At 67.6% G+C, this 43,076-nt stretch carries 36 protein-coding genes; 11 read left to right on the forward strand and 25 right to left on the reverse strand.

What is annotated here, in order from left to right; all coding sequences use genetic code 11:
- The first annotated feature begins 81 nt into the window (after nucleotides 1-81).
- From H9Y04_RS43360 to H9Y04_RS43375, 4 genes are all read left to right on the forward strand, one after another.
- The gene (locus tag H9Y04_RS43360) at nucleotides 82-246 is read left to right on the forward strand and encodes a DUF317 domain-containing protein (RefSeq protein WP_236072155.1); all 165 of its coding nucleotides are present in this window, start codon (nucleotides 82-84) and stop codon (nucleotides 244-246) included.
- Nucleotides 247-383: 137 nt separating this feature from the next.
- The gene (locus H9Y04_RS43365; RefSeq protein ID WP_187819779.1) at nucleotides 384-785 is read left to right on the forward strand and encodes a hypothetical protein; all 402 of its coding nucleotides are present in this window, start codon (nucleotides 384-386) and stop codon (nucleotides 783-785) included.
- Nucleotides 786-949: 164 nt separating this feature from the next.
- A complete protein-coding gene (locus tag H9Y04_RS43370; protein WP_187819780.1) occupies nucleotides 950-1,279 on the forward strand; it encodes an SH3 domain-containing protein in 330 nt (109 codons plus the stop codon).
- 412 nt (nucleotides 1,280-1,691) lie between these two features.
- A complete protein-coding gene (locus H9Y04_RS43375; protein ID WP_187819781.1) occupies nucleotides 1,692-2,126 on the forward strand; it encodes a hypothetical protein in 435 nt (144 codons plus the stop codon).
- A 79-nt stretch (nucleotides 2,127-2,205) separates the two neighbouring features.
- Here H9Y04_RS43375 and H9Y04_RS43380 read toward each other — a convergent pair whose 3' ends face one another.
- Entirely contained in the window at nucleotides 2,206-3,069 is an 864-nt protein-coding gene (locus H9Y04_RS43380) for a hypothetical protein (protein WP_187819782.1), read from the reverse strand.
- Nucleotides 3,070-3,271: 202 nt separating this feature from the next.
- Between H9Y04_RS43380 and H9Y04_RS43385 the strand changes: the two genes are divergently transcribed.
- The gene (locus H9Y04_RS43385; protein WP_187819783.1) at nucleotides 3,272-3,481 is read left to right on the forward strand and encodes a hypothetical protein; all 210 of its coding nucleotides are present in this window, start codon (nucleotides 3,272-3,274) and stop codon (nucleotides 3,479-3,481) included.
- A 20-nt stretch (nucleotides 3,482-3,501) separates the two neighbouring features.
- Here the strand turns inward: H9Y04_RS43385 and H9Y04_RS43390 are convergent, their stop codons facing one another.
- The 13 genes from H9Y04_RS43390 to H9Y04_RS43450 form a co-directional block, all read right to left on the reverse strand.
- Nucleotides 3,502-3,765, reverse strand: coding sequence for a hypothetical protein (locus H9Y04_RS43390; protein ID WP_187819784.1), 264 nt, complete (start codon nucleotides 3,763-3,765; stop codon nucleotides 3,502-3,504).
- Between the two features lie 257 nt (nucleotides 3,766-4,022).
- Entirely contained in the window at nucleotides 4,023-4,790 is a 768-nt protein-coding gene (locus H9Y04_RS43395; protein ID WP_187819785.1) for a hypothetical protein, read from the reverse strand.
- A gap of 267 nt (nucleotides 4,791-5,057) precedes the next feature.
- Entirely contained in the window at nucleotides 5,058-5,972 is a 915-nt protein-coding gene (locus H9Y04_RS43400) for an extensin (protein ID WP_187819786.1), read from the reverse strand.
- On the reverse strand, nucleotides 5,969-6,913 hold the full coding sequence (locus H9Y04_RS43405) for a C40 family peptidase (protein WP_187819787.1): 945 nt from the start codon (nucleotides 6,911-6,913) through the stop codon (nucleotides 5,969-5,971). Before H9Y04_RS43405 ends, H9Y04_RS43400 begins: the two co-directional genes overlap by 4 nt.
- Nucleotides 6,910-7,905 carry a replication-relaxation family protein gene (locus tag H9Y04_RS43410; RefSeq protein WP_187819788.1) on the reverse strand — a complete coding sequence of 332 codons (996 nt, stop codon included), beginning with the start codon at nucleotides 7,903-7,905 and terminating at the stop codon, nucleotides 6,910-6,912. Before H9Y04_RS43410 ends, H9Y04_RS43405 begins: the two co-directional genes overlap by 4 nt.
- 27 nt (nucleotides 7,906-7,932) lie before the next feature.
- Nucleotides 7,933-10,320 carry a TraM recognition domain-containing protein gene (locus H9Y04_RS43415; RefSeq protein ID WP_187819789.1) on the reverse strand — a complete coding sequence of 796 codons (2,388 nt, stop codon included), beginning with the start codon at nucleotides 10,318-10,320 and terminating at the stop codon, nucleotides 7,933-7,935.
- Nucleotides 10,317-12,188 carry a VirB4 family type IV secretion system protein gene (locus H9Y04_RS43420; protein WP_187819790.1) on the reverse strand — a complete coding sequence of 624 codons (1,872 nt, stop codon included), beginning with the start codon at nucleotides 12,186-12,188 and terminating at the stop codon, nucleotides 10,317-10,319. The genes H9Y04_RS43415 and H9Y04_RS43420 overlap by 4 nt, the downstream gene beginning before the upstream one ends.
- Nucleotides 12,185-13,132, reverse strand: a complete 948-nt coding sequence (locus H9Y04_RS43425) for a PrgI family protein (protein ID WP_187819791.1) — start codon at nucleotides 13,130-13,132, stop codon at nucleotides 12,185-12,187. The genes H9Y04_RS43420 and H9Y04_RS43425 overlap by 4 nt, the downstream gene beginning before the upstream one ends.
- A gap of 18 nt (nucleotides 13,133-13,150) precedes the next feature.
- On the reverse strand, nucleotides 13,151-14,830 hold the full coding sequence (locus H9Y04_RS43430) for a hypothetical protein (protein ID WP_236072157.1): 1,680 nt from the start codon (nucleotides 14,828-14,830) through the stop codon (nucleotides 13,151-13,153).
- A 263-nt stretch (nucleotides 14,831-15,093) separates the two neighbouring features.
- Nucleotides 15,094-15,435: a pilin gene (locus tag H9Y04_RS43435; protein WP_187819792.1), complete on the reverse strand. Its 342-nt coding sequence runs from the start codon at nucleotides 15,433-15,435 to the stop codon at nucleotides 15,094-15,096.
- A 393-nt stretch (nucleotides 15,436-15,828) separates the two neighbouring features.
- Nucleotides 15,829-16,599, reverse strand: coding sequence for a hypothetical protein (locus H9Y04_RS43440; RefSeq protein ID WP_187819793.1), 771 nt, complete (start codon nucleotides 16,597-16,599; stop codon nucleotides 15,829-15,831).
- Between the two features lie 622 nt (nucleotides 16,600-17,221).
- Nucleotides 17,222-17,431: a hypothetical protein gene (locus H9Y04_RS43445; protein ID WP_187819794.1), complete on the reverse strand. Its 210-nt coding sequence runs from the start codon at nucleotides 17,429-17,431 to the stop codon at nucleotides 17,222-17,224.
- Nucleotides 17,432-17,664: 233 nt separating this feature from the next.
- On the reverse strand, nucleotides 17,665-18,210 hold the full coding sequence (locus H9Y04_RS43450; protein ID WP_214662241.1) for a PH domain-containing protein: 546 nt from the start codon (nucleotides 18,208-18,210) through the stop codon (nucleotides 17,665-17,667).
- A gap of 449 nt (nucleotides 18,211-18,659) precedes the next feature.
- On the opposite strand from H9Y04_RS43450, the gene H9Y04_RS43455 reads away from it, so the two are divergent.
- A complete protein-coding gene (locus tag H9Y04_RS43455) occupies nucleotides 18,660-19,259 on the forward strand; it encodes a MucR family transcriptional regulator (protein ID WP_187819796.1) in 600 nt (199 codons plus the stop codon).
- Nucleotides 19,260-19,465: 206 nt separating this feature from the next.
- Here the strand turns inward: H9Y04_RS43455 and H9Y04_RS43460 are convergent, their stop codons facing one another.
- The 4 genes from H9Y04_RS43460 to H9Y04_RS43470 all read right to left on the reverse strand — a co-directional run bounded on the left by H9Y04_RS43460 (nucleotide 19,466) and on the right by H9Y04_RS43470 (nucleotide 22,543).
- Nucleotides 19,466-21,175, reverse strand: a complete 1,710-nt coding sequence (locus tag H9Y04_RS43460; RefSeq protein ID WP_308802036.1) for an immunity 49 family protein — start codon at nucleotides 21,173-21,175, stop codon at nucleotides 19,466-19,468.
- 105 nt (nucleotides 21,176-21,280) lie between these two features.
- Entirely contained in the window at nucleotides 21,281-21,415 is a 135-nt protein-coding gene (locus tag H9Y04_RS47635) for a hypothetical protein (protein WP_268980565.1), read from the reverse strand.
- Between the two features lie 64 nt (nucleotides 21,416-21,479).
- Entirely contained in the window at nucleotides 21,480-21,683 is a 204-nt protein-coding gene (locus H9Y04_RS43465; RefSeq protein ID WP_187819798.1) for a DUF397 domain-containing protein, read from the reverse strand.
- Nucleotides 21,680-22,543, reverse strand: a complete 864-nt coding sequence (locus tag H9Y04_RS43470) for a helix-turn-helix domain-containing protein (RefSeq protein ID WP_187819808.1) — start codon at nucleotides 22,541-22,543, stop codon at nucleotides 21,680-21,682. The genes H9Y04_RS43465 and H9Y04_RS43470 overlap by 4 nt, the downstream gene beginning before the upstream one ends.
- Before the next feature lie 199 nt (nucleotides 22,544-22,742).
- On the opposite strand from H9Y04_RS43470, the gene H9Y04_RS43475 reads away from it, so the two are divergent.
- Nucleotides 22,743-23,195: an ATP-binding protein gene (locus H9Y04_RS43475; RefSeq protein WP_308802037.1), complete on the forward strand. Its 453-nt coding sequence runs from the start codon at nucleotides 22,743-22,745 to the stop codon at nucleotides 23,193-23,195.
- A 20-nt stretch (nucleotides 23,196-23,215) separates the two neighbouring features.
- On the opposite strand, the gene H9Y04_RS43480 is transcribed toward H9Y04_RS43475, so the two are convergent.
- The 5 genes from H9Y04_RS43480 to H9Y04_RS43500 all read right to left on the reverse strand — a co-directional run bounded on the left by H9Y04_RS43480 (nucleotide 23,216) and on the right by H9Y04_RS43500 (nucleotide 33,839).
- The gene (locus tag H9Y04_RS43480; RefSeq protein ID WP_187819799.1) at nucleotides 23,216-25,375 is read right to left on the reverse strand and encodes an AIPR family protein; all 2,160 of its coding nucleotides are present in this window, start codon (nucleotides 25,373-25,375) and stop codon (nucleotides 23,216-23,218) included.
- A gap of 55 nt (nucleotides 25,376-25,430) precedes the next feature.
- Nucleotides 25,431-26,843, reverse strand: a complete 1,413-nt coding sequence (locus tag H9Y04_RS43485; RefSeq protein ID WP_187819800.1) for an HsdM family class I SAM-dependent methyltransferase — start codon at nucleotides 26,841-26,843, stop codon at nucleotides 25,431-25,433.
- A 215-nt stretch (nucleotides 26,844-27,058) separates the two neighbouring features.
- Nucleotides 27,059-28,675 (reverse strand): class I SAM-dependent DNA methyltransferase, encoded by a 1,617-nt coding sequence (locus H9Y04_RS43490; protein WP_187819810.1) that lies wholly within the window; start codon nucleotides 28,673-28,675, stop codon nucleotides 27,059-27,061.
- 5 nt (nucleotides 28,676-28,680) lie between these two features.
- Nucleotides 28,681-30,159, reverse strand: coding sequence for a restriction endonuclease subunit S (locus H9Y04_RS48040; RefSeq protein ID WP_187819801.1), 1,479 nt, complete (start codon nucleotides 30,157-30,159; stop codon nucleotides 28,681-28,683).
- Complete coding sequence (locus tag H9Y04_RS43500) at nucleotides 30,156-33,839, reverse strand: type I restriction endonuclease subunit R (protein ID WP_236072158.1); 3,684 nt, start codon at nucleotides 33,837-33,839, stop codon at nucleotides 30,156-30,158. The genes H9Y04_RS48040 and H9Y04_RS43500 overlap by 4 nt, the downstream gene beginning before the upstream one ends.
- A 448-nt stretch (nucleotides 33,840-34,287) precedes the next feature.
- Here H9Y04_RS43500 and H9Y04_RS43505 point away from each other — a divergent pair, with 448 nt between their 5' ends.
- From H9Y04_RS43505 to H9Y04_RS43515, 3 genes are read left to right on the forward strand one after another with little or no spacing between them, the layout of a single operon-like run.
- On the forward strand, nucleotides 34,288-34,839 hold the full coding sequence (locus H9Y04_RS43505; RefSeq protein WP_308802038.1) for a hypothetical protein: 552 nt from the start codon (nucleotides 34,288-34,290) through the stop codon (nucleotides 34,837-34,839).
- Between the two features lie 11 nt (nucleotides 34,840-34,850).
- Nucleotides 34,851-35,825, forward strand: a complete 975-nt coding sequence (locus H9Y04_RS43510; protein WP_187819803.1) for a TRM11 family SAM-dependent methyltransferase — start codon at nucleotides 34,851-34,853, stop codon at nucleotides 35,823-35,825.
- The gene (locus tag H9Y04_RS43515; RefSeq protein ID WP_187819804.1) at nucleotides 35,812-36,840 is read left to right on the forward strand and encodes a DNA cytosine methyltransferase; all 1,029 of its coding nucleotides are present in this window, start codon (nucleotides 35,812-35,814) and stop codon (nucleotides 36,838-36,840) included. The genes H9Y04_RS43510 and H9Y04_RS43515 overlap by 14 nt, the downstream gene beginning before the upstream one ends.
- Before the next feature lie 336 nt (nucleotides 36,841-37,176).
- Here H9Y04_RS43515 and H9Y04_RS43520 read toward each other — a convergent pair whose 3' ends face one another.
- A complete protein-coding gene (locus H9Y04_RS43520; RefSeq protein ID WP_187819805.1) occupies nucleotides 37,177-38,967 on the reverse strand; it encodes a recombinase family protein in 1,791 nt (596 codons plus the stop codon).
- 497 nt (nucleotides 38,968-39,464) lie between these two features.
- On the opposite strand from H9Y04_RS43520, the gene H9Y04_RS43525 reads away from it, so the two are divergent.
- Complete coding sequence (locus H9Y04_RS43525; protein WP_308802039.1) at nucleotides 39,465-41,336, forward strand: tetratricopeptide repeat protein; 1,872 nt, start codon at nucleotides 39,465-39,467, stop codon at nucleotides 41,334-41,336.
- Nucleotides 41,337-41,352: 16 nt separating this feature from the next.
- Here H9Y04_RS43525 and H9Y04_RS43530 read toward each other — a convergent pair.
- Nucleotides 41,353-43,076, reverse strand: a 1,724-nt coding sequence (locus H9Y04_RS43530; RefSeq protein WP_306660233.1) for a CDP-glycerol glycerophosphotransferase family protein, incomplete at its 5' end; no start/stop codon positions are given.

The following is a 43,076-nucleotide window of genomic DNA, read 5'->3' on the forward strand; positions in this document are numbered from 1 at the left end:
GGCCTCAGCCGACACGGTCACGTCTGTCATCAGGTGTTACTTCCTGCTCGAAGATCCACCGTTGACCGTACAGACCCGCTCATGGCCGCACGCCGCGCACCCGACACCACCACCGGATGGCTTGCAGTCGCGCACCCGAACACCCCCACCCACCTCATCCACGCCCTGTGTGAGGCGCTCAGCGACCCCGCTCCCGTACCCCGACCGGTGCCCGCGCCGCCCGGCACCACCATTACCCACCCGTGAACCCGGCATCCGCCACCACGGGGTTGAGGGCCCGCGACGATTGGCCGCCCACGCGGCGCGGCGCGGGCCCTCATCCCGCCAGCGCCGCTCCTGCCCCGGCCGCATCGGCCCCATCTCAACCAGCCCAGGACGCAACGATGGAACGCCGCCCCGCACTGCCCGACCCGGCCATGGTGGCGGCCGAGCAGCATGTCCCAGCACCGGGCACCCGTCTGCTCGTCGACCACCTCGACTGCGCTGACCCGCACACAGAGCTCGCCGCCCGGCACCCTCCCGGCGACCGCGCACACCGCCTGGTCAGCGCCCTGCTACGCACCGCGGCCGAACTCGATGACGCCTACCGCGACGCCCGACAGGCCGGAACTCTCCTGCGCGAACGCCGATCACGCATCCACGACACCGAGGCTCCCATCCGTGACCCAGGCGTCCTGCAGACGGCGCACGACTTGGAACACGCCCTGCAACGCTGCGAGTCGACCGACACCGCCCTGGTGCGGCTGCTCGCCGTATATCTCGACCTCGTACGCGACGGTGCATAGCCCAAGGCAGCCCTCCCCGCGAACAGCTGCTGATCAGAGGGCTCACCCGAAGTGCTGAACTCACTCGGCAGGCAGATCCCTCCAAGAAGGGCCCGGGTAGCCCAACAACATCAACAAGCCGACGCCGCTTGGCCCATCACACTTCTGGAAAGGGGGCGGGCGCCGTGTCCCGTCGCTCGATAGTCCTGCTGGCCGCCGCCTCCTGGCTGACCCTGGCCGCGGCGCCGGTCGCCGCTGAACCGCAGCCCGCGCCCGCCTCTCACACGGCCGTACGCGGGACCACCTGCACCGTCATCGTCGACTCGGCCGTCGTACGGGACAAGCCGCGCACGAGCGCCACCGCACTCGGGGTCGTCCACTTCGGCGACATCTGCCACGTCCACGGACCGGCGAATGGCCGCTGGATCAAGGGCACCTTCACCAGCCGAGCGCTCGCCGGCTACATCAGAGCCGACCTCGTCTCCCTCGGCACCGAAAACCTCACCCGCACCTGACCGTGCCACGAACGACGGCGCGGTCTCCCGAGCGTACCGCGGAGTAGTGCACCGCGTCCTTGGCGAACGCACGCGCGCCACGGTGTCCAAGAAGGAGGTGCTGTCGAGGCCGACCGCTCGGGCGATCAGCTCCTCCAGTGGCGGAACGGGTCGAGAGTGCTGACCTCCTGCAGTGGGCAGCGCGCGGGGAGCGAAGTTTCACGTTGGGCGATCAGGCCGTGGACTGATCGCCGATGCGAGACATGAGCGGGGTCACTCGGTGTGCTGAACCAAGTGCCGTTGAAGGTCCGTTGTGGAACACGCGGGTAGGCCACCGATACATGCGGCTCACGACGAGGCACCCGACCGTTGCGGGACGGGGGAACCGTCAGGGTGTGGGCCGGTAACAGGGCGGACGAGGGGGAGGTGGTTGATGGCCATGAAACTGCCGGAGACCGTTCACAGCCCGTATCGCGCGGCGGTGCACAAAGTCCTGGTCGGGGCGCGCACCCAACTGCGAGCCTGCGCGGACAGCGGCACCAGTCAGGGCGATGTCCCCGGCCTCGAAGCGCTCCTCGCGCAGGAAGCCGGCCTCGCGGACACATCGCTCGCGGACCCTCAGCCTCGACCGGGCGTCTGGGCCGTACGAGAAGCCGCGCGACTGCTCCTGTCGTACGCGGACCTTGAACACCCGGCGCGCATGACGGACAGCAGATTACTGAGCCGCTTGAGGACACTGGACGAGTTGCCGCTCCAGCGACGCATCGAGCTCGTCGCGGATGCCGCCGAGCGCACCCGGGCGCGGTCGGTGACCACCGTGCACCTGCCGCCACCGCCCCTCCCATCGGGTGGTCAACAACCGTTGTGACGCGTGGAGAACAGCGGACTGCAGCAGGATGCCGATGGCTTCGCCATGCACCTCCTGACGGCTCACCGCATGCAGAGGATCAGATGGTGAGGGGCCCCGACGCCGGCTCCACGAGGTCGAACTGGTGGGCACGCACACTGCCGAAACGTCGATCGCCGGAGTCGCGGAGAGGGCCGAAGTCGTACGCATCGATCAGCCGTCCGCGCAGGTGAGCCGCGTTGACAGTCTTCGTCGACGCCGGAACACGGCATAGACCACCACTCTCCAGCTCGGCCTTGGCCCAGGCCGACTTGGGTACGCGTACCGAGCCCCAGACCCAGCGGCGGCTGATCGGGCCGGTGACGCCGATGATGAGTCCGGGAGGCGTGCCCTCGCCGGCCTGCCAGGACTTGATGTACCGGTGGATCTGCCACCAGCCGACGATGCGCTCGTAGACCTCCTTGTCCGGCAGATGCAGCCGAGGCATCGCCCCTGGACGCTGGTCGAACTCGTTGTTGAAGTCGGCAGTGCTGATGAGGACGACCAGCGCACCGCCGAGTTCCGCAATGTCATCGCGCGTAAGCGGCGGCTTGTACGCGGACTTGGCGAGCGCGGCCGGTAGACCGAGCGGGGCGAAGTGGCGGCGATGGCCATGTACCCGGTTGAAGATCCCGGAACCGTTGCGTTCGGCCGGGTTGCTCCAGAAAGTTGAGATCAGTGCGGCTTCGACCGCGAACGACTGCTGCTCGTCGTCGCACGGGAAGAGCTCCACGATCGGAGCCATGCGTCGCTTGTGGAGGCGCTCAATCCACTCAGCAAACTCAGGATTGTGCGAGCCGTCACGATGCTTCTCCACCCGGTTGCGGACGCCTTTTCCTATGTATCGGACCTCCCGGGTTTCCGGGTCCCTGTAGAGGTAGACGTAGTACTCGGCACTGGAGTCGTTCGATTCGGTGATCGTCACGGCGGCAGCGTACGGACGTGAGGCCCCGTTGACGAGGGGAGGAAGCGGATGATCCAGGCGTGAGTTGGAGGAGTGGTGTCCCGCCACTACACCAGGGGGTAGATGCGGCGAGGGGAATTCACCTGCCGCATGGTGACCGTGGCGCCGAACAGGACTGAGGGCTACGGGGGGCTGGCCAGCTGTGCGTGCAGCTGACTTGGGAATGGATGATGCTGAAGTCCTGGTCGAGGCGCTGCAGGGCGGGCGCAGCCCGGTGCCGCAGGGCCACGGGGTCCACGCCCTCGGGGACACGGTGGGTTTCGAACGTGGGGTCTTACACGACGCCTGCGTCCTCGAGAACCGTGGCGGTCTCGTCACCGTACGGGCCGTCCACGATCCAGCCGCGTTCCGGGTGCTCGCCGACAAGCAATGACTTCCTCGTCGGCATCGGGCTCACGGTCGGTACAGGTTCCAGCCTTCGGCGACATTGCGCCTCTCGGCCTCCGCTGTGGTGCGCAGAACGGTGTCGCCGATGATGCGCTGGACCAGGTCGCCGGCGTGCTCGCCCAGTCCGGCCTGCCGAGCGGCGAAGGAGCACAGTTCCCTGATGCCCGACTCGCCGTACTCGGTGATCCAGGCGTCCAGGGTCAACTCGCCACCGACGTTGGCCCGATAGTCCGCGCGGTCACGCCGCTGTACGGCAGCGATCACCGCCATCACATGCTCGATCGCGGGGGCGGAGATCCCGTGTCGGGCCGCCTCAGCATGGAGATGAGTGAGGTCGGGGTTGGCGTCAGCCGGGTGGATGGTGACTCCGATTCATCGGTACGGCGTGCTGGTCGTAAGAGTGCTGACACCACGATAGATGCGCCGCCCGCGGACGAGCAGGGCGGTGGCCGACCTTCGCAGATTGGCGGTGCGGCCGGACCGGGCCGGCCCTCAGTTGGGAACCGGCCCGGTCCGGCGGTGCCTGCTCAGCCCTGCTTCACAGCGGCAGCCAGCCGGTACGTACGGGGCCGATCGGAGACCTGCTCGGCCATCCCCTGTCCTGTCAGCGTGACCAGCGAATTCGCGATGGCGCCCGAGGACTTACCGATGACGCGGCTGAGCCGGGTGGCAGTGAACGCCTCGGTGGGGTGGGCGGTCAGGTGGTCGATGACCAGCTGCCGAAGAGCCCCAGGGGCGAGCCGCTTCTTTTCACCCGCTACCTCCGCCTCCGGGGACGCCTGTGGGCTGCCGGAGTCCGGAGCGCCGGGTGCGCTCGTGTCGGCGACTCCGCTGTCCGGGTCTGCGGGCGTGCTGTTGGTGAAGGTGGATTCGGCTGACGGGGGCACGGTGGTGTCGCCCTGAGCCGACGGGCCGATGGCGGGCTCGGGTTCGAGTTCCGCACCGGTCGGCACATCGTCACCCTCGTCTGCGCGATCAGCGGTCGTTCCCGGTTCGTCGGCCGGGGCGGGTGCGGGCCGCCAACGGTCAGGAACGCGGCGGGCACCTTCGTGGCCACCACGGGTGCGGACCGCCAGGCCGTGCTCTTCCAGAGTGACCAGGGCCTTGCCGGTTGCGGAGCGGCTGATGCCGGCGGCCAGGGCGAGTTCGGCGGTGGTGGCCGCGCCGGTGACGGCCGCGAGTTCGGTGTAGATCGCGGCCGGGATGCCAGTGAGGCCGGTGAGCGGCTGCGGGTCGGGGACGGCGCGCAGGGCCCGTACGGTGCGGTCGGGCTCGTTGTTGTCGGTGTGGGACATGGGAAACCTCGATCTCTGGTTGTGGAGAGGGATGTTGAGGTCCCCGGCCGGGGTGCGGCCGACGATCACGCCGGTCGCGGGTGTTCGGGCGGGTGCGTGCGCAGCGCAGGATTCCCGGCCGAACGCGGCCTGCCGACGCGTGGGTTCACCGATGCGTGGCCCGGGCCGATCGGCCGCTTGGCGACCATCGACGCTCTCTAACGTTGGGTCTGTCAAGCGGGTCGTCCGATCGGATCCGCGCGGCGTGAAGAGAGCGGTCGGTGCTGGTCAGGAGCGCACGGGGCGATTGGCGGCGTGGTGGGTGAGGAGCTGGTCGTGGAGCTGGCGGGCGCGGTCGGGGCCGATGTGCAGATCGCGGCGCAGTCGCCATACGCTCACCGATCTGCCGGTCGCTGACCGTACGGATGCGTCCAGGGCGAGAGCCCGCTCCCACACGTCGCCCACTGGCGGGCGCTGCGCAACGCCCTGGCCCACGGGGGCCGATGGGGCCATGTTCGGCGCGCTGTCGGCCGCGACGGGCCCCAGCTGGCGCAAGACTGTGTCGGGTGTCGGTGGCGCGGGCGTGAACAGCCCAGATTCTGGGGTCGATTCAGCGGCTGCATCCGGCCGATCGCTGATCGAGGCGTGATGGCGTACGGGCAACGAGCCTGCGGCTGGAGCGGCGCCGGGCGCGGTCAGTTGGTCAGGGAGCGGATCGGTAGACGCGAGCGGATCGGCCGGTTCGGATTGGCCGCTCGCCTGGAGGAGCGGCGCAGCGGCTCGGCGATACGCGGCGATCGTCTCCGTGACGAGGACGAGCAGCAGCGTTGGTGTGGCGTGCAGGACCACACCCGCCAGATCGGCGTCGGCGGGCCAGCCGATCCGGCCGGTCGGCCACAGCGAGGGCCACACGTTCATCAAGGTCGCCACGGTGCCGGTGAACCAGCGCAACGCGGTCGACCAGCCGGACGGGCGTACACCCCAGGCGGCAAGCCGGGCCTCGCCATAGAGCGCCACTACCAGCCCCAGGGCCAGCATCGGGTCCAGGAGGCCGGCGATCGGCCACGGCACGCCCCGACTGACCGCGAAGAGCGTCACATTGATCGCCGTCGACACCAGTGCCAGCACTGCCACCGCGGACAGCGCGCGGGTCAAGATGAGCAGGAACCGGCGCGCCTCCTCCGGCGTGGGCCGGCTGTTCATCGCCCCGCCTTCTTCTGGGCGGCGGAGGGCCTGGTGGCGCCGCGGAAATCCGGCCGCGATGAGAGGTCGACGGTGCGTTCCCTGACGTGTGCGCCTGGCCGGGGCGCGTCGATCATGCGTCCCTGGCCTGCGTAGATCCCGACGTGAGTGATGTTGCGCGGGCTGCTGCCGAAGAACAGCAAGTCTCCTGCGGCCGGTGGGGTACCGCGGCGCAGGTGCGGTCCGTGGTCGTACTGGGCCTGGGCGACGCGGGGAATGCTGACACCGGCGGAGCGATAGGCAGCCTGGGTCAGGCCCGAGCAGTCGAAACCGCCCTCACGTGGTCCGTCCCCGCCCCATACGTACGGGGTGCCGAGTTGGGCGCGGGCGAAGGCTACTGCCTTGGCAGCGGCGCCACTTGGGGCCGGAGAGGCAGATGCGTAGGCGGCCGCCTGCTTGAGGACTTTGCGTACGTACCAATCTGCATGATTGTAGTGCCAGATAGCCTTTTTGAGGTTTTTGCCGTTCTTGGCTCCATTGGAGCAGAGGAGACGGGCGGCGGCATAGACCGCGTCGACCGGGTCCCAGGGTGTCGGCGGACGCTTTCCCCCTGGTGGGACGGGGTACGCGTACGCCCGAAAGGTAGTCGGGAGAAATTGCATAGGTCCCACTGCTCCCGCCGAGGACACCATGGTCGGATGCCGTGCGTGATCCGTTTCGACCTTGCCGATCGCCGCCAGGATGGTCCACGACAGGCCGGGGCATTCGGGTGCCGCGCGCTGGTAGAGCGCGAGGTAGTAGCGGGGGATGTCGGCGAGGGCGTGCTTGCTCGGCGTATCCGATGAACTGCCCCCTCCGGGGGTGAGCGAGCCGAGGAATGCGGCGACGATCAAGGCGGCGAGCAGGGGCAGTGCAACGAGCGTGCAGCCGACCGCGCCCGCGGTCTTGGCGAGCGCACTCATGGCCCGCTCGCAGGCGACGGGGGAAGGGGCGGGACGGGCAGGGTGAGGACGGTGTCGGCGTCGGTCACCTCCAGGCCGGTCGCCTCGGTGAGGTCAGGCCAGACGCCGGCGAGTTCGGTGAGCGTGCTGCGATGGGCTCCCGGGGCGAGGGGGGTCCACCAGCGGGCCCACGGGGTGTCGGTGGTGAAGTCGAGTGACGAGGTGGCGATATGCAGGTTCAACTCGTGGGCGGTGTTCGCCAGTCGGCGCCGTAGGGCGAGGTCGCGCGATTGGGTGCGGGTGAGCAGGAGGAGCGCGGGGCGGGTGCCGGTTGTGGTGGTGAAGGCGGCGTAGCCGGCGAGTTTGGCTTCGACGCGGGCGAGGGTCTGGCTGCCGGTGTCGTACTCGAGGAAGAACGGCAGGACTCGGTCGCCCTCGCACCAGTGGGCATACGCGTCGGGGCGAATGATGTCGCCCCAGCGCCGCGCGCAGGACTGCTCGGACAGCCATACCTGCACGCCCGCGCTGGGGGCGGTGTGGGTGCGAGCGGTGAGGCGGACGAGGAAGTCGTTGACGCCGAGGTCGTGCCCCAGCGAGGGCGAGTAGGCGATGCGGCCGGTGGAGGTGGGGCGCCAGCCGGTGACCGCCACATCGAGGCCGGCGTGCGCGGCGAGCAGAGCCGCGCCGGCGGGCCCGAGGGTGTAGTGCTCGGGGGCGGAGCCGGTCTGGTGGAGCGGGCGGAAGGAGTCCACTACGCCGAGCTGGTGCAGCGTGCGCAGACGGCGTTGGGCCGAGCGCAGGCCGGTGAAGGCGAGGTGGGCGATATGGGTGGCGGTCAGGACGCGGTGTTCGTGCAGCATGCGGATGAGCCACAGATCGCGGACGGTCAGACGGCCGGTGAGCGCGACGATGTCCGTACGTCGTCCGGCAGAGGCGGGACGGGAACGGGTGGTGGCGGCGCGGGCGGTGTAGCGGGAGCCGGGGCCGTTGGAGGGGCGTGGAAGTGCAGGCATGTCATGTCACCACCAAGGGGAGGGCGGTTACGGCTGGACGCGACGGGTGTGGTGGCCGAAGCGGGCGGCTGCGGTGCGTAGGTCCGCGGCGCGGCCCGGCACGGCGGGCGGCAGGGGCCGGGTGGTGAACGTGAACGCGGCCGTTTCCGCGCCGGACGCCAGCAGGCGGGCGGCGGCCTGGAACGGACCCAGGTGCGCGAGGTCGTGCGCGGCGAGGGTGGGGAGTGTGTGCCGCTCCAGAGTGTTCGCGTCCTCCGGGGAGGCGTTGAAGTAGACCTTGTTACGGGCGTTGGCGGAGATGCCCTCGCGCAGGTCACGGGGAAGCTGGGCGAGGTTCTGGTGCGCGAGGGCCATGGAGAGCCGGTAGCCGCGGGCCTCGGCGAGCATGTCCTCCAGCGGGTACGGCAGGGACAGGAAGTTGTGCGCCTCGTCGACGTAGAGCGAGGCGTCGATGCGCTGGTGCTCCGGGGTGTGGGCGCGTGCGGCCGCGGCCTGCCACACGCCGGCGACGATGAACGAGCCGAGGAGGCGTGCGGTCTCCTCGCCGAGCGCCCCTTTGGGGAGGCGGGCGAGGAGGATGCCGCCGTCGAGGACCTGGGCGAGGTCGAAGGTGGAGGGGCCGGCGGAGATCGCGCGGCGGGCGAAGTCGCGCAGCAGGAAGGCACGCAGCTTGTTCATAACTGGGCCGATGACGACGGCGCGGGACGGCTCGGACATCGACTCGTACCAGGCCCAGAAGCCGCGCAGCACCGGGTCCTTGAGCGCGGGCACCAGGCGTAGCCTGAAGGCGTGCTCGCCGAGGAGGCGGGGCACGTCGGCGAGGGTCACTAACTGGCCGGTGCGCTGCTGGTGTTTGAGGAGGGTGAGGCAGGCGGCGCGCATGACGTCGTCGGTGCGCGGGCCCCAGAAGGCGGAGAAGATGCGGCGGAAGATGCCGGTGATGTTGTCCACGACGACGTCGATGTCCGTGCCGTCCAGCACGTTGAGGCAGGGCGGTGTGTAGGTGTCGTCGGGGTCGATCAGGACGAGCCGGTCGGCGCAGGTGTCCGGGAGTCGGTCGAGCAGATCGGTGACGAGGTCGCCTTTGGGGTCGATGACGACGACGCCGCGGTGGTGGCGTGCGTCATCGAGGGCGAGCTGGGCGAGCAGCGTCGACTTGCCGCAGCCGGTGGCGCCCATGACGTGCAGATGCTGCCGGGCATCGGGAACGGCGACGCCCACCGGGCGGCGGGCGCCGAGGTCGCTGCGGCCCAGCGGTTTGACGCCGCCTCCGGATACGGGCTCGGGAACGGAGGGCGGTGGGAGGACAGAGCGGGCCCCAGCCCGTTGCAGGCCGGGCGCATCGGCGTCGAGCGGCAGGTGAGCGAGGGCGGCGAGCTCCGGGACCGACAGCAGGGCCGAACGAGGCGGGAAGCAGCGGCCGTTCACCCGGGCCTCGGGATGACGCAGGCGAGCGCGGGCGAGCCAGTTGCGGTCGGCGTAGAGGCCGAACGCCGAAGCCAGGGCGTGGGCGCGGCCACGCACCAGCTTGTCCGCGTCCTTGTGGTCCGGGGCGCAGGTGGCGGTATAGACGATGCCAGCCTGCCATTGCGGACCGGCGAGCTTGACCGCTGACTGTCGTACGGCTGCGTTGTGTTCGGGATCCTGCTTCCCGGTCGCCGAGGGTTGGGGACGGTGCGCGAGCAGCGCGCCGAGCGACGGCAGGCGGCCGTTGCTCTGGCCCGCTTTGAGGCGGCGCGCGGCATGCCGGGCGCGGCGCAGGGACAGACCGGTGGCGGGGCGGGCCAGGATCTGTACGCAAGCGGTCTCGCCATCGCGCATGCCGGTGGCGGCCTGCAGCAGAGCGCGGATCGGGTCGGCCGGGTGATCGGTGCGCAGCGGCAGGGCCTCGGGCCGAGCCGGGCGCAGGCGGCCCGCCGACACCGTGTGCGCGGGGGCGACGGGCGGGCTGGGCTCGGTGAGGCGGGTGTGCGCACCAGGCCAGGCGGCCTCCACGGCACGACGTACGAACGCAGTCGGTACGCGGCCGGGCAGCCACAGCCGGATGGTGAGCCCGGTGTGACTCCAGGCGTACTCGAAGCCGAGGTGTGGCTGGCCCGACCAGATCCGTTTCCACCACGGGCGCGCGATGCCGGCCAGCTGCGCCCACAGCACCTCGCCTCCCTTGGGAGCCACGGACGGTGGGGCGAGGATCTCCACGCAGCGGGCTCCGTCGACGAGCTTCGCGTGGCCTGCGGCACGCAGCTGATGGCGAGTCACATGCAGGACTGACGCTGTGAGCAGAACGGACGACACGAGGAGCGGCGCGTGCGCCGCGCACCAGCCCACCGCGCACCCGAGCGTGGCCTTCCAGAACGTCTCGGGATGGAGGAGGAAGTCGACCAGCGGGCCCGCGGCCCACAGCTGGGTGCTCACATCTCCCACCCCGCCTCGTCGTCGCCGTCCGATTCGGGGTCGGCGTAGAGGTCATCCGGATCAGCGGCGGCCGTGGCGGAGTTCGCCTCGGATTCCCGAAGAGCAGCGAGGAACTCCGGGTCGGTGGTGATCACGGCATGCTCATCGGGAGCGGCGACGCTCGCGAAGGCGACCTTCCGCCGCTGTACGTCCCCGGTGAGCAGGAGCGCTTCACCGCGCGCCGCGGACAGCAGGAACTCCCGCTCGCCCGCGCTGAGATGGAAGGTCTCGGTGATCTGGTCGATGGCCTGCGGCGCCTGCCGCAGCAAGACCTGGGTGGCCGCGTTGGAGACGATCGCGCGGCCGAGCGGCGAGGCGAGGACGTCGTCGGCGTCCTGAGTGATCACCGCGAGGCCGGTCCAGTGCTTACGGGCGGCCTTGGCCATCCGGAACAAGAACCGCGCGCCGGCGCCTTCGCGCATCAGCAGCCACGCCTCGTCGACGACCACCAGGTGCTTCCCGGGTTCAGGACGGTGTGTGACCTGGCGCCAGATCGCATCCAGGGCGAGCAGCATGGCCGGGGCCCTGACCTCCTCGGGCAGCTGACGCAGCGCGAACACCACCAGATGCCCCGACGTGCTGAAGCTGGACGGTCCGTTGAACTGCGCGGCGTGCGAGCCGGAGACGTACGGAGCGAGCCGGTCGGCCAACTCGGTCGCGGTCTCACCGCCGTCCTCTGCCAGGACCTCGGCCAGGTGGGCGAGGTGGGGCGGGGTGCGGCGCCAGGTGCGCGGGTCGGTGGTGATGCCGGCCCGTGCGTAGGTTTCGAGCAGTGCCCGGTCGAGGACGGCCTTGTGGGCGGGGGTGAGGTCCGTGCCGAGGAGGACGGCGAGGAAGGTGTGCAGGAACAGCACCCTGCGGGTGAGTACGTCCTCGCCGCCGACCGGCTGAGGAAGGTCGAAGGGGTTGACGCGGACGCCGTCCGCGCCGAGCGCGATGACCTGCCCGCCGACGGTCTCGGCGAGACGTACGTACTCGTCCTCGGGGTCGATGACGGAAGCGGTCACCCCGGTGAACAGCAGCCGCAGCAGCTCGAGTTTCGTGCCGTACGACTTGCCGGCTCCGGAACGGGCCAAGGTGATGGAGTTGTAGTTGTCCTGCGCGAACCGGTCCCACAGCACCGGCACGCCGGAGGCGGCGTTCAGCCCGTACAGCACCCCCGTCGGTGACCCGCTCTCGTCGACGGGGACCGGGAGATCGGGGCTGGTGAACGGGAAGCAGGCAGCGAGCGCGGCGGTATCGAAGGTCCGGCGGATCTTGAGGGTGTCGATCCCGAAGGGGAGGGTGGCGAGCCAGCCTGGCAGCGCCCGGTACGTGGTCGGAGCCACCGACACGAGCAGCGACTCGGCGACCGCGCGCACGGCGGCGACCTGCTCGGCGAGCACGTCCGGGTCGGCGGCGTGCACGGTCAGATACAGCGCGACACGGAACAGCTTCCCCTCGCCGCGCGCGATCCGGTACGCCAGATCCGCCGCGTCGGCCGCGGCGGCCTCCAACTCCGGCTCGTCCAGGCGTCCCTTGTCATAGCCGGTGCGCCGCCCGGATTCGAGGCGGGCGCGCTGCTTCTTGAGCCCGGCCGCGGCAACGGCGTTGGGGATGGGGTCGATGTGCAGGGCGATGTCGAGGTGGCCGGGGAAGTTCAGGAGCGGTGCGAGCCAGCCCGGGGTGACCTCGGCCGGATATCCGGTGACCACGAGCGTGGACGCCAGATGTCCGCCGATGGCGAGGGTGCGGGCGTGGACTTCGACGGCCTCCGGGCCCGTCACTTCCAGCAGTTGGCCGGCGTCGAGCGTCGCGTCCGTGGCGGTAGGTGTGCGGCGGCGGATCATGAGAGATCTCCTGCGAACGGGCCGGGCGCGGGCGGGGCTTCGGGGTTGCAGGCGGACGCCACAAGGTCAGCCGCGCCGGTGACGTCGAGCGGGGTGACGGCGATCTCCGCGGGGGCCAGGGCGCGGGCCGCCTCGGACAGCCGCTGCACGGCCCGCCCGGAACCCGCGCCGCCCCGGGTGCCGGCCAGGTGTTGCTCCTCGCGGGCCACCAGGACGATCTGCCGCCCCAAGAGGTCTCCGCTGCCGGCGAGTTGCGCCAGGAAGTCGGCGTGCGCGCGAGCCGCCGCCTCCAGGGCCGGGTGGGGCAGGGCGGGTGCCTCGTGCTGGAGCCGGTCGGCGAGCGGCGCCAGGTCGATGCGGTGGCACCGTACGAGCAACTGCGTCGGTCCGGTCAGCGAGTTCAGCCATCGTGCGAATGCGGCGATCAGCCCCTGCTGCTCGGCCGCCGAGCGCAGGTCGAAGTTCACGCTCGTACAGGTGGCCAGCGCTGCCTGTCCGTCACGGCGCAGGTCCAGCACCCCAGCCGCCGTGATGCCCGCACAGGGCAGACGCATCGCCACGGGCGGCGCACCGGCCGCCTTGACCAGCCCAGGACTGATCAGATCGGGCAGCGGCGGCACACCCTCTGGAGCGTGCACTCGCCGCCTGGGGGTGCGCGTGTGGCGTACGGCGGCGAGCAGGAAGCGGTCCAGGCCGATCCCTTCACGCCGCCCCACCGCGACGACGGTTACCGCTCCGGCGATGGGCAGGATCATCACCAGGTACGCGAGGGGTGCCATGAACGGGCGGCTGGCCCAGTACCCGCCGTACAGCACCGCCGCGGCCGTCGCGAGCATGGCGACCTGGCGGGCCGTGAGCTGGCCCAGAACCTGATCATCCCTGGAGACGTCAGCAGGGATACGGACGCTATCGATGATGTCGGTGTCACTGTGGGTGGAGTTCATGGCGGGCTTCCTTGCTCCTCAGAGGCGGGGTGGTTCCAGCGGCAGACGCAGCTGCACTGGACGGGGCGGGCGCACCCGCACGCGGGTGGCCGGGACGGGCAGGGCCAACTGCCGTCCCCGCATGGCCGATGCCGTACGAGCTGTGGGCTGCGGTCGTGCGGCAGGTGTTCCGGCCGCGGTGGGGCGGGGGCGTCGTTCAGCAGGGATCGGCAGGCGGGTCTGCACCGGGCGAGGCGTCGTTCGTGACGTCGCCGTGGCCTTGGGGACCTTGATAGGCAGGGCGAGCTGCTGAGCGCGGCGCGCTGAGGCCGGATGGATCACCGACCGTGGCCCGGACGGCACCCGCATGCCGGGCGCTCCGGTTGATGGACGGGCCTGTGTCGGTCGCGACGCTGCACGCCGGCGGCTCGCTGCCGGGGTGCCGGAGCCTGCAACTGCGGACGGTGCCTGGCCGGCGGCTGAGGCGGGAGCGGCCCCCGGGCGTGCTGATGTCCCTGCTGCTCCGGCCGAGTTGGTAGTTCCGTGTCGACGGCGGCCGGTCGCACTCACCGCTCGGGCGACCGCTCCGGCAGGCCCGAGCTTGGACCCGGACAGCACCCAGCGGGCCAACCCTCCACCGGGCCGCCGACCGCCTCCGCCGCCGCGACCCCCACCACCGCGAGGTCCACCGCCCCCACCCGAACCGGCACCAGAGCCCATAGCGCCGCCGCCGTGGCCTCCGCGGCCCATGCCGGGGATCGCGGACAACACACGGTTCATCAGTCGCCACTTGACCGCGGTCTGCACCATGCCCAGCGGCCCGAACATGCTCGACGAGGACCGGAACACCGAGCGCAGACACCAGCCCGGAATCTTGAACAGGATCCAGAACAGGGCCACCCCGGCCAGCAAGGTTCCCAACTGCGAGGGCTTCGGGAACCCCAGGAACGTCGCACCGGGTGCGAAGAAGAGCTTCAGCGCGACGATGAACGTTATCGACTGCGCGACCTGGATCGTCAGACACCCGGCCAGCGCCCGCCACCACATCCGCGCCACACCCTCGGTCGCGGGGTGTGCGTGGCAGGACAGGGCGAGCGGCGCGGAGACGGCGAGCAGTGCGATCACGGCGATGCGCACGATGTATCCGACGAGCACCGCCAGGATCAGCACGATCATGACGATCGCCAGCAGCAGTGCGTACAGCTTCAGCCCGGCGAGCCCGAACAGCACGGCCGGGATCATGCGCTCGACCAGCCCCTGCCCGGCATCGCTGAGATCGGTGCCCATGACCGCGTGGGAGAGGGCGTTCGCCAGACCGATCGCCTTCCCCATCACCGTCAGGGACAGGGCGGCTGCGATCATCCCGATCAGCAGACGCGGTGCGATCTGCTTCAGCGCGTACCGGGACTGCACCGTCTCGTAGCCCATGACGGTGACCCCGCCCGCGGTCACGAACAGCACGTAGATCCCGGCCGTGATCCCCAGCATGCTCGTCCACAAGGCACGGATGGGCTGCTGCTCGGTGACGTCCGGAGTGGACAGCAGGGTGTCGGCGAGGAGCTCCCGGATCGGCTTCATGACCTGCTCGATGAGCTGGCCCAGGAACACCGTGATCGCCTTCACGATCATGCCTGGGATGTCGAAGAGCGCTCCGAAGCCGAAGCCGCCGCTGTCGTCACAGTCACTGTCGTCGCCGTCGGCCTGACAGGCGCGCGGCATCTCACCCGGCGACGGCTCGCTCGGACGCGGCCGATCATCCGGATCAGGACGGCTGGGCGAAGGCTCAGGATCAGGCTGGTCTGGGCCTGGCGTCTCAACGGGCGGGCCTGGCTGCGGATTCGGCTCCGGGGGGTCAGGATCAGCAGGCGCCGAAGGTGCCGCCACCGCGTACGCGACCGGCAGCACCACGGCCGAGACCACAGCGGCGGACGTGGCCAGCAGAAACAGCAACGGCAGCAGACGTACGAGACGCCGGACGCGGCTCATTCGCCGCCACCGCCCTCGCCGACGATGCCCTGCAACACGGTGACGAGCACAGGCGCCAGGATCGCCAGCCCATAGCCGATCGCGGCGGCCTTCAACGCCCGCTTCGCGGCCTCGACTTCGCCCGGATCACCGCCGGCCATCAGATAGCGCAGCCCGCCGAAGGTGAGGAACAGCGTGGCGAGCCCGGCCAGAAGTCCCACGATCCAGTTCCGTAGATTCGCGATCACCGTGGGGATGTCCGCGGCCGCCCATGACAGCGGCGAATCCGCCACCAGTACGACGGCGGCCACCGCGGCGACGACCAGAAACCGGGCTGACCACCGCAGCGGCCCGAGCATCCGCCTCCACCGCTGTGACGGAAGGTGATGACGTCGACGGGGCCGACGGAGCACGACTCGCATGGCACACGCACCTCCATCAGGCGCACGCTCGACGCAACGGAACGCGGAGAGGAAGAGGAGGGAAGAGACAGGAGGGGAATCCGACGGGCGCGGGTGAGCGGGCCTTCCCAGGCGCCGTCCTCCTTCACGAGGCGGGCAAGGGTTTCCGGGGTGTCAGCACCAGACGGCAAACCCACCCGCACCAGCCGGGTCAAGACCAAGCCCGCACACTGGCAGGCCCGTCCCGACCCGGACCGCGCTCCCGTTGGCCACGAGAGCGCGGTCCGGTTCCTGCCTCATATGGAGAAACCCGACGCCGGATTTCTCGCGTGCGCGGAAAATGCCCGCGGGCTACACTCCGTCGTCCTGAGCCTGCAGATGCTCGGCGAGGCGTTGCTCGGCGGCGCCGCGGTGCCGGTACAACTGGGCCAGGCTGAGGCCGCGTTCAGCGGCGAGCTGCCGCATGTGCACCCCGTGCAGCCGACTGCGCGCGATCAACTGCGCCTCCCCGATATCGACCACACGGGCCCGCACCGCCCGTACGAGAACCTCGTGCTCACTACCGGAACGGTCAGCGCTGCGCGTGCCGTGCAGTCGCCCCACTCGGAGTCCGGCGTCCGGGGTCTCGTGCGCGATCCGCCGCCGGGCCGCGTACACGACTCGGTGCACCGCCCGGTCGGCGGCCCGCAGCAGCGCCCAGTCCAGCTCCGGGTGATCTACGGGCAGCGTCTGCAGCAGGGTGACCAGTGCGGCCAGAGCCTCCTGCTCGGCCTCGGCTCGCTCGATCGGCAACGGACGCGGCAGCCGGGCGAGTTGCCTGCGCAGTGCCGGAACGGCCATGGCGAGCGCGACGGTCGTCCACGGATCGCCGAGCGTGTGCGAACGGCGGATGACCTCGCGCCACACCTCGAGACGCTTCCCGGGAGGCGTGCTGGGGTGCACGAGACGGGCACGGACTTGATCCACGGGCAGGTCATCGACGGACGGCTGCGTGCACACGAGCTGGGCGGGCAGCGTCAGCGGGTGCGGTGCGCGGGCCAACGCGAGGAACGCGTCGTCCAGCACCTCCAGCGGCGAGGAAGCGGCCTGCGGGTGAGGAGTGCTGCGGTGACGGTGGTGCATGTCGGCTCCTTGAGCGAGCGGTCGACTGGAACACCGCCATCACCGCAGGCCACCGTGCCACCACCGCGCCACAGCAGAGCCATGACCGCGCCATGAGCGAGCCACCACCGTGCAACAGGCGGACCGCGATGCCCCTTCCGCCGTGGCAGAATCCGCCCTGACCAGCGATGACGCGACCAACTTCGGCGGCGCGGCCAACTTGCTGAAGAATCTTGAAGAGGACTCTGGCGAGGTGTCGCCCACCCCGCTGCACGATCTTGATGGCTCGGTCGTGGCTCGACCGTGGTTCGGTCATGGCTCGCGGAGGCCGGTCATCGGCACGGGCGCGCAACCACGTACGGCGACCTATCGATGCCCGGTTCCCGTCAGCTCTGTGACTGAGTCTTTTAGTTGGCCGGTCACGTGCTGATTGTTCTCTGACGCGGGCTGCCGCGGCCGTGTGGCACCGGCTGTTCATGGTCTTGACGGGGGCGGGAGGCTGAAGCGTCGCTGCCCATGCACCCGGAGAGGTGCTGCATCTGGGCTGGCTGGCTCGTTACGGGCTCATCGCAATGGGGTGTGTCGGCGCTCATGCATCTCGCTGAGGACCAGATTCATCCCGTAGGCCGCTATGCATCGCTGGTCAGCCGGGTAGTCGGTAGGCGATGCGGGAGCGGGCCTGCTCATAGACCTGCCGGATGATGACGCTGTGGGCGCCGATCTCATCCAGCGCCGCACGGACCTGCCGCACGCTGTAGGGTCCGGCGAATTCTCCTATCAGGGCCGACAAGGTGATTCCTGAGCTCTTATCCGCGTAGCCAAGGAGTTCGACCAGCTCGTCCTTCAAATGCATGGGCCTGATATTCCTTTCGATGGCGCAAGTGCAGCTCCGCCTGTTCACCCCTCCCGACATGACAGCAGGTCTCGATAGTCGGTCGTGCTGCCCCTGAAGAGGATAAGTCAGCGCCACAGAATCGAAGCGGCCTCAGGTCTGCCTCGCCTAGGAGTGCAGACCTGAGGCCGCATTCTTGTGAAGACTGCCGTGCAGCCTCCATGATCCGATACTGCTTCCGGCGAATCCGTACGCTAGATCAGGCCGAGAACACCGGCAAGCAGGACAAGCGGGAGCGGAATCACAGCCAGATCCCACCACGTCCAGTCAACCTGTCGCCGAACGCGGTCGCCCTGGCCGCCGCTCTGCTTAGCTAGCGCCTTTCGGATTTCTGCGGCGGCGGCTTCCACTGTTCCCCCGCGATCGATGAGCGAATTCGAGAACGCGAACACCGGAACATCATCGCCCCCATGGATTCGAATGCGTAGTCCGTGGCTGGTGTCGACGCCGCGGATGCACTCCAACGGAATCCAATAGCGGTCGAAGAGCCCGATTACTTGCAGCGCGGACTTGTGGATCGCCACCCGCGGTCGGCCCAGCGCGCGCCAGATGAGGCGAGCGAAGGACGCGAGGACCACAGCCAGTACCAAGGTGTCCATGCTCGAGTTCTTTGACATGGACGCGGGCATGAGCCCAAGCATGACGAACATGGAGCCAACACCGATTACGCCAAGGATGGGACCGCTGCGCCGTTGCAGGGTGATCTTGCTGGATTCGCGACGGCCTATTTCTCGCGCCACTCGCTTCCGTCCTGTCAGCACGTAGGTGCTCCTAGCGATCCTGCACTGCATGTGCCAAACGCCAGCCCTGAATTGGTGGCCATGTCACGTCCTGTGATGCTCCAATTTATCGCGCCCTTCGGGGCTGGCGGCCTTGTCGCGCCGCGCCACAGCGGTGGACGCGGGCCGGAAGGTCCACGAGTGATGGCGCTCCCACCCCAACTGCCTGCAAGTCCGCGGCCTAGGAAGCCACCTCCCACCGTCCATGCCAAGTCCCTTGCCAGGTCGCCGCCCTTGAAGTTTCCGTCGCGATAGTTCGCGAAATGCTTGGCTCCCGTGTAGGCGAGCCCAGCGCCAAGACAGACTCCCGCCGAGCTCACTACGCAGGCTGCGAAGACCGCACCCTCGGCATACCCACGCCAGTGATCGCTTACGTGACTGACCACCTTGCCACCCGTGTTGTCCCAGGCTTGGCACTGTCCCGTCCCGCTGACGACGGGCCGCCATCGGTCGAGCCGGGTGTGCAGCCGGAGAAGGACGGACTGCTGCAGTGCCTGGAATGCGGCGGCTGGTACCGCGGCCTGGGCGGACACACCGCCAACAAGCACAAGATCAGCGCCGACGAGTACCGTTCGCGGCACGGCCTGGCAGTCTCCCATAGGCTCCAGTCCGCCGACCTGGCCGAGACCCGCCGCGCGTACGGGAGACAGCGGTGGGCAGACGAATCCAGTCCGTTCCGACGCCAACACCGCATCCCCGACGACGCGACCCGCGAGCGCGCCAAGGCCGCCCGCGGTGAAAGCGCCCGCCGCCCTGGCGCCCAAGCCGTACTGCACGCGAACGGTGAAGCCGTTGGACGCCTTGCCCGTGAACGGGCCCTCGCGGCCGACGACGCACTAGCCCGCACCCTCGGGCACCCCGACGCCGCCGCTCTTGTCGACGCCACCCGCCACTTGACCGGCGTCGCCTTCGCCTCCCTCCTCGGCGTCCCCTACCAGACCGCCGCCCGCCTTCGCAGCCGCCACGGATCCACCCGACCGCGCGCCGCGGGGGCCGAAACGACCGAGTGATGGGCGCAGCCGCTCAACGACGCCGTGCCGAAGGATCATCAGCCAGTGCGGGCGCGCGTCGAGCGCCGCAGCCTCCTGGTTACCGCACGAGGCGGCCAACTCGCGCGGGGCCAGGCGCTGCTCTCCACAGGCCGGGGTCAGCCGACGGCGTATCCGGAGGCGGCTGCGGCCGGACTGGCCCGACAGCCGCCCGCCGACCGTCCGCCCTACAGAGGCTTGGCCGCGTTCAGGATGCGCGCAGGGAGATACGGACTGCGTACGCGGATGTTCCAGCCCCTTCGCCGCGCGTGGCAGGCCAGCGCGAGGATGGGGAGGCTGACAGCGGCGTTCGGGTCGGTGGCGCGGTCTGCCACGAGGTAGTAGTCGCGATGGGCTTCGAGCGCGTCGAGGAGCGCCAGGTTGAAGCTCTCCTCATCGCCTTCGACGAGCTGGGACAGCAAGGTGGTGGGCGGCGGGAAGAAGCCCCACCGTTCGATCTTCTCCAGGTCCGCGAGAGCTCGGTCGGTGGCGAGCTCGGGATCGACGCCGCGCAGGTAGTCGTGCACCGCCTGGTAGTGCGCCTGGTACGCCGAGCCGTCGGAGAGCCGCTCGGGTTCGATCGTGACCAGGGCGGCGAGATCCTTCCGGACCCCGGTGATCAGGGCCAGATTGACGGCGGTGAGCCAGTTGAAGGCGCTCAGGTAGTACGAGTCGTACGTGCCATCGCTGCGGGCCGTGCGGAAGGCCGCCGCCCCACATCGGGAGGCCAAGGAGAGGTGCGCGAGCTGCTCGTCGGTAGTTTCGCCATCAGCACCGACCCGCCACTGGAAGTACAGCACCTGATCGCGCATGGCCTCGGCCCATGTGGTGGCCGACACCGGCTCGTCCTGGCTCAGGGCGAGTGCCTGCGCGGTCTCCTCCTTGAGGTGGGCCAAGGTGTCCGGGTGGATGGGGTGGCGGTCACCGGGACGGTCGAGCGAGACGCTTCCGGCGGCGAGTTGGGCCGCCGCGTCAGCCCGCCGATCACGGCCGTACGGCCCGACCCGCGGCCCCGGCGTCTCGAACCCGGAGACCAGCGCGTGCGGCAGGTAGTCGGTCTCGACCGGCACCGGCCAGCCCTCCCGCCGATACGCGAGCGCCGCCAGCGTCAACGGGAGCAGCGGCAACAGGCCCTCAAGACGCTCGCCGCGCACAGCGGCGTCGTGATGCGCGGTCACGAGCACGCCCAACTCCTCGGCGAACACAGCCTGTTCCCCTGCTGCGAGCGCCCTCAGCGCCCTCAGTGCCACGCTCTGCGGTCGCTGCGTCAGGCCCTCCCCGCCCGCCCGCTCCTGTTCGGAGATCCGGCCGAGGGCAGCCTCGATCGCGGCCAGCCGCTCCTGACGCGACGGCGAGGAACTCTGCATCTCGTCCCCGGTGTCCCCGAGCACGTACGCCATCAACCCATTGATCAGCTCGACCGCAGGCTGCCCGGCCGCACCCTCCTGAGGCGCTTCACGGGCGAAGTGAAACGCCTCACCATGCCGCTCCGCACGCCCGGCCAGCACGTTCAGACAGAACGACTCGATCCAGTCGCTGGCTGAGATCGACACACGCTTACCCCCGGCCTCCCGCTCGTAAATCAGGCCCCAGTTCACGTAGTTGAGATGGACCTGGAAGGACTCGAACGGGTAGTACGCGGCGTAGCACACCTTCCCGGCAGCGGCCTCGGCAGCATCAAGCAGCACGGCCTTGGCCTCCGGCGAGCGCAGAGCAGGATCGCGTGCGGACTGAGCGCAGAGGTAGCCGACGAACTCCTCCGCGATCATCCCCCACTCGTACGTGCCCACCGGACCGGCCTTCGACATGGAGTGCACCTCCCGGCCGATCCGGTTGGTGAAGTCGTCGAGCACCGCCGAAACGGTCGCCTCGCCTATGGTGTGCCGTTCGATACGCACCTGTGCTGCTCCCCGTACATCAGACTGCTGCCACCCTAATGACCAGCATCGATCCACCATGCGCAGGGGTACGAGGGGCAGGTGGAAGTCGGGAGGCGTCGCAGCCTAAGCGCGGGCCGGCCCCCGGTTGAGCGTCCGCTGCAACGTCACCGCGTGATGCGTACGCAGCCGCCGCACCTCCCAGACAGACAGCGCGGTCACCGACACCGGGGCGCCGACCAGGAAGGGCCACGTACTCACGTCGGCGCGGTGACCGGGGGACGCCGCGGCTCTCGGCGAGCCACCGCCAACCTGTACGACCTCGTCAGTTGGCGTCGCATCGCCCAAGGCCGGAGACGAACCCGGTCCACGCGGCATGCGAGATAACGATCCGCGGACCCAAGCGCTCCTTGGAGTCGCGGACGTGGACGGCCTCGGGGGTGGTAGCGACCTCGACGCATTCCCCGCCGTCCCCGCCGCTGTAGCTGCTCTTGAACCAGCGCAGCCGTTCGGCCTGTTCGTGCCTCATCCTGCTCCCAGCAGCTTCTCGACAAGTGCGTAGGAATGTGACGGGCTCAGCGCCTGCCCCCTGATGCTCCCATAGCGTGCGGCGAGCATACGGACCTCGTCCGGATCCGTGATGAGCCGATTGACGCTCTGGAACTCGCCGTACCCCATCTGCGGCCGTCCCTTCGGGGTGAGCAGGATGAAGGGGCCTTCCATCCCCGCGTGCCCCTCGCAGTCCAGGGGCAGCACCTGGATGTCCACGTGGCGGAGGCGACTCAATTCCGCGAGGTGCTCGACTTGCTCCCGCTGGACCTGCTGCCCGCCGATGGTTCGTCGCAGTACGGACTCTTCGATCACCGCCGCTACTGACGGGGGCGGCCAACGGTTCAGGATTTGCTGTCGGTCTAGCCGCGCGGCAACCCGTTGCTCGATGGTCTCCTCGTCCAGGAGTGGGCGCCGCGCCGTAAAGATCGTCCGTGCGTACCGTTCCGTCTGGAGCAGGCCAGGCACGGTCAAGGTGCTGTAAAAGCAGATCTCGACGGCCTCGGCTTCCAGCGCGGCGTAGTCCCGGAACCACTCCGGATGCCGGACCCTGCGCCGGGCCTTCACCCGCTCCACATCCTCCGCGAGCAGCGCCAGCAACCCGCCGCACCCGAGCAGGTCATCGACCGCCTTGAGGAAGTCCGGCTGCGGCGTGCGCCGGCCCCGTTCGATCGAAGAGATCTGCTCCTCGCCGTATCCGACGCGTTGGCCCAACTCTCGCTGGCTCAACCCATTCCGTTCCCGCGCGGCTTTGATCATGCGTCCGATGGCCCGGAAGAGGTCTGCGGCCTCGTCCGAGCCCGCTGGGTCGTCGGTCCGTGTGTCGCCCCGCACCGCCATTGCTGCCACCCACCCGTCCCCAGTCCGTCGTCGGCCTCGTCGTCACACGCCCACTGATCGTCACCTGTGCACGTCACGGGCGGACACCCGTACAAACGCGGCGCCCACCCGGACAGCCCTCCCGGCCTGCTCAGACAGTCACCTGTCGTACCGGTCGGGACCCTCCACAGCGTAGATCCGCTCCGTCACCCTCAGTGACGTGAACCAGGAAACCGGAACAACAATCCGCCAACCCCTCCTACCCGCAGATCACTTGGGCTTCAGTGCCCTCTTCGCCACCACCGAGCACGGCGCACACTCCGTACGCCACGCCGCCGAGCGGTGGCTCGCAGAACATCTCTCTGCCGACAACCCCCACGACGAGGCACTCGTCTCCTCTGCCACCCTCCTCATCGCCGAGCTGACGGCGAACGCCGCCCTGCATGGCCACGTCCGGGGGCGAGAGGCCCGACTCCGACTATGCCTCGACCCCGGAGAGCTGCGCATTGAGGTGACCGATGCCCGCGGCGATGTACTGCCCGCGCCGCAACTCGCCGGCGAGCACGGCGAGTCAGGTCGAGGGCTGGTGCTCGTCACCGCTCTGTCCGATGAATGGGGCGTACGCCCGCACCATCCGGGCGGGAAGACGGTGTGGGCGGTGTGTCGCCGATGACGTGTCTGCGGGTGAAGTGGCTACTGGTCCCCTTCTCCCTCCAGGCCCAACAGGAGCCGTTCAGCCAGCTCTGCCAGCGTCTCGCCGTCCTGGGTAATCCAGCGGGCGGTGCCCTGGTTCGATACGGGGCGCTCCTCCCAATCGGCGAGTTCCCACATCCGGGAGACGAGACCGCTGGGCGAATAGCGCTGCCGGTCGTATTCCCAGATGAGGGCCTTGTTCGTGTTGCCTGTCCACGTGGCTCGGGAGCGGCTCTCGTCGGCCGCGAGCCATGTCTCCAGTGCTTCTTGTTCGGCCGGTACGTAGAGGCTGAGGCGCAGGGGGGCGCCTTCTGCCAGCGCACCTTGGTTGACAATGACGTGGACCGAGTTTGGGCGGCGGGGCTTGCGCGCTCGCTCTTCCCTGCGGAGGTACTGGGACACATCCTGCGTTTGGCCGCCTGCGGTCAAGACGTCCAGGACATCGGTGACGAGGGCGGCGCACTCTGCGTCGTCTATGCACACTCGTTTGAGGTCTGAGCGGGTGCCGTGCCGTGCATCCAGTACGCCGAGGAGGACGGGGACGGTCCGCTCCAGCAGCGAGGGTATTCGGTTGCAAGCCTTCTCATACCAGGTTGTGGCGGGGGCCGCGGGGTCGGGCTCGCCGATACCGGCGTCTTCTGCCAGCAGCTGGCGGAAGATGAGGTGGGTGAGCAGGAAAGCTCCGTCGTCGATTACCGCGGCTCCGCGCTTTTCGTACTGCTCGCGTACTGAACGCAGTGCCTTGCGTGCGTCGCGCAGGACCCGGACGGCGTTCCAGACCTCGAAGACACCCGGTACGGAGCGGAAAAGGGCGTCGTAGATGGAACCGCTACCGCGCTGCCACATCACGTCCGTGGAATCGGCCGCCACGAGGCGTGCTGTGTGGCGGCTGGCGGAGTGGGCACAGGCGAGCGCGCAGGCGGCTTCGACCACGGAGCAGCCTTCGTCGCCCTGCGGTTCGAGTTCGCCACGGCGGACGCTGTAGACGAGGTCGAGTTCGGCCCGGAACTCCTCGATGAGGACGGCTTGTACGGGGTCGAGCGCGATGCGGTCGCGGTCGGTGATGTGGTTCTGCCGGTTTGTGGCCTGAGTGGTTTTCTGCGCGAACTCGGTGTCTCCGCCGGTGACGATGATGCGCACGCTTACTTCGGCCGACTCCGCCTGCTCGTCCTCCTTCGCTGCGTCGATGACAGCCCGCACGGTCTGTGCGCCGTTGACGACGCTCGCGCCGCGTGCGGTGAGCCGAAGCGGAAGACGCTCTGGTTGCTTCTTGGATCCCTTCTCGATGTCCAGGGACTCGCACAGGATGGTGATCCCGTTGTTGAAGTACCAGAAGTTGGCGGGTTCTTCTGTGAGCGTCTCCACCAACTCGCTGTTGATGGGGGTCAGTCCGAGAGGGTTGCGGATGTTGTGGTCGAAGAGCCGGTTTCCGTGCTCGGCCCACTCCACGATCTGCTCCGCCTGAACCACGCCTTGGTATGCCTGCTGGTCGGAGGGTGCGCAGGCGAACCATGGAGACATTGTCACCTCAAGAGTGATCGGCTCAGGCCGCTGGTCGACACGGGCCTGCGCGTAGATCTCCGGTGAATGGATCACCCGGTGGAAGACGTGGGTGCCGTCGTGGTTGAAGTCCTTCTCGCCATTCTCGATGGCTTGACGTACGCCCGGAGAGAGGTCCTTGGTGCCCATGAGGACGATGACCTGCGTCACCTTGGTCATGTCCGAGCCGAGCAGCTTCTTCGCCTGGTCGGCCAGGATCCGGCCACGAGGGTTGAACTGACGGGACTCCCCGGCATCGATCAGGGTGAGCCCGGAGAAGAGTTTGAGCACCGCGGTTTCATCGGCCTTCGCGGTTCCGGTCGGGCTCCATTTGGACTGCACGAGGTAGATATGCGCGTTGTCCTCGTCAACGGCGATCGCGTCGATCCCCTGGTCACCTCCACCGTCGATGACGCAGGCCGCTGCTTGGGCAGGGGTGCAGTCGGTGACGATACGCACGGCATGTGCGGCCAGGGCACGAGAGCGACGGGCGACGACGAGGTCGTCCGGTCTGCGATTACCGAAGTCGCTCATGTCTATGAGCGCGCCGTACGTTGCGTCGAGGAAGTTGGCGACTTGGCGGACCTGGGCGGGGATATCGGGGCGCGAAGCGGTGGTCATGGTTCTCCGGGGCGGCGATCGAGGTCTCGGGGACGTATCGAGAGTGGGGGCTGCGTCACATGCTGGAGTCGAGCGCGTCCACGACCGCCTGGAAGCTGCTGCTCGCACTGTTCAACTCAGTGACGATGGACGCTGCGATGTCACGAGGAGACCCGAGGTCCTGCAGGTCATCGCCAAGGTCGGCCCAGAGGTCCAGGCTGGTGTCGGGGCGTGCAAGCAGATCGGCCACTGCATAGGGCTTGAAGGAGCGCGACGGGGTGCGGTGACTGTGGTCTGGGTCGTCCGGTCGGTAGGCGGAGAGGAAATCCGCTAGATCGTCCTCGGTTAGTGGGTTGACCGTTCCTGCACGGTGGTTGCCCGTGCGGGCGTCGTAGACCCACAGGGTGCGGGTCGCGGCCTCGCCGCTGGGGCGAGGCGCGGGCTTGGTGAAGAAGAGAATGTTTGCCTTGGAGTTGGTGCCGCGGAAGATGCCGGTTGGCAGGCGCAGCAGTGTGTGCACGTCACAGTTATGCAGCAGCTTGAGACGTACCTCCGCGGCGGCTCCCTTGCCGAACAGCACAGTGTCTGGCACGAAGACGGCTGCGCGTGCGTCTTCTGGCAGAGTGACGGCGATGTGCTGAAGGAAGTTGGTGGGGAGGTCTGCTTTCTTTGCCCAGAAGTCGCTTCGGTGGGTGGTATCGACGGCTAGGTCGGTGCTCTTGAAAGGCGGGTTACACAAGGCCACGGTCGCGGCGACGTCGCGGTCCTGGCGCTGTATCGCTACCGCCTTGCGAGAAAGGGAGTCCGATCGCTGCATCGGAGGGATGCCGGCGAATAGCCGACGGGTGTTCAAAAGCACGTTCATGGTTGCGAGCCGGCACATCTGGGGGTCGATATCGGCGCCCGCAATGGCGGAGTCGTCTACTTTGGTTCCATGGCTCGCCATCTGGCGGTGCGCCGCGATCAGAGTGCTGCCGATTCCGCCAGCCGGGTCGATGACTCGGTCATCGGGGGTGAGCGCGAGCGCCTTGGCGACAACGGTGAGGAGCGGTAGCGGCGTCAGGAACTGCCCAGTCTCGCGCTTCTTCAACATGTCGTCGTAGCAGTCGGAGAGAAGCTGGGCGAAGGCTTGCCCCAGCTCTGTATGGGGCACCTGGGCCCAGTGGTAGGGGTTGATCTCCTCGGTGATGAGCTGTCGCAGCTCACTCATCCGGTCGATGTTCCACGGCTGGGCGTCGTGGAAGAGGACGCTCGCTGTGGTGCGTCGCTGATTGTCTGGCGAGGGTGCGCCAAGGGTACGCATGGTGCGGGTCAAGTAGCCGTGGAGATCTTCTCCTCCACGTTCGACGATATGGGGCCAGGTGTCAACGGAGGGCGCCACGGGCCGAGCGGCGAACTTGCTTTGGCGATTGGCGCGTTCGTGATCGAGCTTGAGGAAGAGCAAGTAGGCGATGTGCTCGGCGAATTCAATCTTCGTGACAGCGCGCATACTGGACTTCTCGTTATAGAAGGCCCACCAGCGACGGACGATCGAGCCTGCAGTCCAGTGCTGCTCAGGTCGCCCGCCTTGCGTCGGAAACCCGGAAGTCCCCTGTATTCCGCCCCGCCCCGTTACCATTCCGCTCAACTTCCTTCCCCTGCCGCCCGAGTTCGAGCCAAGGCCGTCCGCCTTCCGGCCCGACCTCGGGTGTCGGAAGGAGACGGCTACTCGGCTCGGTTTTCCCCGGCTTCGTCGGTGCCATCGTCGGTAGTTCTGGTGGTACCCGTGTTCTTCAGAGCACGCGCCACAGTCGTGAACTCGGCCAAAGCGGCCTCCAGCTCATCCACGATCTCCTGGGCGATCACGTCGGGTGACGCGAGGGCCGTCTGCGCGGAGCTCGCCTCTGAAGTGAAGGCGGTCAGGTCGAGGTTGACCTTGTCACGGTCGATCAGCTCTTCGTAATCGTAAGCCCGGAAGCGATCATTGGGCTTGCGGGCAGAGAAATCGGTGCCGCCAGAGTGGAAGGCCGCGACGAAGTCGTCCAAGTGCTCGCGGCGGAGCTGACGCTGCTTCAGCGTGAAGCGTTGGTCGGTCCGGAAGTCGTAGACCCAGAGCTGTTTGGTGCCCGGCCGGCCTCCGGAGCGCTGGCCGGTCTTGTCGAAGAACAGGACGTTGGCCTTCACGCCGTTGGCGTAGAAGATGCCGGTGGGGAGACGCAGCAGGGTGTGCATGTCGCACAGGTTGAGTAGATTACGACGAATCGTCTCGCCAGCTCCGCCCTCGAACAGGACATTGTCGGGGAGCACGACGGCGGCTCGCCCGTTGGTCTTCAGCAGGTTGTAGATGTGCTGGACGAAGTTGAGCTGCTTGTTGGTGGTTTGTGTCCAGAAGTCGGTGCGCGCGGTGTACGCCTCGCCAGTCACCGATCCGACGCCGAACGGCGGGTTGGCGAACACGATGTCGTAGAACCGTGTCGGCGCCTTGGCCAATGAGTCCTGCACAGTGATCAGCGGCTTGGCCCCGGACGTGCCGATGTTATGCAGCAGCATGTTCATGAGTGCCAGGCGGGCGGTCTCCCGGACGAGCTCGTATCCAGTGATCGCTCCAGTCTGGAGCTTGCGTCCCTCATCCCCATAGAGCTGCTTCTCGTAGTGGTTAACGAGGTGGGCATGTGCGGCGATGAGGAACCCACCGGTACCGCACGCCGGGTCGGTGATGGTCTCGCCGACCTGCGGCCGCACACAGTCGACCATGGCGTCGATGACCGGGCGGGGAGTGAAGTACTGCCCGGCACCCGTCTTGCGGTCCTCGGCACCACGCTGCAGCAGGCCTTCGTAGGCGTCGCCCTTGAGGTCTTGCTCCTCAGTGGTCCAGCGGTGCGGGTTGATCAAGTCCATGATCAACCGCTCCAGCACGGCGGGTTCATGAATCTTGTTGCTGGACTTGGCGAAGACCTCACCGAGCATGGTGCCGCCACGTGAGCCGAGATCCTTAAGGATGAACTCGTAGTGGCTGAGCAGGTCGTCGCCGGAGCGGGTGGTCAGGCTTGCCCAGTCCCGACCTGGCGGTACCAGCGGAGCTTCATCCTCGTTCTTTCGGCGGAACTTCGCCGGACGATTGGACCGCTCGTCCGCCATCTTCAGGAACAGCAGATACGTGAGCTGCTCCACGTAATCGAGCGTGGAGACGCCCGAGTGACGAAGAAGCTCACAGTAGGACCAGAGCCGGTTGACCAGAGTGCTGGTCGACGCGGTCATCCGGGGCGAGACCTGCGGCTCCTCAAGCTCCACCCGCTGCGGGGTGCGCTGGGTTGGAGCAGTGACTGGCTTGTCAGGACTCATGGTGCTCACAGGGGCAGTTCTCCTTGACCGGTATTCCCGGTCGGCTTACTGGTGCGGGAGGTATGGCGTCGCTTGCCCGTCCGGGCCGAGGCAGCACGCTCGGCGCGGATTCGATCGAGCAGCGCTGAGGCAGGCTCGTCGGTGGGGAGCTGGGGGACAAGTTGGCCGGAGAAGGCCGTGTGGCAGACGGCGGCGCGAAGATTGGAAGCCTGAGAGCGGCTCGCGTCTAGTGTTCCTCGTAGATCGAGCAGCTCTCTTTCGACGGCCTGAATTCGACTGACAATCGCCCGCTGCGTGCCGACGGGAGGGATCGGGATCTTCAGAGCCTGGATCTTCCCTTTATTCAAGGCAGGTTGATTGCCGCCGGAAGCCTCTCTGCGTGTTTCTTCGTAGCGCGACATGAAGAAATAGTAAACGTACTCAGGGAGGATTCTTGTTTCGGAAACGCGAATCGAAGCGCAATTCTGGTTGTGGGCTGCTGGAATATCAAGGATGGCGGTTTGTCCGCGCGTCTTTCCTTCGCCGATCATGGCAACCATTACCGTGCCAGGGGGATGGATTCGCGTCTCTGGGTTTGTGATCGATTCCATGGTGATGGATTCGCGCGTCGTGGAGATCCGGCCGAAGGCCACTTCTCCGCTGCTCACCCAGGGGATGTTGCCACCCCAGTAAGCCTGTACTGACCGTGATGGGGTGGATCCCACGAAGACCTGGAAAAGCGACCCAATCGTCGTCCATTGCCATTCTTTAGGAATGCTCCACATGCCTTCCGTAGTTACCGTGTTACCGGCCAGTGCGGCCTCGCTCCCGCCCTCCGACAGGTCTTCGGTGGTGAGCGTTCCGCGAAATGCTTCTTGTAGGGTGGCTTGGATGAGCTCTTCCATTTTGTTGGCAGTAGCTGAGAGTGCAGATTGACCTGCCTCGACGTGGGCGAGTTGCTCGTCTAGCTTCGCAACGATTCTATGCTGCTCGGCCAACGGTGGGAGGAGGATTGTGAAATCGGAGAACTGTTCCCAGTGGGCCCTAGGGCGATCACCCGTCGGGTTTTTTTGCATTACGTAGTGAACGAAATCTGGACTGAGGAGCCGGTGCTGCAGGAAGCGTGAATCGATTGCACTGCTCGGGGGGAAGGCGATGAATTCGCCCGAACAGATGCCGCTAAAGTCGGCGAGGGCGACTTTGTTCAAGTATGGCCGCAGGCGCCCATACAGCAGATAACCTGGCTTCACTACCGGGGATGAACTCTTGATAGTGGCGGCGGTTCCCAAGTCGAGTATGCGCCCGGTATGGGATTCGACGTGGTCCATTCCGAGGTATGGAAGATCGTCACCAGGAGTCGGCTTGTAGCGCTCTGAGATCGGAGAGATGATCTCGCCGAGCGTGGCGCGTGCCCAACCTTTCGGAAGCTCCGCGTCATTACCGCTGTCCACGACTCCAGCGGCGCCGCCCCCGGTTCCCCCAGCTTCCACTGCGGTCGCAGTCACGCGCTCAGCTCCCTGTCGAGTTCGTCGATGATGTGTTCCGCTTGTTGTTCGCCGAATTCGGCGAGGAAGCCATCCGTCCCGTTACGGGTAGCGAACGGAGCGTAGTCCAGATCGGCGGTGTCGAAGCGTACCCGTTCGACGGTGGCGTTCGCGATGTGGTCGAGCCACCAGCGCTGCCGATCTGTGAAGTGGACGCCTGCCTGTTCCTGTCGGGCGAGCCAAGCCGCGTAACGTTCACGGACGCGGTCTTCGTGCGGCATGGGCTGTGGCATCCCTCGTTCTGCACCGCCGGCGAGCTCATATCGAAGCAGCGCAAGGAGATCGGCTGCAGTCTTTCGGGTGCGTTGCTTGCTGATCGGCGTCTCACCCAATTGCTCGTACGCCGCCCAGAGTCGGTCCGGGGTCCAGGCCCTCGGGGGGCGAGCGATCGCGCGGGCCACGTCCTTGAGGCGGTGCAAGGCGTCTGCCGGTGGGGTATCGGAGTCGGCGTTGAACGCGATGGCCATTGCCGCGATCTCGTCGCGGTTGTTCTCGATGTACTCCCGCCAGCAGGTGACGATGTCACGTGAAGTGGCTTCGTTCTCAACTGCTGCGCCAGCGTTGACCAGTTCGTCGCGGCTGGTTTCGTCGTAGAGGATGTCTTTCGCTCGGCGCATTTCGAGGAGACGGGCGCGCAGCTGGGGAGCGGCAGCAAGCGGCTGGACGGCATGCTCGATGAGCGCCCGCACTTCACGTTCGGGGTCACGGCCGGTCAGCGCGGCGGCATCCCGTACCTTCTGCTGGTCGTCGACGGAGACCGCGCGGATCATGCCGCGGATGATCTCCTTCAGTGGGCGGCCGCCTGTGAGCTGCTCAATTTCGCCGCGTTCCTCTGAGGTCATTTGGATATCGAGCTTGGCGAGACGGGCTGCGAGGGTGGAAACCTCTGCTTCCTCGATGGTGCCGGCACCAGTCTTTCGAAGGAGCTTTTCCAGGCTGACCTGCTTGTCAGTATGCCGTTCCAGAGGTGCGGCATCGACCTTCTTCCGCTTGGTGACGCCGACCGCGTCGACGATCACGAAGCGGGTTTTGGGGCCGACTCCGGGCGTTACCTTTTCGAATTCGGTGAGAGAGAGGGTGCGTGCACCGCGCCCCTTCATCTGCTCGAAGTAAGCCCAGCTCTTCACGTCGCGGAGGAAGAGGAGACACTCCAGCGGCTTGACGTCGGTCCCAGTAGCGATCATGTCGACGGTGACGGCGATGCGTAGCTGCGGCAGGTTTCGGAAGTCGGCGAGGCGCTCATCTGCCTTCTTTGCCGCGTGGGTGATCTTGGCGCAGAACTCGTTGCCCTTGCCAAATACGTCGCGTACCACTTCCACGATCTCTTCGGCGTGGTTGTCGTTCTTCGCGAAGATCAGCGTCTTCGGGACGTACATCTCGTCCCAAAGTAGTTCGCCAGTGCTGCTGTCGTGCTTGCCACGCTCTGGGAAAATCTCAGTGAAGAGGCGCTCTCGGAATGTCCTGATCACGGTACGCAGCTGGTCCTTGCTGATGACGCCGACGCCCACCTGGTTCGCGCCATACTCGACATCTTCGTCCAGGTCCTCATAGCGCTGTCGGCGCGTGCGACGGTCACGGACCGGGATCGTGCCCTGGGCGATGACTCCGCCCTCCGCCGTTATCCGCGTGTTGATTTCGTAGACGGAGAAGTCGACGTTGACGCTGTCGGCCACGGCCTCCTGATACGTGTACTCGCTGACCAGATTGCCGTTGAAGTAGCCGAAGGTCTGGGCGACTGGGGTAGCGGTGAGGCCGACGATGGGGGCGTCGAAGTATTCAAGGACTGAGCGCCACTTGCCGTAGATCGACCGGTGGCACTCGTCGACCACGATCAGGTCGAAGGACTCCGGCGGAATGTCCGCGTTGTATCCGACCTCGACCGGGCCAGGGATGTCGTATGGCTGTTCTCCTTCAGCGTCCTCGTCTTGTGCGCCGGGCGGACGCTCGCCGGTGAGCTCCATGTACAGGCGCTGCACGGTGGAGACCACCACTTTGGAAGACGCCTTCATGCCCTCGGAGCCAAGCCGTTGTACGTGGTAGAGGTCGGCGAACTTCCGTGCCCCGTCAGGGGTGATGAAGTTCTCGAACTCGGCGACGGCTTGGTCGCCGAGGTTATTTCGGTCGACCAGGAAGAGAACGCGCTCGGCGCGAGCGTGCTTCAGCATCCGGTAGGAGAAGGTCACCGCAGTGAAGGTTTTGCCGGCGCCAGTTGCCATCTGCACCAAGGAACGGGACTGGCCAATGCCCTGTTGGCCTCGGCCGAGGGCAACGGAGTCCTCGACGCCTCGTACAGCACCGATCTGCGCGGGGCGCAGCGGGCGCTCGTCCAGCTCAGGCATGCGCATACGCAGACGCGCGCGGTAGCTGGGTGCCTGCGGATCCTCGTCGGCTTGGCGGATCCAGCGGGCGAGGGTGCGTGGCTGGTGGAAGTGGAAGATCCGTCGAGTTCGGGAGTCGGGATCGAGAATGTTGCGGAAGCGGGTTTCGCCGCCATCACTCACGTACCGGAAGGGCAGTGGTTCCTGCTGCCTCCAGGCTAGATGGCGCTGTTGGGCGTCGGTGAGGTGGTCGGCGTATCGGTCGGCCTGTGACTCGGCGGCGGAGAGGTCTGCCCCTTCGCGCTTTGCCTCGATGACACCGACCAGCTTGCGGTCCACGTAGAGCGCGTAGTCGGCCCGCCCTCGGGCGGTGGTGGTTTCACGGACGGCCACGCCGTTGCCCCGGTGGTCGCCCTGGTGGTACAGGTTTTGCGCTGCGGCGTCCTGGACCTGCCAGCCGGCCTCAGAGAGCATTTGGTCGAGGCGGGCACGGACCTGCACCTCGGAGAGCGGCTCGCGGGCAGCCTGCTCGGCGTTGTCGAGGAGGCGGGCGCGCTCGGCGACAGCAGCGGAGACTGCCTCATTGTCGGTTGCCTCTGCACGGCGCTGCCGAGCGTAGTCGGCCTCCTGTGCGGCTTCGACTTGGCTCAGCTGGGCCTGCAGAGCGGCGATGGAGCGGGCTAGCTCTTCCCGCTCGGCCTTGGCCTCTGCCAGCTCCCGTTCGGCTGCTGTACGGGCAGCGTGCTCAGCTTCGGCCTTGGACGCCTGGTCCTGGTACGTGACGCGGGCTTCTTCAAGCGCGCGGCGAGCGCGGGCCACCTCTGCCTGGAGACGCTGGTTATGTGCCGCCGGAGTGTTGTCGGGGTCCGGCGGCACGAAAGCTATCTGCTCCCGCGAGCTGGTCAGCAGGCGGTGATACCAAACGCCGAGGCGGAAGCACGTCTGCAGCGCGCGAAAGGCGTCGTCCGAGTTGTCATGATCGCCGTGATTGGCATCGTTGCCGAGGCTGCGCACCTCATGGAACGCGGCGCCCACGTTTCCGTGCAGGTAGCCCTCCCTATCAAGGGCCCTGAGGCGCTCAAACTGGGTGGTACCCGCGTTTTGAATCCTGGCCCGACGGATGAGGTCGGCGGCGAGAGATTCACCGAACTGTCGGGACTTGATCAAGGAAGTGTTGGGATCATCGAATACGTGGCTCTCAGCGGCAGCTCCGTAGGCCACAAGTACGGGCAGGTGCGGCAGCAGAAAGCCGAAGTTTCGAGACTGTTTGGCCAGCCGCACCAGCTTGGCGTCCGGGGTTCCGGGCGAGCCGACCGCGCTCATGTTGTGTCCTGCCTCTCCGCCTACCTTGATCGCTCTTAGAGCGTACTGGGCAGCACTGACACGCGGCTGCGTTTTGAGTGGCTGAGCGGGTAGGGCGAGACCTCGTCCGCGCGGTGTTTGTGCTCGAGACATAGCTGATCAAGACGAGGCCGCACCCTGGCTGGCTCCGTCAGAGTCGTCGCCGCGGTGCCCACGACTCACTTGGTTGTGGACATCCGATGCACGTGACGACGCAGACAGAAGCTGTAGTCACCCAGTGTGAGAATCGGAGCCGCTCCGTTCTCCATGATGTGCGTCAGCATCAGACGACTGGGTTTCCCAGGACGCCCACTCGCCCATGACCTACTGCGCGCACCCCACTCACGATGACTCCTCACCGCACCCCCTTCCGTCCACGATCTGGCATCCAGGGCAGCACGCCACCGAGCCCGCCCCAGTTGCTGGATGTGTGCTGCCCGGCTGGGCCGTCGACAAGATCCGAAACGAGTTCAGGCACTGCTTCGGCGGCCTGGCGGGGTCCCAGATCAGGATCGAGGTGCACGACCTGGAACTCGGCATGGACGCCCGCATGCCGTGCACGACCTTCGACGGGCAGCCCCTGGATGCGATCACCGGCAGGACGCCCTCGCTGTTGCTGGCCGAACTTCATCCCGACACTCTTCCGAGCGTGGTGCCCCGTGTGTCCGGCGCAGAGGAGACTGCCGACGCGGTGGGAGGCGGGTGGCCCGGCTTCTGCCACCGCGCCCACCGCATGCTGCCCGCCGACGGCCTGCTGCTTCTGGCCACCCGCCAGCGGCGCGACAGCGGACGTCTGATCGATCCACTTGGCACCTTGATCGCCTGTGCTCGCACTGCGGGCTTTCGCTATCTGCAGCACATCGTGATCGTCCACGGACGCCTGGTTGGCGATCAGCTCGTACCGGCGCCGCCTGCGGATGCTCCACCAGGCCTGGTGCACTCCGACCTGCTCGCGTTCACGGCCATTCACGGCCAGGTATAGGGGAGTTCGTCATGCACAGCTCCTTCTCGGTGTGGAACACCGCACCCACCTCCGCCCCCGCCCAGCGCGCGGGCCGCTACGTCCCCGGCTCTGCCGACCACCCGGCCAAGATGCTCCCCGCCCTGGCCGCCCACGCGATCCGTACCTACACCCAGCCCGGTGATCTCGTGCTGGACCCGATGTGCGGCATCGGTACCACCTTGGTGGAGGCACTCCACCTCGGCCGAAACGCAATCGGCGTCGAGTACGAACCGAAATGGGCCCGCCTGGCCCGGCTCAACGCCACCTCCGCGATGCACGAGGGCGGCACGGGCTGCGGCTCAGTGTTCTGTGGTGACGCCCGAGACCTGCGCGAGCTGGTTCCCTCGGAGCACCACGGCAAGATCGCGATGGTGCTCACCTCGCCGCCGTACGGCAACTCCGTACACGGACAGGTGCGCTCCACCCGCGACAGCGGTGAAGCGGGCGTCACGAAGAAGCACTACCGGTACAGCCGCGACCCGAACAACCTCGCCCACGTCGCGACCGACGAACTCCTCGACGCCTTCACCGAGATCCTCCATCAGTGCCGCCAGGTGATGCGGCCTGGCGGCACCGTTGTGATCACTACGCGGCCATGGCGCGCTCGTGGCGAGCTCGTCGACCTGCCGTCCGCCGCGCTCGCTGCCGGGGTGGCAGCCGGGTTCACCCCCACCGAGCGGAACGTCGCCCTGCTCGCCGGCATCCGCGACGGCCAACTCATCGCCCGACCCTCGTTCTTCCAGATGAAGAACGTCCGCGACGCCCGCAGACGCGGCGTCCCCCAGCATCTGATCGTGCACGAGGACGTGCTGTGCCTGGTCAAACCACCGGAGACAGGTGGGGCAGTGCACGAGAGCGACCCGCGTTCGCAGCGTGGCGGTACGTGTCGAACCCGTAAGCCTCGTACCGCTGCAACCTTCCGCTCCCGTGTCTGCCGAGCGGAGGGTGATCATGGCCTCTGCTGAGGTGGCGATCGGGTCGCTGTTCTCCGGCGTGGGCGAATTGGACCTCGGCGTGCAGAGCGTGCTGGACGGCCGTGTCGCATGGCACTGCGAGAACGACCCGCGGGCGGCTAGCGTGCTCGCGAGGCACTGGCCCACCACGCCCAATCTTGGCGACATAAGGGAAGGCGACTTCGATCGCGTGGAACCGGTGGATGTCCTCACCGCCGGATTCCCCTGCCAAGACCTTTCACTGGCCGGACCCCGAACTGGCCTTTCTGGTCCTCGCTCCGGCCTGTGGCAGCACACCGCCCGGGCCATCCGCAGCCTCCGTCCGTCCTTGGTGGTGGTCGAGAATGTGCCTGGCCTGCTGTCCATCCGCGCCGGATCAGGAACCGGGGAGGATGATGAGGCTGGCTCGCTGGAGTCGTGCCCGACGTGTCTGGGAGAGTGGACCGGCCAACCCCGTATGCGGGCACTGGGCGTTGTTCTCTCGGAGCTGGCCGGCTTCGGGTATGACGCGGGCTGGGTGTGCGTACGCGCCAGCGACGTCGGTGCGCCGCACCGCCGCTTCCGGGTGTTCCTCGCGGCCTGGCCCGCGACCGATGCCCCACCACGGGGCCGACCGCCTGCTGCCCACCCCCACGGTGGCCGATGCCGAGGGAGGGCCGGGTACCAGCCCCAGGCGAAAGGGCGGTATGAACCTGCGCACCGTGGTCAGTCGCCTGCCCACTGGTGGGGCGGCTACCTTCCCGCGGTCAGACGGTGGGAGCACCTGACAGGGCAGGCCGCACCCAGGCCCACCGCCCCCGGGACGCGTCGCCTGTCCGCCGAGTTCGTCGAGTGGATGATGCTGCCCGCCGGGTGGGTCACCGGAACTCCGGGCCTGTCCCGGGCCGCACAACTGCACCTGATCGGCAACAGCGTCGTACCCCAGCAAGCCGCCCACGCCCTGGATCTCCTGCTGACAGACTGGGTTCCGCCCCACATCCTCCCAGAGCGCCGGCGCGATGCGAGGGCAGAAGGCGGTGCATGGTGACCGCCCTTCCCGAGGCTGGAGGAGGCGAGCAGAGCTGTGGGCACGACGCAGGCGTGCGGCCACATGGCCAAGGCCCGGGCAACGGTCGCCGTACTGCCCCTTCCAGGATTCGGCGTCCACGCCGGTCATTCTCGTGCGACGCCGAAGAGCGTCGGCCGTCGTCAGCAGAGGCAGGGGAGGATGAGGGGAGCGGCGCCGGGTTTTGCTGGCCGACTCGGGGGATCCTGGTGATTGAGGAATCCGATCATCTGCCCAACTTTGTAGTGAAGTACCTCATCGCCGATCTTGGTGCGCTCAGAGAGCTTGCTGAGGGACTTCACAAGGTCCGGGATTGCCTCAGGCGTGAGCTTGATCGTCGCCACTGACCTGCTGCTGGTGCTCATCGGTGGTGTTCGTCTTGGACCGCGCGGCGGGCAGTGTGTGGCCGCCCATTCGAGATCGCTCGTTCTCCTCAGCCGCCATGCGCAAAGCAGCCTCGATCGAGTCGATGACATCGAGTCCGATGCGGACCTGCCGTGCGTCGAGTGAACGGTCGCGAAGGTGTTCTTTGGTGGGGAGGTTGAACGTGATGACGCCGTGGGCGAGATCGTCTGGAACTTCGACGTGCGCAGCCCGCGCCATCCGTGTCACGTCTCCGAGCTGCATCAAGAATCCGAACTTCTTGTCCGGCAGAGGATCGCGGTAGACAAGGATCTTCACTCGGTGTTCTTTGAGGAATAGCTGCTTGCCCTCGTCGTCACGAGAGTTCCAGATGTCGGCGAAGGTGCGGCCGGTGGCAGCGAACTTTCCCTTGCTCCGCTCGTACTCGGCGTGCAAGACGCGCAAGCGGGAGAGCTTTGCTGTCTGGGAGTTGAGGAGCGACCAGTAGATCTCCTCCTTCTCCTCGCCGTCGTACTTGCCGGCCGCGAAGTCGGCCTTCAGTCGGTCCAGACGGGCACGAGTCGCGGTGATGTCGTGAGAGGGGTCGTACAGATTGGACTCCAGTTCCCGCACCTCGGGCAGGTGCCCCATGTGCTCAAGGAAGAGCCTGGTGAACTCGCCCTCAAGGTCGCTGGTGTTGACAGCAGCTGCGCGGGGACAGGACCCGTGGACTGCGTGTTTGCTGCACTTGTACCTCGAGTAATGGTTCTCGCGCGCTGGGCGATCGCCCACAGCCGGGTACCGATTGGTGAACTGGGCTTTGGTCAGCGGTCCTCCACACCCACCGCACGCGGCGACACCCACGAGCATGGCTCGGCTCTTGGTCACCTGGCCGCCGAACGAGCGGTTGTCGCGAAGCCTCATCACAACGCGATGCCAGGTGCCCATATCGAGGAGCGGCTCGTCGGCAATCATGCGCGGATTGCCCTCGTCGTCCTCCACGATCTCGCCCTTGTAGGTGTAGAGCCCCGCGATTTTGGGATTGAGTAGCACTCCCCGGATTGAAGAGTTCGACCACCGGCTCAGCTGTGCCCGCTTGCTGTTCGGCTGGATCAGAGAGAGCCAGGTCGGTTCGCCGCGGCCTTCCAGATCCCGAGAGATGGAGCGCAGGCTCTGGCCGTCCAAGACTTTGGCCGCGATCTCCTCGGCAAGCTCCTTGTAGTGGTCCAGCGGCTGGAGCCGCTTCCCCTTGCCCTTGCCTACCTGCACGAACTCGTAGCCGAAGGGCGCCAGCCCTGCCACCCAGGCCCCTGCGGCGAGGCGCGTTTGCACCGCGTCGCGGGCACGCGCCCGAATCGTGTCGAGCTCGCCCTCGGCGAAGACGGCCAGGATCTGGGCGAACATCTTGCCCATGGGGGTGGACATGTCGATGCCCTCTTGGGTCGACACGATGACCTTCCCGTGCTGTTGGCACCACTGAACGACCTCGCTGAAGTGGGCTACGCGACGGCTGAGTCGGTCGATCTTCATGACCCCCAGTACGTCCCACCGGTCCTTGTAGTCGTCGGTGAACCACTTGCCGAGGTCGGGGCGCTTGAAGGGGTGGAGCCCGCCGGAGACGTCCGTGTCGGTGGCCCAACCGATGATCTCGGCTTCGCGGCCCGGGGCATCGACCCAGTGCTGAATGTGATCGCGCTGGCGGGGAATGGCGGTGGAGTCGTCTGTTTCGACGGATAGGCGGAGAGAGCCCAATACGCGCTGGTTCATACCGGTGAAGCTACCCAGAAATGGTGGATGCCCCGGCAAAAGGCAGTTACAGCGCACAGATGATGGGCTCTGACTGGAGATCGCCGGGATTGTGGCGCGAAGCGCTGCGTATGTGCATCGTCGCTGGTCAGATCCGTGCATAGGCAACCGCGTGGCCACCCCATCTGCAGGGAGCGTCATTTCACCGTCTGGCTGAGAGGCTGGCGATGACTGCACTGATAGCGCTCGTCCTGCCAACTACTGGTGAGGTAGTTCGGGCGTGCGGACACATCTCCGTGCGCGACGGTTCGGATGGGTCGCTGTTGGGGGAGGCTTGCGCCGGACGCTTCGAGTAGGAGCGACGACAACGAGGCAGGGGTTGCATGAGGGTTGAACTTCCGCCGGAGCCGGTGCACTTCGTGAATCGCAGCGAGGAGCAGGAGCGGGCCAGGCGGGCGGTCGAGAGGTGGCAGGGGCGCGCACGGCCACTCGTACTCGTGCTCAGTGGACCGGCCGGTGTGGGTAAGACCGAGTTGGCATATCTGCTGGCGCGGACCATGCTCGACCGCTTCCCCGACGGCGTACGGACCGTCGATCTCGATGACTTCCGCTGGGAGGACGACACACTCGATCCCGGCGACGTGCTGACGCACTTGCTCTGCTCGCTCGACGTGGAGCCCAACTTGATCGCGAATTCGTTCAAGGCGCGCTGCCGGCAGTACTGGACCAAGACCTCCGGCGCGAAGCTCGTTCTCGTTCTGGACAACGTCCGCTACGCGTCAGAACTCGTACCGCTGCTTCCGGCGTCCGGTGACAGTGTGGTGATCGTGGCCGGCCATAGGCCGTTGCACGACCTGGAGAGTGGCGCCGCTGTCGGAATGCCTCTTCCGCCTCTCGAAGAGCACGAGGCCCGAGAGCTGCTGAGCTTGATCGTGCGCGATCCACGCTTGGCTGGGGACCCGGAGGCGGTGCGGGCCCTGGTCAGGATGTGCGAAGGGTTGCCGACCGCACTGCATGTGGCGGGCCGTTGGGTACGTGCGCACCGGATCCGTCCGATGGCCCGCCTTGTTCCGCAACTGCGGGGTGAGTGGGAGTCCCGAGGTATCCCTGGCGTCGAGCGTTTGTGGGACGAGGTGTACGACAAGTTGTCTCCCGCGGCAGCCCTGCTGTACCGGCTGCTGCCCCACCACCCCGCCGCCACGTTCACCGTCCGCTCCGCCACCGCGCTGCTCGGACTCGGCGCGGAGGACAGCGAGGAGGCTATCGAGGAGCTTGACAGGGCGGGACTGCTCGACCTGCGCGCCACAGACGGCCGGTTGAGGCTGCAGGGTCCGCTGCAGGGGCACGCACTGCGTCGCTCGCGTCGGGATGCGGCCGATGGCGAGGTTGCCGAGGCTCAGGTCAGGGTGCTGCGTTGGTTCGTACGACAGGCTCAGATCGCCGACCGATTCGCAGCAGGGCAACGGCTGCGAGTCGTAGACCACTTCGCCGAGATGCCCGAAGCGCCGGATGTTCCGCTGGAGGACCCCAAGGAGACGACTGAGACGGAGCTCGCAGCTGAGCGGTCCGCGCTTGCGCTGCGATGGCTCTTCGAGGAGCGGCACTCACTGTTCGCCTGCGCACGCCTCGCGCATGGGCGTGAACTGGACGCCGAGACCGTGGCGTTGTCCGAAGCGGTGTGGACGTATGCCCTGGACCATCCGCGTCAGCCAGAGGTGGAGCAGGTACTGCGTCTCGCCACGGAGTGCGCGGTCCGCAGCGGGCAAGCCGCCTGGATGGCGCGGACCTGCTGCCAACTCGCCCGCCCGTTGTGGGAGGCGGACCGGCTGGAGGAAGCCCAGGAACAGATCGACCGGGCGATCGCGGCCGTGCGCCTGCTCGGTCGCAATGAGCTGGACCGAAAACTTGCCGCCTCTGTACAGGAGTTCCAGGGCATGCTGCACGGTCGGCGAGGCGAGTGGCAGCAGGCCCTCGCGGAGTACTCCGCGGCGCGCGACGTGCATCGCGGGCTGAGCAACTCGGAGTACGGCGTCATGCTCCAGACGTACCGCATGGGAGAGGCTCGCTCGAAGCTCGGCGACCTTGAGACGGCGCGCAGCCTGCTCGAGGAGGCTCACGCCGGGATTAGTGCGCAGCGGCGCGAGCGGATGACGGGACGCAGTGCCTTCCTGCTGGCCGGCGTGGTACGAGGGCTCGGCGACCCTGCCGGGGCGCGAAGGCTGTACCAGCAGTCGCTGGACAGCGCCCGCCGCCGGAACTCCGGTTTCGATCTGCTGCGCATCCACGATGCGTTGGCCGAGCTCGGCGAGGAGGAAGGACGGCTGGCTGAGGCAGAGGAACACCGCACGGCGGCGCGTGCGATCCGGCAACGCAGTGGTCTGGATGAGTAACAGCCGACTGGTGTGATTACAAAGGTTCGGCGGCGGCCTCGGTGGTAGCTGGAGCGAGGGTGATGGGGAAGCCCTGTGCCCCGATGCGGCAGTCCAAGCGCACAGGCTCCGTCGGTGTGGTCCGCTGGGAGAGAAGCCACGCATGGGCTGCCGATACGGCGGCGGCCGGGTCTATCCGCAGGATCCGGCCGTCCTCGGTGACCGGCTCGGTGCCGACGCTGTACGGCTGCGCGTGACTCCGTACGCGAAGAAGGCATTGGGACGGGGCCAGGAGAGCCGCGGCGGCCCGGCAGCCGGGGTACTCAGCCAGGATGTGCCGGGCCCAGCCGTCTGCCAGCCAGTCCACGCGCGTCGACGTCGTGGCGAAGGCGGCGGCGCGGCGTCGGTACACCAGCCCTGCGGAGCGCAGGTGGTGCTCTCCCGCCACACCATGTTCCACGGCCAGGTGATGGCCCGGCGCTTGGAGGCCGACGGGGTAACGGTCGACACGGATCATGGACTCTTTGATGCTGACATGGACATCGAATGCGCCCGGGACCCGTGGCGCCGCGACCGGCGAGGGGAGCAGCGGTACAGGGATGGCGGTGGTTGGGGGAGTGAGGCCGAGAAGCGCGTACAGCTCCGTCCGCAGCCTCTGGGACGCGGTTGTCCTGTGGCGGAAGGCAGCGCGGGCCGCGGATTGTCCGGTCTCCGGGCGGTACGCACGCAGCGCCTGCTCCACCGAGTCCGCTGAGCTCAGCATCGGTACGGAACTGAGGAGTTCGTCCATGGGAGTGCCGGGGATCAGCTCGCTGCCACCTCGGTGCACCGCGACAACGGGACGGTCCTGTACAGCGGCGAAGTACAGGGCGGCAGAGCCGTGGTCGCAGATCAGGGCATCAGCTGCGATCAGGACCGAAGCCCATTCGTCGCGCGGACAGGCGAGGATCAGTCCGCCTTCCAGGGCGGGCGCCAGCCTCGCACGCAGCTCGTATGTGCCCAGACGGCTCCACTCATTGGGGTGGACGACGAGCGCCAACTGGTAGCGGTCGTACGGGAGGTGCCCGGCGAGCTGGGCCGGCAGATCGGGGCAACGGCGGAGCAACGCGTCAGGACCCCACGTCGAACTGAGGGCCAGGAGCGTGCGGGAGCCGGTGCCCAGTGCCGCGCGGTAGGTCTCGCGCAGGGGCTGTGAAGCGGTCAGGCGCGCGAGGGTGGGGTCGCCGACCACCTTTGCTCGGAGTGCGGCCTCAGGGTCCGCGGCAGCGAGACGGGCGAGCTGGGATGGGTGAGCCAGTGCGTGCAGGGAGACTGGTGGGGCGTGCTCGGAGCGGTGCAGATACTCCGGGTCGAGGCCTGAGGCCGAATCGGCGGAACCCTCGTGCCTCAGGGACTTGTTGAACCCCGCCCCATGCGGCAGCAACACGTGCCGACCGCGCAGAACTTCCAGCTCACCCTTGGGACTTGCGGCGATCACCAGGTCGTACGACTGATCGCGGGCCTCGCTCCAGGGGATGGTGCGGCCACCGACGGCCTCCACGGCGGACAGGACATCCGCGCCGAACGCGGAGCCGGGCACGAGAGTGAAGCGGGGAGTGATGCGGTCGTCGCCGGAGAGGAGCGGAAACACATCGAGCAGGCGGTACAGCGCCACCGCCGACCTCGCGGCGAGAAGAACCGTCGCCCGTCGCCCGTCGCCCGTCGCCCGTCGCCCGTCGCCCGTCGCCCGTCGCCCGTCGCCCGTCGCCCGTCGCCCGTCGC

This window comes from Streptomyces polyasparticus, from assembly GCF_014493765.1.
GTDB lineage: Bacteria > Actinomycetota > Actinomycetes > Streptomycetales > Streptomycetaceae > Streptomyces > Streptomyces polyasparticus.

Excerpts from the sequence above, each read along its gene's own strand:
- H9Y04_RS43410 (WP_187819788.1), bottom strand. The coding sequence starts at position 7,905 with ATGCCTGCACTTCCACGCCCCTCCAACGGCCCCGGCTCCCGCTACACC.
- H9Y04_RS43440 (WP_187819793.1), bottom strand. The coding sequence starts at position 16,599 with ATGCACCACCGTCACCGCAGCACTCCTCACCCGCAGGCCGCTTCCTCG.
- H9Y04_RS43395 (WP_187819785.1), bottom strand. The coding sequence starts at position 4,790 with ATGTCCCACACCGACAACAACGAGCCCGACCGCACCGTACGGGCCCTG.
- H9Y04_RS43490 (WP_187819810.1), bottom strand. The coding sequence starts at position 28,675 with ATGAGTCCTGACAAGCCAGTCACTGCTCCAACCCAGCGCACCCCGCAG.
- H9Y04_RS43470 (WP_187819808.1), bottom strand. The coding sequence starts at position 22,543 with ATGGCGGTGCGGGGCGACACACGGACCGACGACCCAGCGGGCTCGGAC.
- H9Y04_RS43400 (WP_187819786.1), bottom strand. The coding sequence starts at position 5,972 with ATGAACAGCCGGCCCACGCCGGAGGAGGCGCGCCGGTTCCTGCTCATC.
- H9Y04_RS43480 (WP_187819799.1), bottom strand. The coding sequence starts at position 25,375 with ATGACCACCGCTTCGCGCCCCGATATCCCCGCCCAGGTCCGCCAAGTC.
- H9Y04_RS43425 (WP_187819791.1), bottom strand. The coding sequence starts at position 13,132 with ATGAACTCCACCCACAGTGACACCGACATCATCGATAGCGTCCGTATC.
- H9Y04_RS43430 (WP_236072157.1), bottom strand. The coding sequence starts at position 14,830 with ATGCCGCGCGCCTGTCAGGCCGACGGCGACGACAGTGACTGTGACGAC.
- H9Y04_RS43375 (WP_187819781.1), top strand. The coding sequence starts at position 1,692 with ATGGCCATGAAACTGCCGGAGACCGTTCACAGCCCGTATCGCGCGGCG.
- H9Y04_RS43360 (WP_236072155.1), top strand. The coding sequence starts at position 82 with ATGGCCGCACGCCGCGCACCCGACACCACCACCGGATGGCTTGCAGTC.
- H9Y04_RS43515 (WP_187819804.1), top strand. The coding sequence starts at position 35,812 with ATGGCCTCTGCTGAGGTGGCGATCGGGTCGCTGTTCTCCGGCGTGGGC.
- H9Y04_RS43420 (WP_187819790.1), bottom strand. The coding sequence starts at position 12,188 with ATGATCCGCCGCCGCACACCTACCGCCACGGACGCGACGCTCGACGCC.
- H9Y04_RS43365 (WP_187819779.1), top strand. The coding sequence starts at position 384 with ATGGAACGCCGCCCCGCACTGCCCGACCCGGCCATGGTGGCGGCCGAG.
- H9Y04_RS43405 (WP_187819787.1), bottom strand. The coding sequence starts at position 6,913 with ATGAGTGCGCTCGCCAAGACCGCGGGCGCGGTCGGCTGCACGCTCGTT.
- H9Y04_RS43510 (WP_187819803.1), top strand. The coding sequence starts at position 34,851 with ATGCACAGCTCCTTCTCGGTGTGGAACACCGCACCCACCTCCGCCCCC.
- H9Y04_RS43520 (WP_187819805.1), bottom strand. The coding sequence starts at position 38,967 with ATGAACCAGCGCGTATTGGGCTCTCTCCGCCTATCCGTCGAAACAGAC.
- H9Y04_RS43485 (WP_187819800.1), bottom strand. The coding sequence starts at position 26,843 with ATGCGCGCTGTCACGAAGATTGAATTCGCCGAGCACATCGCCTACTTG.
- H9Y04_RS43390 (WP_187819784.1), bottom strand. The coding sequence starts at position 3,765 with ATGGCGGTGATCGCTGCCGTACAGCGGCGTGACCGCGCGGACTATCGG.
- H9Y04_RS43500 (WP_236072158.1), bottom strand. The coding sequence starts at position 33,839 with ATGAGCGCGGTCGGCTCGCCCGGAACCCCGGACGCCAAGCTGGTGCGG.
- H9Y04_RS43435 (WP_187819792.1), bottom strand. The coding sequence starts at position 15,435 with ATGCTCGGGCCGCTGCGGTGGTCAGCCCGGTTTCTGGTCGTCGCCGCG.
- H9Y04_RS43445 (WP_187819794.1), bottom strand. The coding sequence starts at position 17,431 with ATGCATTTGAAGGACGAGCTGGTCGAACTCCTTGGCTACGCGGATAAG.
- H9Y04_RS43465 (WP_187819798.1), bottom strand. The coding sequence starts at position 21,683 with ATGAGGCACGAACAGGCCGAACGGCTGCGCTGGTTCAAGAGCAGCTAC.
- H9Y04_RS43385 (WP_187819783.1), top strand. The coding sequence starts at position 3,272 with ATGGATGATGCTGAAGTCCTGGTCGAGGCGCTGCAGGGCGGGCGCAGC.